Here is a 55,900-nt window from a genome sequence, read left to right on the forward strand (position 1 = left end):
GTGGAACGCCGTCACGGTGGGAGCCGACGATCGTGCCTACGCCGCGCCGTCCGGCTTGACCGGGCGCGCCATGGCGGGGCAGGTCACGGGCCTGACCGGCCCGAACGGCGCAGGGAAGTCGACGGCGATGCTCACCCTGGTCGGGGCCCTCACCCCGGACGAGGGCGAGGTTCTCGTGGAGCATCCCGACGGCGTCACCTCCGTTGCGGCCCTCTCACCCGAGCAGTGGTGGCAGCAGGTGGCGTGGGTGCCGCAACGACCGGTGATCGAACCGGGAACGGTCGCCGAGTACCTCGCAGTGACCCGTCCCGCCGACGACCCGAGGCTGGCCGAAGCGGCGAGCGCCACCGGATGGTCGGACGTCGTCGCGTCGCTACCGCAAGGCTGGCAGACGCGGATCGGACAGGGCGGCTGGGGCCTCTCCCTCGGGCAGCGTCAGCGGCTGGCGCTCACGCGCGCGCTGCTCGCCCCGGCGCCGGTGCTCGCCCTTGATGAACCGACGGCGCACCTGGACGGCCTCGCCCAGGAGCACCTGATCGAGGTCCTCCGCCGGGCTGCTGCGGCGGGCCGGGTGGTCATCGTGGTGGCACACCGTCCGGAGTTGATCGAGGCGTGTGATGCCGTGATTGCGGTGCGGGCTGGGGAGAGGGTCTCGTGAGCGCCCATCTCCGCTCCAGTAGTCCAGTCGAGCCAGCCCAGCCGGCCGAGCCCGCCGATGTCGTTCAGGGGCCCGAGAGTCAGGGTCAATCCCGAGAAGGGGCCGATCTTTCGACCCCTGGAGGACGCTGGTCGGGAAGAGCGGGCCGGTCGGCTAGCGGCGCTCGATCGGGCGGGCTCTGGTCAGACCTGCGCGCGGTCCGGGCGATTCTTCCGCTCCTGAACGTCTCACGCCGGCGCGCGCTGGTGGCGGTGGCGTGGGGGTCGCTGACCCTCTCCGCGGCTGTTGGGCTCGCAGCCGTCTCGGCGTGGCTGATCGCTCGCGCAAGCCAGATGCCGCACGTCCTCGACCTGACCGTCGCCGTGGTCACCGTCCGCGCGCTGGGGATCTCGCGCGGGTTGTTCCGCTATCTGGACCGGCTGGCTTCGCACGATGTCGCGCTGCGGGGAGTCGCCGCACTGCGCGAACGGCTCTACCGGACTCTCGCCGGTGGCCGCCCCGAGGCGACCCTGGGTCTGCGGCGCGGCGACCTGCTCTCCCGGATCGGCGCGGATGCCGACACCCTGGGCGATGTGGTGGTCCGCGGGCTCCTGCCGGCCGCAGTCGCCGCGGTGGTCTCGACCGGCAGCGTGATCCTGGTGGGTGCTTTCTCGCCTGCCATCGGTGCGGTGCTCGCTCTCACCCTGCTGATCGCCGGGGTGCTCGGACCAGTCCTCGCGGCCCGTGCGGCGCGTCTGGCAGAGGTCGATGGGATGGTGCACCGCCTGGATGTCTCGGTCGCGACCTCCACGATCCTCGACGGCGCCACCGAGCTACGGGTCCAGGGCGGGATGCCGCGCGCTCGTGCCGCACTGGCCGAGGCGGAGTCCGGCCTGCGGGGCGCCCGGGATCGCGCGGCAGTCCCCGCCGCTCTCGCGCACGGGATCGGCCTGCTGACTTCGGGCATCGCCACCGTTGCGGCGCTGATGATCGGCATCCCGGCTATGACGGCGGGCACTCTCACGCCAGTGGAGCTGGCCGTGGTGGTGCTCACACCCATGGCGGCTTTCGAGGCGACTGCTGCGCTGCCTGCAGCAGCCGTGCAGCTGACCCGGTCAGCCTCGTCAGCTCGCCGGATCCTGGCGTTGCTGCACGCCGCCGGCCCCGCGCGTTGCCCCGAATCGTCGCCTCGCGTGCGGTCGGAGCGACAGAACGAGGCAACACAGGATCCGAAGGTCATCGCACGGGGTCTCGCGTGCGGCTGGCCGGGCCGCACGGTGGTCGGCGGGATCGATCTGCAGCTGGAGCCGGGTCGCGCCGTCGTACTCCTCGGCCCCAGCGGGTCGGGGAAGACCACGACGGCCCTCACCCTGGCAGGTCTCATCGACCCGATCGGCGGCGAACTGGAGATCCGCGGCGGCAGCACCCCCACGGACGTCGTCACCTTCACCCCCGAGGATGCCCACCTGTTTTCCACCACTGTGCTGGAGAACTTGCGGGTAGCGCGCGGAGACGTGAGCGCCGCGGAGGCCCACCGCATGCTGGAGCGGGTCGGCCTCAACGACCTGGTCGCCGCCCTTCCGGAGGGCCTGAACACGCTCGTCAGCGCCGAGACACTCTCCGGCGGCGAGCGCCGCCGGCTGCTGCTGGCGCGCGCACTGTGCTCCCCCGCCCCGCTGTTGATCCTGGACGAACCGACCGAGCACCTCGACGCCGATACCGCCCTGACGCTGCAACAGGACATCCTCACCCTCGGGCGCGAGCGCGGGGTGCTGCTGATCACCCACGACGAGCGCGGCATCGACGCCGCAGATGAGGTGCTCCGCCTGGACGCATCGGCGAGACTGGACCGATGAGACCCGCGCCCGCTGAGATGCTGCAGGCGATGCTCGCGGTCACCTCGCACCTGGAGCTGGAGGAGGTGCTCCGCAACGTTGTCGAGGCTGCGGCCGACCTCACCGGTGCCCCGTACGCGGCGATCGGTGTGCTCGATGCCGCCGGGGGCGTCGAGACCCACATCGAGACTGGTGACGCGCCGCACGTGCAAGCGCTCCTCACGCACCCGCACGGTGTGGAGGTGCTGGAGGCCATCGGTACCGAACCGCTGCTGCTGGACGATCTCGTCGACCACCCGCGGTTCGCGGATCTGCCCCCCGGTCACCCCCGCACGGCCCGCTTCCTCGGGGTTCAGGTACGGGTGCGTGGGCAGGTCTACGGCCGCCTCTATGTGGCCGGCAAGTCCGAGCCGTTCACCGACGACGACGCCGCCGGTGTGCACCTGCTCGCCACTGCCGCAGGTGTCGCCGTACAGAACGCACGCCTCTACGAGGCGGCACGGACGCGGGAACGGTGGCTCGCCGTCGGGCAGGAGATCACCACCACCCTCCTGTCCGGCACCGAGATCGAGGACGCACTCGCGCTGATCGCCCGTCGGGTGCGCCAGGTGGCCAAGGCAGACACGGCCCTGCTGGTGCTGCCCGGGGTCGGCTCGGATTGGGTGATCGAGTTCGCCGACGGGGACCCGGTCGGTGATCTGGTGGGGATCGTGATGCCCCCGAACGGACGCGCGATGACCGTGTTGCGGGACGGGTACGGCATCATCGTCGACTCCTTCGCCCGGGCGAGGAACCTGCGAGTGCCCCAGTTCGGTCGGTACGGTCCGTCGCTGTACGCCCCGCTGATGGCCGGAGATGAGGGTCTCGGCGTGCTCATCCTGCTGCGGCACACCGGTGCGGTGGAGTTCACCGAGAACGAGCTCACCATCGCCGAGTCGATCGCCCGGCAGGCGGCGCTGGCGATCACCCTCTCCCAGGCCCGGCAGGCCGAGAACCTCGCCGATCTGCTCTCCGAACGCAGCCGGATCGCGAGCGACCTGCACGATCTGGCGATCCAGCAACTGTTCGCCACCGGCCTGCGGCTGGGGCACCTGCAGGACCAGCTCAGTGAGCCGCAGGCCGAGGAGCTTCAGGAGGCGCTGGACGGTGTGGACGAGGCCGTGGGCCAGATCCGCCGGATCGTGCACGCACTACGCACAGAGGAGGAGCGCCTCCCGTTGCAGGCTCGGGTGGAGCGGGAGCTCGCGCACGCCCGCACCGCACTGGGTCTGCAGGTGGGGTTCACGGTCACCACAGATCTGGCCGGCGTAGAGGAGGATCTGGCCGACGACATCGTCGCCGTGGTGCGTGAGGGCCTCGCCAATGCCGCCCGTCACGCCCGCGCCGAGCACGTTGCGGTCACGATCAGCGCCCGGGGCGGGCAGGGTCAGCTGCTGGTGGTCACCGTGGCCGATGACGGCGTGGGGCCAGATCTGTCCGTCACGCGCCGCTCCGGTCTCGCGAACCTCGCCGGGCGCGCCCGCCGGCACGCAGGCACGTGCTCGCTCCATGCTGGAGCCGGACCTGGCGCGCGCCGCGGCGCCCAGCTCATCTGGACCGCGGCACCCGCCCAGCTGTATCCGCAGTGATGCCCCGCTCGCCCAGCCGCTGCAGGAACATCGCCACCGCGGCGGCCATGTTCTCCAGTTCGCCGGGGTGGACGCTTTCGTTCGCGGCGTGCATCTGGCTGGCCGGGTCGCTCAGACCCAGCATCACGATCGAGGCGTCCGGTTGCGCGGAGGCGAGGGCCGCCGTCAACGGGATGGATCCGCCCTGACCGGAGGTGATCGTGGGGGTGCCGAAGGCATCCGTGAGCGCCTGCTTCAGCAGCGCGAACGCCTCGGTGTCGGTGCGCGCCCCGAAGGCCGACCCCTGCCCCGCGAGCTCGGTCGCCACCCGCACACCCCACGGGGCGGCGCGGCGCAGGTGAGCCTGCAACTTCTCGGCGGCATCGTCGGTGTCGACTCCCGGCGGCACCCGCAGGCTCACCCGGGCAGCCGCACTGGGCTGGATGGCCGGCACCGAGCCCACCACAGCGGGTGCGTCGATCCCGAGCACGGTGACGGCGGGGCGCGCCCACAGCATGTCGGCCACCGTTCCCGAGCCGGTCACCTCGGCACTCTCGAGCATCCGGGCATCGGCCCGGAAGGCGGCCTCGTCGTATGGGGCGCCGGGCCACGTGCCGGTGGCATCGAGCCCGTCGATCGTCGTGTTGCCGCGATCATCCTTCAGCGAGGCGAGCATGGCGATCAGGGCAGCCAGCGCGTCGGGGGCAGCGCCGCCGAAGGCACCCGAATGCAGTTGCCCGGCCAAGGACTCCACCCGCACGGTCACGTCCACCATGCCGCGCAGGGCAGTGGTCAAGGTGGGCTGACCGACTTTCACGTTCCCTGTGTCCTGGATGAGGATGACGTCTGCGGAGAACTCCTCCGGGTGCGCGGCCACGTACTGCTCCAGGCCGGCGGTCCCCTGCTCCTCCGAGCCCTCGATCACGACTGTGAGCGAAACGGGGTAGGGATCAGGGTCGGCAGGGTCGGCCCCGCGCACCGCACGCAAGGCCCGCAGCGCCGTGAGATGGCTGACCACGCTGCCCTTGCAGTCGGCGGCACCGCGGCCGTAGTAGCGGCCATCGGCGAACGTCAGCGTGAAGGGGTCGGTGCGCCAGCCCTCGGCAGGGGCGGGCTGCACGTCGTAGTGGGCATAGAGCAGCACTCGCTGCGCACCGGGCGGGCCCTCGTAGTGCCCGATGACGGCGTCGCTTCCGTCCGGGGTGCGCACCAGTGCCGTATCGGCCAGGCCGAGTTCGACGAGGCGTTCCCGCACCCACTCCGCGGCGAGGCGGCACTGCTCGGGGTCTTCGACGGCAGGGTCCTGCACCGATCGGTAGGAGACCAGCTCGGTCAGGTCGGAGATGGCCTGCGGCATCAGGTCTGCCACGGCCCCGGTGAGGGTGGCACTGTCCTCGGGGATGTCACTGGTGTGTTCGTGCATGGTGCGAGCGTAATCGGCGCTCAGGTCGGTGCGTGCCGCCACTGCGGGTCCTGGTCACGGCGACGTCCGGTGACCCAGGCGACCACCTGCGTGCGACGCTGCAGACCGAGTGTGGCCAGCAGTGAGGTGACGTGGTTCTTGACCGTCTTCTCCGCGACACCGAGGCGGTCGGCGACCTCACGGTTGGACAGGCCGTCCCCGATGAGCTCGACGATGCGGCGCTGGGTGGGGGTGAGCAGCTCGAACGGATCGTCGCCGCGCGGTTCGACCGGGGTGTCACGCAGGAGCGTGCGCCCGGCTGCGACGGCACGGACGGCGTCGAGCATCTGCCCACCGCGCACGGATTTGAGTACGAATGCTCGAGCGCCGGCGGCCTGGGCGGCAGCCCGTGCCTGAGGGTCGCCGAAGGAGGTGAGCACCACGGCGCGCACCTCGGGAAGCACGGCACGGACACCGTCGATGACGTCCACCCCCGTGCCGTCGGGCAACTGCAGGTCCACCAGCAACAGATCGGGTCGGGTGAGCTCCGCCCGCTGGATCGCTTCGGCCACGGTCGAGGCCTCGGCCACAACGGTCAGATCATCGACGGTGTCGATCACACCAACCACTCCTCGCCGGACGATCTCGTGGTCATCGACGATGAGTACGCGGGTGGGGTTGGTCACGAGTTCAGCCTATGACGAACGCCGCTGACGCAGCGCCCAATTCTCTCCCCCAAGCCTGCGCTCCTCTCGTACGCTGGCGTCGGGAGGCGAGTACATGGTGAGTCGAAGCCTGTGGTCCGGCGTCCTGGTGACGGCGGCAGCCTTACTCGGATACATGATCGGCAACCAAGGGAATCCCCCCTGGCATGCCGTCATCGCCGCGCCGCTGGTCGGGCTTCTCGCCGGGGTCGTGGAGTATGTCCGCCAGCGGCGGTCACGCGGTCAGCGGGACGGCTCCGCCGTCGACCGTCGCACCTGAAGGTCCACCGGCAGCACCCGCGTCTGCGGGGCCGAGGCGAGTAGCAGATCCACCGCCGCTGCTCCCATCTCCAGCGCCGGCACCGCAACGGTGGTCAGTGGCGGCGCAAGCAGGCGCGCCACCGGGACGTCGTCGAATCCGACCACGCTCATACGTTCCGGAACGGGCACGCCCCGGTCGGCGAGGCGACCCAGGATGCCCAGGGCGAGCTGATCGTTGAAGGCGAGCACCGCCGTCACCCCGGCAGCCAGGGCCTGATCGGCGGCGTCGATGCCGCCCGCCGAACCCGGACGGAATGCCCCCAGGTCCACCACGGTGTCCGCACCGACAATGCCGGTGACTTCGGCTGCCCGCAGCCCTTCCCTCCGGCGCGCATCGGACCACGACGTGGACGGCCCACCGGCGTAGCCGATCTTGGTGTGCCCGAGCGCAGCCAGATGCCGCAGTGCTTGGGTGATGCCGCCGGCGTTGTCTCCCACCACGGCCGGCACGCCGTCGAGCACCCGGTTGACCAGCACCACCCGCGTGCGGCCGGCCACCTCGGCCAGTGCGTCGTCACTCGTGCGGGACGAGGCAAGCACGGCACCGTCACAGACCATCGCGAGTTGCCCGAGCACCTCTAGCTCGCGCTCCGGATCTTCGTCGGTGTCGGCGATCATCGCATTCAGCCCGGCGTCCCGGACGCGCCGCTGCATCCCGGTGGCGACGGAGGCGTAGAAGGCGTTCTGCAGGTCCGGGACCACCAGGCCGATCGCCTGACCTCGTCCGGTGACCAGCTGGCGGGCGGCCCGGTTCGGCTGGTAGTCCAGCTCCTGCGCCAGCCTCTGCACCCGCTCACGTGTCACGGCTGCGACGACCGACGAACCCGCGAGCGCGCGCGAGACGGTGGCCATGGAGACGCCGGCCGCGTCGGCGACGTCACGGAGCGTTGTGACCATGCATCGCCTCCTACAAACGCTTGCAGAACATTGTCCCTCGAATGTTGCACATGCTAGCGTGTCCGCCACACGATTGTTTGCAAACGTTTGTGGCCCAGCACCGCACACTCGGTCACACAAGGAGAGACATGACAGTGCAGTCCCCCGAGATGCTGGAGCGCATCGGCGCCGCCCGCCTCGTTCCCGTCGTCGTGCTCGACGACGCTGCCTCCGCCGCCCCGCTCGCCGAGGCGCTCGTGGCCGGCGGCCTCCCCGTGGCCGAGGTGACGTTCCGCACCGCCGCCGCGGTGGAGTCGATCAAGGCGATGAGCGCCCGGGGCGACATGCTGGTCGGGGCCGGGACGGTCCTGACCACAGACCAGGTCGATGCGGCCGTGGACGCTGGCGCCTCCTATGTGGTCTCGCCCGGGTTCTCGCAGGCTGTCGTGCGCCGGTGTATCGAACGCGGGGTTCTCCCCCTCCCGGGCGCAGTGACCGCCACTGAGGTGCAGGCAGCGCTCGCCGAGGGCCTGGAGGTCGTGAAGTTCTTCCCAGCCGAGACCTCCGGCGGCGCCAAGGCAATCAAGGCCCTGGCCGCCCCCTTCGGTGGGCTACGTTTCGTTCCCACCGGTGGCATCGGACCCAAGAACCTGGCCGAGTACACCGCGGTCAGTGCCGTGCTCGCCGTCGGCGGCTCCTGGATGGTGCCGCGGGACGAGATCGCCGCCGGCAACTTCGATCGCGTGAGTGAGCTGACCCGCGAGGCCGTCGCGCTCGCCGCTGCCTGACCCGACCTGACGACCAATTCGACGAGGGATTTCATGAGTCTGTCCATCCGTCCCGCCTCCGAGTGCCGCTACGACATCGCCTCCCTGGGCGAGATCATGCTCCGCATGGACCCGGGCGAGGGTCGCATCCGCACCACCCGCCAGTTCCGCGTCTGGGAAGGCGGGGGTGAGTACAACGTCGCCCGCGGTCTTCGCCGCGCGTTCGGGCTGCGCGCCGTGGCCGTGACCGCGCTCGCGGACAACGAGGTCGGCCGGCTGGTCGAGGACTGCATGCTCACCGGTGGCGTCGACACCTCGTTCATCAGCTGGGTGCCCTACGACGGCATCGGGCGAGAGGTGCGCAACGGCCTGAACTTCACCGAGCGGGGCTTCGGAGTGCGCGGCGCCGTCGGCGTCTCCGACCGGGGCAACACCGCCATCAGCCAGATCAAGCCGGGCCAGGTGGACTGGGACCACCTGTTCGGCGAGCTGGGCGTGCGGTGGCTGCACACCGGCGGCATCTTCGCCGCCCTCTCGGAGTCCACGGCGGAGGTCGTCATCGAGGCCGTCACGGCAGCCAAGAAGCACGGCACCGTGGTCTCCTACGACCTCAACTACCGACCGAGCCTGTGGAAGACCATCGGTGGCCAGGCCAAGGCCCAGGAGGTCAACAAGGCGATCGCTCCGCTGATCGACGTGATGATCGGCAACGAGGAGGACTTCACGGCCTCCCTCGGGTTCGAGGTCCAGGGCACCGGGGACAACCTCGACAACCTGGAGATCGACAGCTTCAAGGCGATGATCACCGAGGCCGGGCGGACGTATGAGAACTTCCAGGTGATCGGCACCACGCTGCGCACCGTGCACACGGCCTCGGACAACGACTGGGGCGCGATCGCCTGGTCGCGGGACGAAGGCTTCGCCGAGGCCACCCATCGTGAGCACCTGGAGATCCTCGACCGTGTCGGCGGCGGCGACTCCTTCGCCTCAGGCCTCATCTACGGCCTCCTCGAGGGCGAACCCATCCAGACGGCGGTCGAGTACGGGGCAGCGCACGGCGCCCTGGCCATGACCACCCCGGGCGACACGACCATGGTCACCAAGGCCGAGGTGCTCAAGCTCGCCGGGGGCGGAAGCGCCCGCGTGGATCGTTGATCATCACCTGACCTGGGCCGGCCGGTAGCACTGCGCTGTCGGCCGGCCCGGATTCACCTCTCGTCGGCGGCGTGGCCGCGGGTCCGGCAGTCTGGGTGTCGGACCCGCGACCAGGTCGCCGACTGAGTCGCCGGGCCGCAGCGTAGGGACCGGACACCCGCAGGGCTGTCATGTACGCGGCTTACCTGGCGGCGGGCTGCCTCACGTCAGCGAGCCTTCTACACGCTCAACGCCACCGCGAGGGCGACGACGACGAACACCACCAGTACGGCGCTACCGCAGCCGATGGCAGCGATCGCGCCGTAGCCGAGACGCGAGACCCGCGCGCCCGAAGCCCGCACGGCTGAGAGGAACTCGCCGCCGCCCCGTGCATTGAAGGCGTACGCAGCAGCGGCCTGGTTCACACCGCGGGCGACATCCCAGGCAGCACCGGAGCCGCGGCGGTAGCGGCGGTAGCGATACGGGCGATGACCATGATGGGCGACCCCGCCGACGATGCCCATGCTCGTGAAGCCGAGGGCGCGGCTCACCGCACCCGGGTCGGCGAGGATCGGGTAGCTTCGACCGCCGACGACCAGCGTGATGCGCTGTGCGGCGGACTTCACCGTGACCTCCCGTGCCGGCACGCTGAAATGTTGCGTCCAGCCGGCCGCCGCCGATCCGATCCACAGGGTGACGATGCCTGCGCTCACGACCGCCTGCGCGGGGTACCAGGCCCCCGTCGTGGTGTCGCCCCATGCCCCGGAGAACACGGCGTGCGGGTGCTGAATCGGCATGGCCATCACATGAGCCTATTATCTCGCGGACGCGTGTGAGCGCGAGAGCACCATCATGTCTGAGGTCGGCCCGCCCGCTGACACCTCGGGCAGAAGAACGAGGACCGGTTCGCGAATGCCTCGCGCACGATCGAGGTGCCGCATCGCGGGCACGGCTCCCCCTCCTGGCCGTAGACCGCGAGCGACCGGTCAAAGTAGCCCGAGGCACCGTTGACATTGACGTACAGCGCATCGAAGCTCGTTCCCCCGGCCACGAGCGCCTGCCGCATCACCGCCTCGGCGGCGTCCAGCACCGCCGCCACCAGGCCTGGCCGCATCCGGTCCGCGGGCCGTGCGTAGTGCACGCCCGCCCGCCACAGCGCCTCGTCGGCGTAGATGTTGCCGATGCCGGCGGTCACGGTCTGGTCCAGCAAAACCGTCTTGATCCCCCGCCGGCCACGCCGCACCCGCCGGTTCAGTGCTGCGCGGGCGGCCGGCTCGGCCAGCACGGGATCGAGCAGGTCACGCCCGATATGGGCCACCGGTGCGGGAAGCAGCGCAGCGACAGGTGCGCCGCCTGCGTCACCGCCAGGGCCGCCGTCGGGAGTGGGCAGCAGATCGGCCACGGTGAGGTAGCCGAAGGTGCGCTGGTCCACGAACCACAGATCGGGTCCGCCGGCCAGCTCGAGATGTACGCGCAGATGCGGGTTGCTCCGGGCGTCCTCGGAGATCAGCAGCTGACCGCTCATGCCCAGGTGCACCAGCAACGCGTGGTCCTCGGGCTCTCCATCGGGCCCGGCGAGGGTGAGCCAGCAGAACTTTCCGCGCCGCACGGCGGCGGTGAAGGTCCGCCCGGTCAGCAGGGCTTCGAGCTCCGCAGCTCCCCCGGCCTGACGGCGCACGGCACGGTCACGTAGTACCCGCACCCCGGTCACGGGGCGCCCGAGCACATGGTCGGCGAGGCCCGCGCGAACGGTCTCGACCTCGGGGAGCTCGGGCACTACGCCTCGTGAGGGACGTCGTCGGACGCTGTGCCCTCTTCGAGGGCCCGGTAGGCCTGCTCGGCCGCACGCTGCTCGGCGATCTTCTTCGCCGACCCCTCACCGACACCCCACGACTGGTCGCCGAGCATGAGCGTGGAGGTGAAGTGCCGCTGATGGTCCGGGCCGGTCGCCTCGATGCGGTACTCCGGGGCGCCCAGGCCGCGCTCGGCCGCGAGCTCCTGCACGCTGGTCTTCCAGTCCAGGCCTGCACCAAGACCGGCGGCGTCGGTGAGCCGTCCCCCCACGATCCGCTCCACGAACGCGCGTGTCGGTTCGAGCCCGTGGCACAGGTACACCGCCCCGATCACGGCTTCGAGCGTGTCACACAGGATGGAGTCCTTGTCGTGCCCGCCCGTGGTCTGCTCACCCCGGCCGAGCAGCAGGTACTCCCCCAGCCCCATCTCGCGGGCCACCACCGACAGCGCGCGCTGGGAGACGGTGGCCGCGCGCATCTTCGCCAGGTCCCCCTCAGCGCGGTCGGGGTGGGTGCGGTACAGGTGCTCGGTGACGATCACCCCGAGCACCGAGTCGCCGAGGAACTCCAGCCGCTCGTTGGTCGGGATACCGCCGGCTTCATGCGCGAAGGACCGGTGCGTGAGGGCCAGGACGAGCAGCTCGGGATCGACCTCGATGCCCAGCGCCTCGACCAGTTCGTCGACGGCGCGTGCGGTCACTGCTGAGGCTCCTCGTCCGGGGCGTCATCCGGGCCATCCTCGGCACCTGCGAGCGCCGTCAGGGCCGACCAGCGCGGGTCCAGGTTCTCGTGTGCGTGCCCTTCCTCCGCCTCGTCGAGGCGGATCCCGCAGTCCGGGCACAGGCCCGGGCAGTCCGGCCGGCACAGCGGCCGGAAAGGCAGGGCCAGCACGACGGCGTCCGTCACCGTGGGTTCGAGGTCGAGCGTCTCCCCATCGAGTTCGGGCAACAGCTCCTCGTCCTCCCCCAGTTCGCTGGCGTCCTGCGTGCCGGGGTAGGCGAACATCTCGGTGATGTCGGCATCGAGATCGAGGGAGACATCGGTCAGGCATCGCACGCATTCGCCCTCGGCGACGGCCTGCGCGGCCCCGGTCACGAGCACACCATCCATCACGGCTTCCAGCCGCAGATCGAGCGCCACCTCGCTGCCGGCCCGGACGGCGATCACCTCGTTGCCCATCGGCTCGGCCACGGGCACGTCGAGGGTGAGGGTCCGCATCGATCCGGGCCGTCGGCCCAGGTCATGGGTGGAGATCTGGAAGGGCGTCATGAGTCGTTCGCTTCCTTGTCGTTCCCGCCGTTGGTCTCATCGGCCGGGCCGCGGCGGCCACGGGTGCGCTCCATCAACCGGGCTCGCCCGGCCGCCACCTGGGAGGAGATCGAGTTGAGGTCGATCTCGAACTGGGCGAGCTGACGGTCGCAGTAGTCGTCGGCCTCGCGGGAGAGCTTCTCGGCCTCGGCCTTGGCTGTGGCGACGATGGTCGCGGCGCGTTCGTTCGCTGCTGCCACCACGGCCTCCCTGGAGACGAGCTCGTCGGCCCGCTCCTTGGCCTTCTCCACGATCGCGCCCGCCTCGCGCCGCGCGCGCTGCAGCACCGCGTCGGCGTCGGCTACCACGGAGTCCGCGCGGGTGATCTGGTCCGGTAGCACGCCGGTCGCGGAGTCGATCAACTCGAGCACCTCAGCGCGGTTGACGAGTACGGAGGCCGACATCGGCATCGAGCGTGCGGAGGAGACGAGGTCGGCGAGCTCGTCGAGGATCGCGACCAACGACTCGCCCTGCTCTGCTGCTTTGCTCATGAGTGTCCATCTTTCGGGTGCAGGGCGGTCCGGACGGCATCGTCGACGGCGGGCGGAACGAGGTCGCTGATGCTGCCCCCGTACCGGGCGACGTCTTTGACCATGGTGGAGGAGACGTGGGCGAGTTCGGGTGCACCGGTCACGAAGACCGTCTCCACGCCGCTCAGGTGCCGGTTCATCAAGGCCATCGGTTGCTCGGCGTCGTAGTCAGCGCCGCCCCGCAGGCCCTTGACGATGGCGCTGGCCCCGAGTTCGTCGCACAAGTCGGCGAGCAGTCCGGGCATGCGGACCACCCGCACACCATCCTGGTCGGCGACCGCGTCGGTGAACAGCCGCAGGCGGGTGTCGGCATCCAGCAGTGGTGCCTTGCCGGAGTTGATCCCCACGGCCACCACCACCTCGTCGAACAGGGTACGCGCGCGGCGCACGATGTCCAGGTGCCCAAGGGTGACCGGATCGAAGGATCCGGGGCACACGGCGATACGAGAGGTCACGGCCGCCAACTTACCTTCCCGGGGCGTGAGCATCGTGACGACACCGCCCGAGAGACCGGTTTCTCGGGTAGACTTGGTCGCCACGACCCACTAGCGAGCGAAGGTCTCTGCGTGTCTGCCGATCCTGCCCCGTCCGAGCCTCCGGTCCTGCGTCTGCGGGAGGAGGACCATGTGGTTGTCGCCACGGCCGATCTGCCTGTCGATGCCGAGATTCGGCTGCCCGGGGTGCAGGCGTTTCGCACGACGGCACCCATCCCCCGGGGCCACAAGCTCGCCATCCGTCCGGTCACCCAGGGTGGCCAGGTGCTCAAGTACGGGCAGTCGATCGGGCGCGCGACGGCGGCGATCACGGCCGGGGATCATGTGCACTCGCACAACCTCGGAATGGATCTCGACGAGCGAGAGCACGAGTTCGGGACCGCGCGGGTGCAACCCTCCTTCCCTGAGGGGCGTGACCTGCCGCGCACCTTCCTCGGCTACCACCGCCCCGACGGCCGCGTCGGCACCCGCAACTACATCGGCGTCATCACGTCGGTGAACTGCTCGGCGAGCTCAGCGAACATGATTGCTGACCAGTTCCGCCACACGGGGCTGGAGGAGTTCGAGAACGTCGACGGCGTCATGGCGATCACCCATCAGAGTGGGTGCGGGCTGGTACCGGACTCCGAGGGTGGGCAGATGCTGCTGCGCACCCTGCGCGGGTACGCCAACCACCCGAACTTCGGCGGACTGCTGGTGCTGGGGCTCGGCTGCGAGATGATCGCCGTGAACCAGCTCGTGGACGGCCTGGGCCTGCCCGAGGGCGCCTACGTGGAGACGATGACCATCCAGGACATCGGAGGCATCCGGGCCACCGTGCGGGCCGGGGTGGAGAAGATCCAGGAGATGATGCCGCGGGTGAACGAGGCCCAGCGGGAGCCTGCGGACGTGGCTCACCTGACCCTGGGCCTGAACTGCGGCGGCAGCGACGGGTACTCGGGCATCACGGCCAATCCTGCCCTGGGGTATGCCTCGGATCTGCTGGTCGCGGCTGGTGGTACCTCCACGCTGGCCGAGACGCCGGAGGTGTACGGGGCCGAGCACCTGCTCACCCGCCGGGCGGTCTCACCCGAGGTGGGTCAGCGGCTGCTGGACCGGATCGAGTGGTGGAAGGACTACACCGCTGCCGGCGAGGGCACCCTGGACAACAACCCGTCCCCGGGAAACAAGACCGGTGGCCTGACCACGATCCTCGAGAAGTCGCTCGGCGCCGTCGCCAAGGGCGGTACGGCCGAACTGACCGGCGTGTACGAGTACGCCGAGGCGATCACCGCGAAGGGATTCACCTTCATGGACACCCCCGGCTACGACCCGGTCTCGGTGACCGGCCTGGTCGCCGGTGGCGCCACGGTGGTGTGCTTCACCACCGGGCGGGGGTCGGTGCTCGGGTGCAAGCCGGCGCCCTCGATCAAACTGGCCACGAACACCCCAATGTACGAACGCATGCACGAGGACATGGATCTCAACTGCGGGCGGATCGTCGACGGCACCGCCAGCCTCACCGAGGTGGGCGAGGAGATCTACCGGATGATCGTCGAGGTCGCCTCCGGCCGCGAGACCGTCAGCGAAGAGCTCGACCTCGGTCAGGACGAGTTCATTCCGTGGCACGTGGGTGCGGTGACCTGAGCCTCGGACCACGCGTTGCCGCGATCTGTCGCCTCCACCGTCAGGGATCCGACGATTCGGGGCAACGCACGTCAGTGCGGCAGCGCGCGCGTCAGCTGAGCAACCAGGCCAGCTCCCGGTCGAGCAGCAGGGTGCGCACCCGGGCACGGACGGCCTCGACGTGGTGCCCCAGCGCGTCGTAGACCGCCTTGCCGCGTACGCCCGGGACCTCCTCCACCGCCCAGAGGAGTGCATGGGTGCGGCCGTCCTCGTCGTGCTCAAGCAGCACGGTGGCCTCCGGTGAGACCTCCAGGTCGGTGTAGCGCTCGTCGTCGATCTCGACCTCACCGGTCAGTCCGGCGGTGATCGGATGCAGCACATCGCTCACGCGCACCTGCGCAACCCCGCGCGGCGGGTGCCAGGAGGCTCGCCCGGCCGTGCCCGCCTCGACCTCATGCTTGGGCACCCACCGGCCACCCAGCGCCCGGGCCCACTGATCGTTCTCGTAGAACGTGTTCGACCCGGTGTGGGTGGCGAGCACCGGCACACCTGCGGCCACGGCGGCGAGCACCGCATCGCGCAGGTCCCGTGCGCGCACATCGTCGGCCTCCTCGGAGACCTCCACCGGGGTGCTGCCGCCGCCGGCGTTGACGACGATCAGGTCGGGCTGGCCCAGATCGGCGGACTCGGCCTCGCCGGTCCGCAGCACCCGGGCGTCGAAGCCACGGTCGCCCAGCAGTTCGGCCAGCGCGGCCGACGTGCCCTCGAAGTCGTGCCACGGGTCGGCGTAGCGTCCGGCTCCGCTGATCACGACGGCGGTGCGATGGTCTGCAGACACGTGCTCTCCTTTGACGATGGTCCGGTCACGCGATGGTAAGCGGTTGCCGATAGGGTGTCATGCGAGTTGCCTTCGCCGCGAGGCGAGGCGTGGCTATCCAGTACCCGCAGAACAAGGAGCACAGCGTGAGCGCCCCTGACGGCGAGCCCGTGCTGCGTATCGGAGCGCGCGACGTCGCCCGGTACTCAGACGGCCAGGACATGGCTGGCACCCTCTCCCCTCGCCCGTACCTGCATCCGGTGACCACGCTCGACGGCGTCGGGCTCACCGAGATCCTCCCCGAGGATCACACCCATCACTACGGCGTCAGCAATGCCGTGGTCGAGGTGAACGGCACGATGTTCTGGGGCGGCAAGTCCTACGTGCACCCCACCGGGTACGAGATGCTCGACAACCACGGCCGGCAGGTGCCGCTGAGCACCGAGTCCGGCGACCACGGCATCTCCCAGCGGCTGCAATGGGTGGACGGTGCCGGTTCGCACGTGCTCACCGAGGACCGCGGGATTCTGGCCGATCTGCTGCCTGAGCAGGAGGTGTGGGCGCTGCGCTGGCACTCGCGCCTGCACGCCGACGGCGGTGCGAACCTGACGATCGGCTCCCCCGCCACCCGTGGCCGGGTCGGGGCCGGCTATGGCGGGCTGTTCTGGCGGCTCTCCGGTGAAGACGTCCCCACAGTGGCCACAGTGGCGGACAGCACGGATCCGCTCGGCAACCCCACCTCGCCGTGGTTGCTCTTGGTGCAGGACCGCAGCACCGGGCCGGTGAGCCTGCTGCTGGGGCAACCCCGCGAGGCGATCCTGCCCTGGTTCGTCCGGACCTCCGGCTACGTGGGTGCCGGACCCGCTGTTGCGTGGGACACCGAGCGTGTCATCCCCGCTGGTGGGCACCTAGATCTGCACCTGTGGGCCGTGCTCGCCGACCGGGCACTGAGCACCACCGAAGCCACCACCCTCTACGAACGACTGGAGCAGCTCGCGTGACCACCACCTTCGCCGTCGTCGGACTCCACGGATACGGCGCTCAGCACCTCGGCCAGATCAACGAGCTCGCTGAGGCCGGCCGAGCACGTCTGGTCGGGGTGGCCGACCCCCGTGGCGGAGAGGGCGCGCGGAACCTCCCCGAGGGCACAGCGGTCTACTCCGACCTCGATGCTCTACTCGCCGAGGTGACGCCGGATGTGGTCACGCTCGCCACCCCGATCCACACGCATCTGCCGCTCGCAGAACGGGCCATGCGCGCCGGTGCGCACGTGCTGCTGGAGAAGCCGACGACGGCCTCGCTGGCAGAGTTCGAGAGGCTCGTGCAGGTGAGTGACGAGACCGGCAAAGCCGTCCAGATCGGATTCCAGAGCTTCGGCTCGCACGCCTTCGAGCGGATCGCCGACATCGTCACCTCCGGCCAGATCGGCGAGGTGCGCGGCATCGGCGGCCTGGGCCTATGGCGACGGGCGCGCAGCTACTATGACCGCTCCCGGTGGGCCGGGCAGCGCCGTCTGGACGGTGTCGAGGTGGTCGACGGTGCGGTGACCAACCCGCTGGCGCACTCGATCGCGTCAGCCCTGCGGATCGATGGCTCGTCCCGGGCTGAGGACGTGGCCGAGGTAGTGGTCGACCTGTACCACGCCAACGATATCGAGGCCGACGACACCTCCGCCGTCCGGCTGCGGACCACGAAGGGCACCCCGATCGCCCTGGGTCTGACCCTGGCGGCAGAGGAACCCGACACCAAGCCCCGGATCCTCGTACACGGCACCGAGGGCACCATCGAGTTCCGCTACACCTCGGACGATCTCGTGGTGCGCACCGCCGAGGGCGAGACGACCGAGACGGTGGGCCGGACGGGCCTGTTCGTGAATCTCCTCGATCATCTGGAGGGTGGGACGCCGCTGCTGGCGGACGTGCGCGACACCGGTGCGTTCATGCGCGTGCTGGAAGCGGTCCGCACAGCTCCGGATCCCGCGCAGGTGCGGGATGACTGCTTCACCCAGGTCGGCGAGGGCCCGGACTCCTACCGGGTGATCCACGGCGTCGACGACTGGTGTCGACGGGTCGCCACCGAGCTAGCGACGTTCTCCGAGCTCGGCGCTCCCTGGACCCGCTGACCGGCGTCGAGTTCAGACCTAGCCCGTCACCACGCCACACGGGCCCAATAGCTCCGCGGGCCCGATAGTCAGGGTCGCCCCCGAGAAGGGGCCGAATAATCGACCCGCGAAGCGGGCCGACCCAGCGGCGACAGCTCCCCGGGCCCGAAACTCGGGGTGAAACCCGAGAAGGGGTCAATTATTCGGCCCGTGGACGGGCCGGCGTCACCCAGGGTCTGCTCCCCCAGCACGGCCAGCCCCGCGCCGCCCGTCAGGGCACCAGCGCGTAGTGCACCGCGGTCTCGCCGTAGGACTTGGTGCCGTCGTCGGTCCACCCATCCGGCCAGACCGGGGCCGGAGTCCGACCCGATCGTTCGAGCACGATCGTGGTGTCGGCGGCGAGCCACCCGGGTTGAGTGAGAGCGGTCAGCACCTCCTCGACGTCCGCAGCGTACGGGGGGTCGATGAGCACCAGGTCGTACCCCACAGCGGGTGCCGGCCCTGCGACATACCGCTCGACCGGGGCTGCCACCACGTCCACCCGGTCGGCAAGGCCGGTTCGCCGGGCGTTCGAGCGGCAGATTCCGGCTGCCACTCGTGCGGACTCCACCAATGTCACCCGCGCTGCACCCCTGCTCGCAGCCTCCAGTCCCAGTGCCCCCGACCCGGCATACAGATCGAGAACCCGGGTCCCGGCCAGCACGCCGAGATGCTCGAGCCGAGAGAAGATCGCTTCTCGCACGCGATCGCTGGTCGGTCGCGTGCCCTTCGGGGGAACCTCGAGGCGTTGGCCACCCGCAGTTCCGGCGATCAGGCGGGTCACCGGCCGCCCTTGCGTCGCGCCTTCTCCCGCTGCTGGCGCTCCTGCTCGGCCTGCGCCTGCTCCATCCAACTCGGTTTGGTCTCATCCTTGACCCGGGTCGCGACCACGAAGCCGAGTGCGGAGGTACTCAGCTGGAGCATCATCAGGATCGGCGCTGGGCCGATCGCGATCGCTGCGATGACGAGCGGGATCAGCGCCAGCACCACCAGGTCCGGGCCGCGGGCGAAGGCGAGCATCACGCCAGGGGCCACAGGCCCGGCCGGACCGTTCACAAGCGGCTTGTTCCAGTCCGGTGGCTTGCGGTACGCGGCGCGGATGACCCCGGCGGCGAACGTCGGTGCGCACAGCAGCCCGAAGATCAGCCACCCGACCAGGTGCCCGTGCGCGGCGCCCCACAGTCCGAAGATCGGCACGCACCACAGGATCATCACCGTCAGCGGAACGATCGCGCGCACCCTGCGCACATCGAAGGCCGAGATCGGGAAGTGGCGATCCAGCACCGGCGCCATCTCAGCCCGACGAGCACCTTCACCGGTGGCCATCGCCGCCAGGTACCCTCCGACCACCAGTGAGGCCAGGTTCAGCCAGATGGGCCAGCCGGCGAGCACCGGCAGCAGCCCGAGGCTGGCCGCCACGAACACCTGGATCACGTGCCTCGGAGAACGCCAGAACACGGTCGCATCGCCCGTCACGATCGCCGAGACCGGCCCGCGCACCCACGGGAAGCTGGCCGAGCGCCGTCGTGAATCAGGAGCGGTGACCACGCTCAGCGCCCGTCCCAGCTCACGGGTGTCCATCGAGGTGACGGCACCGCCGGCATAGGCACTGACGGCACCGCGAGCACGCAGTTCCCGGCCGGCGATCTTCTCCAGGTTGCGCTCGGCCCACCACACGAGCACCACGGCAAGCCCGGCGAGGACCGCCACCAGCACCGGCCAGGCGGTGAAGTTCTGCACCTGCGGCGCCGGCGGCCGGATAAGAGCCACGACGATGCCTACCACCGGCCCGGCGGCCATGAGCAGATCCCCCACGAGCACAGCGGGCCGGACCCGTCGCTCCTTCCGGTTGCCGCGCAGCACCTGCCCGGCGGTGGTGGCCATCGCCAGCAACGCTCCCCCGGCCGCGAACGCGCCTACACCCCACAGGATCTGGGTGCCGGTGCCGTCGGCGAGGAACATCGCGAGCGCCCCTCCGGCCGCACCCACGCTGCCACCCAGCACGGGAACGAGCACGAACCGTGGCCGCAGCAGGCCGCGCCGGTCTGCCGGGGCGGTCAGCCACCAGGTGGCGCGCCCACCACCCATGCCGATCGGGCCCAGCCGGGCGGCCAGGCCGATGATGCCACCGACCACGATGAGCGTCGCGACGATCGAGAGCCAGGTCGGGTCCAGGGTCGCCTGCTCGGGCCCGGTGGAGAGCGTGGCATTGAGCGCCTGCACGGCGCCGAGCGCCACAGCCAGGGCGATCACCATCGAGAACAGCACCGAGTAGACCTCGGCGATCGCCTCCATGAAGCTGCCACCGGTGTGCGCCTCGGTGGCGTCGCGAGTGAGGCGGCGCAACTGGCTGCCGGTGGGCCAGTCGTCGGGGTCGGCCTGCTCGGGATGGAGGCGCCCGGGGGTGATCGGCTCGCTCACAGCGCCTCGATCGCCTGCGCGCCGGCCTCGGCCGAGACCACCCGCACCTCGTCCTCGGCGAGTACGACGACCTTCGAGGCGACCTCACGCACCAACACCGGGTCGTGCGTGGCCATCACCACGCCACCGCCCTGGGATCGCTCGAGCTTCAGCCGTTCGGCGAGCCTGTCGCGCATACCGGAGTCCAGGCGCTGCTCCGGTTCATCGAGCACCAGCAGGGTGCGGGGCCGGACGAAGGCGGCCGCCAGCAGCAACCGTCGCCGCTGACCGGAGGAGAGGGCGGTCGGGGCGGCATTCTGGCGCGCGGTCAGCCCGAACTCCTCGATCGCCTCGTTGACGCGAGCGGTCACTTCACTCATGCCGTGCCCACGTGCGGTCAGCAGCAGATGCTCACGCACCGTGAGGGCCGGCAGGTAGGAATCTTCGTCCAGCACCACTGCCACCTGAGCGCGGAACTGCTGCGTGCGTTCGTCCACCGGCCGGCCGAGCACCTGGATCGAGCCACTCAGCAGGTCGAGCAAACCGGCGGCGGCGCGCAGGAAGGTCGACTTGCCGGTGCCGTTGGAGCCGACGATCGCCAGCCCTCCCCCGGCGGGCAGGTCCACGCTGATGGGCGGGCAGACGGCGCTGTCGATCGTGGAGCCGTACCCGACGCTGACCGAGGAGGCGCGGACCAGGGGTGGCGTCGAAGATTTGCGCTTAGGCACGGTCGAGATACTCCTCGTGGTCGGGGTCGACGAGACGGGTGACGGCGAGCAGCACCTCGGGGTGGCCCACCAGATTCGGGTCGTTGGCGATCAGGGTGCGGGCATCGTCGCGGGCCTGCTCGATGAGGTCCCGGTCGCGGAGCACGCGCAGCATGGTCAGGGAGTTCCCTCGGCCGGACTGGGCGGCACCGAGGACGTCGCCCTCGCGCCGCTGCTCCAGGTCCTTCTCCGCGAGGACGAACCCGTCGGTGGTCTCGACCAGGGCTTGCAGCCGCTGCCACGCAGGTGTGCCTGGCTGAGCCGCACTGACCAGCAGGCAGGTACCGGGGGTGGCACCGCGGCCTACCCGCCCTCGCAGCTGGTGCAGCTGGGAGATGCCGAACCGGTCGGCGTCGAGGATCACCATCACGGTGGCCTCCGGCACGTCCACCCCCACCTCGATCACGGTCGTGGTGACGAGCACCGGGGTACGGCCGGCGGCGAAGTCGGCCATCGCCCGGTCCTTCTCCTCGGCGGAGAGCCGGCCGTGCATCATCCCCAGCGAGACACCCGCCAGGCTGGGATCGCGGCTCAACGTCGCAAAGGTGTCCTCCACATTCGCCAGGTCACCGCCTGCCACCGCGTCTGTGGCCCGCAGCTCGGTCACCGGTGCCGGGGCGTCGTCGTCCTCCGGAGTCGAGGAGCTGATCCGGGGCGCCACCACGTACGCCCTCCCGCCGCGGGCGACGTCCTCGGCCACCTTCTCCCAGGTGCGGGTGAGCCAGCGTGGCTTGTCGGCGGGGACGGCGAAGGTCTCCACCCCGGGGCGCCCTTCCGGGATCTGGCGCAGGGTCGAGACATCCACGTCCCCGAAGAACGTCATCGCGACCGACCGTGGGATCGGGGTGGCGGTCAGGAACAGCTGGTGGGGCATCGTGCGTCCCTTGGAACGCAGCGCGTCCCGCTGCTCCACCCCGAAGCGGTGCTGCTCGTCCACGACCGTCAGCCCCAGGTCGGCGAACTGGACGTGCTGGGAGAGCAGCGCGTGCGTACCGATCACGATGCCTGCCGCGCCCGAGGCGGCGTCAGCGAGCGCCTGCCGCCGCGCGGTGGCACCCATCGACCCGGTCAGCAGCGCCACCCGGGTGCCGTTCGCGGCGCCGCCCAGCATGCCGGCCTCTCCCAGTGGGCCGAGCATCGCGGTGATCGATCGCTGGTGCTGCTGGGCGAGCACCTCGGTGGGGGCGAGCAGCGCGGCCTGCCCTCCGGCGTCGATCACCTGCAGCATCGCCCGCAGCGCGACGACCGTCTTGCCGGATCCCACCTCGCCCTGCAGCAGCCGCTGCATGGGTTCGGCACCGGCGAGATCGGTGCTGATCTCTTCGGCCACTGCCTGCTGACCGCTGGTCAGCTCGAACGGGAGTTGCGCATCGAGGGCGTCCACGAGGCCGTCCGCGCGAGCCGGCCGTGGGGTGGCGTCGTAGGCGGCGACATCGGCGCGACGGCGCGCGAGGGCCGTCTGCAGGATGAACGCCTCTTCGTAGCGGTAGCGGCGCTGTGCCTGTTTCCACTCCTCATCCACCGTGGGCCGGTGGATCATCCGCAGCGCGGCTCCGGCCGAGGGGAATCTCCGGTTCTCGACAATCTCGGCAGGCAGCCACTCGGCGGTGTCAGCCTCGTTCATCGGGTCCAGCACCATCCGGACCGCCTTGGCGATCTTCCAGCTGGGGAGTTTCGCGGTCGCCGGGTACACCGGGACCGGGCGATTCACATGCGCCTGCACGAGCGACTCGTCCGCGGAGTCATCCAACGGCTCGTACTCGGGGTGGGTGAGCTGAAGTTCTCCCCGGTAGAGGGAGACCTGTCCGGAGAACATCGCCGAGGCTCCGACCGGGAGCTGGCGTCGCAGGTGGGTGGCCATACCGGCGTTGCGGGCGAAGAACGTCAGCGGCAGGTGGGTGCTGCCGTCGGTGATCGTGACGGTCACGATATGCAGGCGACGGTTGCGGGCGGGGCGGCTGTCGATGTCAGCCACCTCAGCCATGACGGTGGCGTGCTCCCCGGGAATGAGGTCCGCAAGCCGGGTGTACTTGCCGCGATGCAGGTAGCGCCGCGGGTAGTGACGCAGCAGATCATCGATGGACCGCACGCCGAGGCTGGCCAGGGCCTTGGCCGTCTTCTCCCCCACGGCGCGCGCCAGCTGCCGCGTGAGTTGCTGCGCGGCCTCTGCGTCGTCTACGTCTGCCACCATGGCGATGGTATCCGCCGTCGGGGACATCCCGGAGCGAGTGCGCCCAGGTTCGGCCGCTGGCATCTGCTGGCGCCCAGACGGGCGTGTGCGCCAGAACACGCCGAGATCCTTCCGCACCGGTTTGAGACGGACACGGCGCGTGGAGTACTCTTATCCGGTTGCCCGCCTGCGGGCACGCACTCCGGCCCGCCCGTGTGGCGCCGGCCGAGCGCCTTTCACAGATCGGCCCCATCAACCTGCCGCTTCACCCGTGGCGAGCACTGACCTAGAGGAGACACACCGTGGCTGCTACGTGTGACGTCTGCGCCAAGGCCCCGAGCTTCGGCCACAGCATCTCGCACTCCCACCGCCGGACCAAGCGGCGCTGGAACCCGAACATCCAGAAGGTGCGCACCGTCGTCGGTGGCACCCCGAAGCGCCTCAACGTGTGCACCTCCTGCCTCAAGGCGGGCAAGGTCACCCGCGCCGTCTGAGGACGCAACCCGCAGTATCGAACGAAGCCCTCGCCAGCGGTGGCGAGGGCTTCGTCGCGTTCCGGGCACGATTCCTTGCACGATTCCGGGCAGGACCAGTGCGTCAGTGCGAGACGTAGTCCACCAGCGAGTCACGCTCGGACTGCAGCTCATCCAGCCGGTTCTTCACGATGTCACCGATGGAGACGATGGCCTCCAGCTTGCCGTCCACGACCACCGGCAGGTGCCGGATGCGTCGCTCGGTCATCACCCGGCCCAGCACCTCCAGCTCGTCCTCGGGTACGCAGGTATACACCTCCGCGGTCATCACCTCACCCACAGCCACGCCGAGCACCTCGGCACCGCGAGTGTGCAGGTGCCTGACGACGTCCCGCTCGGTGACGATGCCGGCCACACTCTCACCGTCATCCTCGGAGACGACCACGGCACCGATGTTGTGGTCGTCGAGCACGGCGAGCAGATCGGCCACACTGGCCTGCGGGGAGACGGTCACGACCGACGAACCCTTACGACGGATCACCTCTGAGATACGCATACTTCACGATACGCCGAGTGTGAGCGTTGTCACATCCCGAACGAGGCCGTGTCGGCCCGAACGAGGCCGTGTCGGCCGATCGCGTCTCACCGGCCGGAGAAGTGATCCCAGCCCGAGCCCAGCACCGAGGGCGGCCCGCCGTCGACCGTCACTGCGGGTTCGCCCGCTCGCACCGTCCCGATCTGCCGGAAGCCTTCCGGTACCTCGCCCTCCACCACGGCCAGCAGACCATGGTCCTCCCCACCGGTGAGCACCCACGAGAGGGCGTCCTGCCCGCAGGCGTGTGCCAGCGCCTCCAGCGCTGCCACGTCTGCGGCGATCGCCTGTGAACTCAGGTCGAGCACCACACCGCTGGCCCGGGCCATGCGCCCCGCGTCCCGCAGCAGCCCGTCGCTGACGTCCATCATCGCCTCCACGCCCGCCTCTGCCGCTCGCAGCCCGGCCGCCACCGGCGGCCGCGGCCGCAGGAATCTCCCGACGGCGTCCCTCGCCTCCGCCTCGAGGTGGTCATCCGATGTGAACCCGGCCTCCAGCACCGCCAGTCCGGCGGCGGACCACCCCAGCCGGCCGGCGTGACAGATCCGGGCTCCGGGCCGTGCACCGTCCCGGAGCACCGGAGCGCGCCCCTCCAGGTCGCCGTGTGCCGTCACGGACACCATCACCACTGGTCCGCCCGAGAGGTCCCCGCCCTCGGCCCCGACGGCGTGGATCCTGCAGGCCTGCGCCATCCCGTGAGCGAAGTCCTCCACCCAGGCGACCTCCAGATCACCCGGCAGAACCAGGGAGGTGACGATCGCCGTCGGGCGTGCCCCCATGGCAGCCACATCGGCGAGGTTCTGCATGACGGCGCGCCAGCCGACGTCCGCACCGCTCCCCCAGGCGCGCCGGAAGTGCCGGTCCTCCACCAGCACGTCCGTGGTGACGACGAACCGCCCGTCCGGGGCCGCGACCACGGCCGCATCGTCACCTGGCCCGAGTACCCGGGCAGCGCTGGCCGGCAGCAGCGGCACCACCCGTTCCAGCAGTTCGTCCTCGGTGAGGTCCTGGACCCGTTCGACCTGATGCACTCGCTGAGCCTACCCAGTGACTCGCAGCGATTACGGTGGTGAGCGTGCCTGCCACCACGCGCTCCTTCCCCGGCCCTACCGCCCCGACTGTCAGGGCAGGCGTCCTGACCATGGCGATGGCCGCCGTCGGGGTTCTTGGTGGATGCCAATCAGCTGTGGAGGTGGATCCGGGCCCGACCGCGAGCGCCCCGGTGTGCGCGGAGGTGCTGCGGGCGTTGCCGGACGAGCTCGCGGGCGCCGAGCGGCGTTCGACCACCTCGCAAGCGAGTGCCGCGTGGGGTGAGGATCCGGCGATCACGCTCCGCTGCGGGGTGCAGCCGCCCGGGCCGACCACCGACCGGTGCATCACGGCCGAGGCGGCGAACGGCACATCGGTGGACTGGGTGGTCACCGAACTCGGAGACGTCGAGGGCGGCTGGCAGTTCACGACCTACGGGCGGGTGCCGGCGATCGAGCTGACGGTGCCGGTCTTCCATGCCGGGAACGCCTCGGACGCCGACCCGACCACCCTGCTGGTCGATCTCGGAGAGGCTGTGGACATCATCGGCGCCGAGCGGTCGTGCCTCGGCCTCGACGACGTCTGAGGGACGCCTCCCCTCACCGCAGGCCGGTGCGCCGCTCCCGCGCCAGCTCGATCAGTTCGGTGATCAGGTCGCGATAGGCCAGGCCGGAGCGTTCCCACATCATCGGGTACATCGAGAACGGCGTGAATCCGGGCATGGTGTTCAGCTCGTTGACGAGCACACCGGTCTCGGTGACGAAGAAGTCCACCCGGGCCAGCCCCTCACAGCTGAGCGCCTCGAAGGTCTGCGCGGCCAGGGCCCGCACCTCGGCCGTAGTCTCCTCCGGCAACTGTGCGGGCCAGGCGAGCGTGACGCCGTCGGCGTCGAAGTACTTGGCCTGATAGTCGTAGAACCCGTGGCCGGTGTCGGTGACGACGATCTCCCCGGGCAGTGTGGTGCGCGGGGGCGCGTCCTGGCGGCCTTCCAGCACGGCACACTCGATCTCACGGCCGATGATCGCGGCCTCCACGATCACCTTCGGATCGTGCGCGCGTGCGACCTCGACGGCGTCAGCCAGATCCTCAGGGCGGTCCACCTTGGAGATGCCGATGCTCGAGCCCGCCCGGCACGGCTTGACGAAGACGGGCCACCCGAGCGCGGCCACGGCGGCGAGGGCGTCCTCACGGGCAGTGCGCCACTGACGGTCGGTGATCACGGTGTACGGCCCGACCGGCAAGCCTTCCCCTGCCAGCACGATCTTCATGTAGTGCTTGTCCATCCCGACGGCCGAGGCCAGCACCCCGGAGCCGACGTAGGGCATCCCGGCCAGCTCAAGCATCCCCTGCAGGGTGCCGTCCTCGCCGAAGGGCCCGTGCAGCAGCGGCAGCACCACGTCCACCTGCCCGAGGACGGCCGGGACGGCGCCGGGGTGGTAGCTGACCACCTCCCGGGAGGAGTCCCCCATCGGCAGGAGCACCTGTGCTGCATCGGCGGCGTCCACCTGCGGGGGTGTGGTGCCGGTGATCTGCCATCTGGCCGGATCGTCGGCGGCCATCACCCACTCGCCGGTGCGGGCGATGCCGATCGGCACCACCTCGTAGCGGTCGCGGTCGATCGCGGCGAGCACACCGGCAGCAGTCGCACAGCTGACCGAGTGCTCGTCGCTGCGGCCGCCGAACAGGATCGCCACACGGGTACGTTCGCTCATCATCGCCGAGCGTACGGCAACGAGGGCGCCCGACGGCGGCCCACACTCCGGTCACCGACCTCGCCAGAACGCAGCACCAGCGGGCGGTGCGTAGTCTGGTTCACCGTGACCGATCAGCATGACCCCACGCTTCGTCCCGACACGCTCACGGTGGCCGCAGGCCGCCCGGCCCGCGAGGAGCAGGCGCCGGTGAACCCGCCGGTGGTGCTCTCCTCCACCTACTTCTCCACCGGCTCCCCCGACGGCGGCGATCTCGTGTACGCGCGGCTGGGCACCGAGACGTGGCTGCCGCTGGAGGAGGCGCTGGGCACACTGGAGGGATCGACCTTGCCGGCGCTGGTGTTCGGCTCCGGGATGGGGGCGATCTCGGCAGCTCTGGACTTGGTGCCGGCCGGCGGTGAGGTGATCATCCCCCGGCACAGTTATCACGCCTCGTTGGTGGCCGCCCGGCATCTGGCCGAGCGCTCGCAGGTGCGGGTGACCGAGGTGGACATCGCCGACACCGATCGCGTGACCGCGGCCGTGCGCGAGTCCGCCGCCCGCGGGCACGAACCGGTGCTGTGGGTGGAGTCACCCACCAACCCCATGCTGGAGGTGGCGGACCTGCCGGCGCTGGCGGAGGCGACCCACGCGGCCGGCGGCCTGGTGATCGCGGACAACACCTTCGCGACCCCGCTCGGGCAGCGCCCGCTCACACTCGGGGCGGACGTGGTGGTGCACTCGGTGACCAAGTACCTGGCCGGGCACTCCGATGTGATCCTCGGTGCCGCTCTGACCGACGACGAGGGACTGCATGAGCGGCTGCGCACCCGCCGCAGCATCGGCGGCGCCGTGGCCGGGCCGTGGGAGGCGTGGCTGGCGCTTCGCGGGATGCGCACACTCGCACTGCGGGTGCAGCGCTCCCAGCAGAACGCGGCGGCGCTGGCCGAGCATCTGCGCACCCATCCTCTGGTGGCGGCGGTCAGCTACCCGGGCCTGCCTGACCACCCGCAGCACGAGCGCGCCGCCGCGCAGATGTCTGGGTTCGGGTCGATCCTGACGCTGCGCCCGGTCGGCGGGGTGGAGGGTGCCGAAGCGCTGACGCGGGCGCTTCGACTGTGGCTTCCGGCCACCAGCCTGGGCGGTGTGGAGTCGTCGCTGGAGCGCCGGCGCCGGTTCGCTGCGGAGGCGCCCACGGTGCCGGAGGATCTGTTGCGACTGTCCGTGGGGATCGAGGACGTGGCCGATCTGATCGCCGATCTCGACCGGGCGTTGGCTGTCGCAGCGCAGTACGCTGGGTAGAGGTCTTTCTCGCCGAGGGAGGTGCCGAAGATGCAACGCAGACGGTTCCGATACGCCCCCGCGGCGGCCCTGGCGGCGGCCGCGCTCGCACTGGCCGGGTGTAACGGCGATTCCGACGGCGGCGGTAGCGGTCCGTATGGTGCGCCCGATCCCGCCACCAGCGAGTCGGCCACGGACGAGCCGACCGACGACGATGATGGCGCTGACGGAACGGACGACACTGACGGCGGTGACGAGACCGACGACGGGTCGCAGGATGAACCCTCGGGCAGAGTCGCGCCGTTCCCGGCGGATACCTCACGTGACACCCAGGCGGCGGCCGGGGACATCGACCTGCTGCTGGTGGAGGCACGCACCGGCCGGCACGAGGGCTACGACAGAGTGGTGCTGGAGTTCACCGGATCCGGGACCCCGGGCTGGGTCGGAGAGTACGTCGAGAACCCGGTGCAGGACGGCAGCGGGCTACCGATCGAGGTCGACGGCGAGGCCACCATCCAGGTGACGGTGGAGGGCACCCGGTACCCCGACAAGACCGACGACTACTTCTCCCCCACCGTGCTCTCCGTCGAGGGTGAGGCGATCGAGGAGGTCGACGTCGGTGGCACGTTCGAGGGCTACACGCAGGTCGTGGTCGGCGTGGATGACGGTGACGCTCCGTTCCGGGTCTTCTCGCTCACTGATCCGACGCGGGTGGTCATCGACGTCCAACACACCGAGGACTAAGAGGTCGCACGGATAGGCAAAGCCTGCTACGCGTCGCCCCAGCACGCACCTCGCTGCGTTGTCGTCGGTCGACGTGGCTCCGCCACGCCTTCCTCCTCCGCCTTGCGATGCACGCACTGGCTGCGTCGCTCGCGACGGCAGCCCTATCCGCGCGACCTCTGAGCAGCACGCACACTCAGGCGAGGAGAACCTCGTAGCCGGCGAAGCGGCGATCGACGGTCGCGATCGTCATGCTCTCGACCTGCGCCTGCGCGATCAGCATCCGGTCAAAGGGGTCGCGATGATGCCACGGCAATGTCGCCAGGGCTGCTGCATGCTCCGGCGCCAGGGGTAGCGCGGAGAACCCCTCCTCGATCAACGTCTCCGCTGCACCCTCGGGCGCTGACAACGTGCCGAGCGACTGCTTGATCGCGATTTCGGTGATGCTCACAGCCGAGAACCACACCGCGACGTCCGGGTCCGCAAGCAGGTCGCGGTGATGTGGCCGCAACGACGGATCATCGGCGAGCCACCACAGCAGCACATGCGTGTCCGCAAGGATCCGCCTCACGCGCCGTACCAGTCGCGTTCGTCCTCGGCACTGAAGTCGTCGAAGTCATCAGCGATCACCACCCGGCCACGCCACCGGCCGGGGACGCGCGGGTCGCGGCGATCGGAGAACGGCACCAGCCGCGCCACGGGGCGCCCATGGCGGGTCACCACCGTCTCCTCACCGCGCTCGGCGTCCGCGATCAGTCGCGAGAGTTGCGACTTCGCCTCGTACACGCTCACGGTTGCCATAGCGCCATTATTCTGGTCTGGTCTGGTCTGGTCTGGTCAAGGGTCAGCGCCGGTAGCCCTGTCCGGGCTCGGGCCGCCACACCAAGGGTTCAGCCGGCGGTGTGCCCGGTCGGATGGTGGCCAGCAGGCTGGTGATCGCGGCCATGATCAGGCCACTCACCTCGCGCAGCACGTCCGCGTCGATCTCCCGGTCACGGAATGCCCGGAGATCCAACGGCTGCCCCGCACGCACCGTGATCCGGGGGCGTCGCCAGGGGTGCAGCCGGTACGTGGGCGGAGGCATGAGTTCGTGTGCACCCCACTGCGCGACCGGGACCACCGGCACCCCGGTCTCCAACGCCAGCCGTGCCGCACCGGTGCGGGCCGCCATCGGCCACAGGTCCGGATCACGGGTGAGGGTGCCTTCGGGGAAGATCAGCACGCTCGTCCCCGACTGCAGCCGCTGCGCAGCCACCGTCACGGACTCGGAGGCCTCTCCCGTGTCCCGGTAGACCGGCACGAAACCGCAGGCGCGCAGCAGCCAGCCGAGTCCGCGTGCCTCGAACAGCGGCGACTTGGCCAACGCGACCGGGAAGTGGCCCTGCCCGACGAAGAAGTGCAGTGCCGTCAGCGGGTCGACGGTGGAGACATGGTTGGCCACGGCCAGGAACGGGCCCTCAGGCAGGTTCTCGATCCCGATCCAGTGCGGGCGGGTCATGGCCCGGACGAGCGGGCGCGCGACCCCGGCGGCGACGCGGTAGGCACGCGGCACCGGCGCCCGGCCCTCGCCGCGATCCTCCCCCATTAGATCCACCCTCGCGCACGCGCCGTGCGCGCAGCCTCGTGCCGGTTCGCGGCACCGAGCTTGGTGGCCGCTGCGGACAGGTAGTTGCGCACCGTGCCGGGACTGAGCGATGCCCGCGAGGCGATCTCCTCCACCGGCGCCCCGTCCGCTGCCAGTTCAAGCACATCGGCCTCCCGCGCGGTGAGCGGGCTCGCGCCGGCGGAGATCGCCTCGGCCGCGAGCTCGGGATCGACGTAACGCCCGCCGGCGACCACCTGGCGGAGCACGTCCGCCAGCACCTTCGCTGAGACAGTCTTGGGCAGGAATCCGCGCACTCCCGCCTCGAGCGCCTTCTTGAGGTAGCCGGGCCTGCCGTGACTGGTGACGATCACGCACGCACACCGTGGCACCTCGGCGAGGATCTGCTGAGCCGCCTCGATGCCGTCCAACCCGGGCATCTGCAGGTCCAGAACGGCCACGTCCGCGGACAGTTTCCGCGCCGCGGCCACCGCTTCCGTGCCGCTCGCCGCCTGGCCGATCACCGTGATGTCGTCCTCCAGGTCGAGCAGCGAGGCGACGGCGTCCCGGATGAGGTTCTCGTCATCGGCGAGAAGCACCCGGATGGGCGAGATTGTGCCCGCATCGTTGGTCCGGTCGGTCATCGCCGTGACTCCTCCTGCTCAGTTGTGGTGGCTCTCTCGCCGTCGTCGGGCACCTCGGCCCGGATCCGGAAGCCCCCGTCGTCGGTCGCTCCTGAGTCGATCCTGCCACCCACGGTGGCGAGCCGTTCGGCCAGGCCGTGCAGACCCGAACCCTGACGCGCCGGGGCGAGCGGGCGAACACCGTCGTTGACGATCTCGACGCTGGCTGCGCCGTCGCCGGCCTCAAGGGTGATCACGGCGGTGCGTGCATCGGCGTGCCGGACCACATTCGTGACGGCCTCGCGCACCACCCAGGCGAGCGCTTCGGCTGCCTGGTCTCCCACCTGCTCCCGTTCACCGGAGACCGTTACCCGCACACCCGCCGATTGCAGAATGTCCCGGGCGCCGGCGAGTTCAGTGGGCAGGTCAGCCCGCCGGTAGCCGTCGACGACGGCCCTCACCTCCCGGAGCGCATCCTGGGAGATCTGGCGTACCTCGAGCATCTTCTCCGCACCCCGGGGATCACCTCGCCGCGCCAGCTCGGCGGCCAGCTCGCTGGTGACCGCGACGGTGGCCAGGGTGCGTCCGAAGATGTCGTGCAGGTCGCGAGAGAAGCGCAACCGCTCCTCGGCCACCGCGAGGCGCGCGTCGACCTCCCGGCGGCGGTCGAGGTCCCACACGACGCCGATCATCCAGGCAGCGACGCGGAACGAGGCCGTGATACCGACGAAGATCATCGTCGATGCGATGACGAAGGGCACGCCGGTGCGCGGATCACCGGTCGCATCGACCTGGATGGCGGCGACGCCCACCAGGATCGGCAGTGCCAGCAGGATGAGAGTCCGGGGCCGGACCACGGGTGCGACAGCTGCCCCGAGCACCAGCAGCGGCATCAGCAGGAGCCAGCCCGGGATCCTGGTGTCCTCAGGCGGATCGTCCGGCCACGGGAGGGCGTACAGCGCTACGGCAACCACGGTCAGCAGCGCCACCGTCGTCGCGCCCAGGGCCACGATGAGACGAACCGGGCGTGGGCGTCGGCCCAGGTAGTGATCGACTGCACGTGCCAGGGCGATCTCGGCGAGACCAGCCTGGAGGAGAAAGGCGCCGACCAGGACCGGGACGTACCACGCGCCGAGATCCGCGAGCTCGGTGGTGACCACCACCAAGCCGAAGAAGGGGCCGAACACCAGCAGGACGTACAGCGACCACCGGTTGTAGACCTCGAACCGTTCCGGATCGCTCCATCCGCTCCACCACGCTGCTCGCATCGGGCTCACGGTACCGGGCCGCAACGAGGTCATCATGCAGTCCAGCCTCGGCCCACAGTTCTCCCCGCGCCAGTGCCGGAGCTCACGCTCGACCGGTAGTGGCGCATCGGATGGCGATGACGAATGTCATGGGAGTGGAGTGGTCGTCATGGAGGGCGCCGGGCCCGAAGGCCCGGCGCCCGGTGGTGCGGTACGCGGGAGAGAAGACGCACCTGCACCTCACACCTGCCCCAGCGGGAGACTGGCACCGGGACTACGGCGTCACGGCCGGATCTCGGATTCCGGCCGGTCGGGGCTGCCCGACTCCTCCACTGTGCGAGGCGAACCTGAGAGCCCGCTGGGAGCAACCTGGCAATTTGCCTCAGGATCCGTCCAGGCAGGTTCTCAGACTGTCTCGAACGTCGCGCCGAGTGCCTCGAGCTTGCCGGTGAAGTTCTCGTACCCGCGGTTGATGAGCTCGATCCCACGCACCTGGGAGGTGCCCTCGGCCGCCAGTGCGGCGATCAGGTGGGAGAAGCCGCCACGCAGGTCCGGTACCTCGATGTCGGCAGCGCGCAGCGGCGCCGGACCGGAGACGACGGCGGAGTGGAAGAAGTTGCGCTGTCCGAAGCGGCACTCCAGGCCGCCCAGGCACTCCCGGTAGACCTGGATCGTGGCGCCCATCTGGCGCAGTGCCTCGGTGAAACCGAACCGGTTCTCGTAGACAGTCTCGTGCACGATCGACAAGCCCGTGGCCTGGGTCAGGGCAACGACGAGCGGCTGCTGCCAGTCGGTCATGAAGCCGGGGTGGACATCGGTCTCGAGCACGATCGAGGCCAGTTCGGTACCTGGATGACGGAAGCGGATGCCTTCGTCGTCGATATCGAACTCACCCCCGACCTTCCGGAAGGTGTTCAGGAAGGTCATCATGTCGGGCTGCCGGGCGCCGCGCACGTAGACGTCACCCCGCGTGGCGAGTGCGGCCGAGGCCCAGGACGCGGCCTCGATCCGGTCCGGGAGCGCGGCGTGGGTGAACCCGCCGAGGCGTGGCACGCCCTCCACGCGGATCACTCGGTCGGTGTCGACGGAGATGATCGCGCCCATGCGCTGCAGCACCGCGATCAGGTCCATGATCTCTGGCTCGATCGCGGCATTGCGTAGTTCGGTCACGCCGGCGGCCCGGACGGCGGTGAGCAGCAGCTGTTCGGTGGCTCCCACGCTGGGGTAGGGCAGGTCGACCTTGGTGCCGTGCAGGCCGCGGGGGGCGGTGATGAGGATGCCAGTGTCGAGCTTGTCCACCTGGGCGCCGAACTGGCGCAGGATCTCCAGGTGGTAGTCGATGGGGCGGTCACCGATTCGGCAACCGCCGAGATCGGGGATGAAGGCCTCTCCGAGGCGGTGCAGCAGCGGACCGCACAGCAGGATCGGGATGCGGCTCGCGCCGGCGTGGGTGTCGATGTCCGCCTTGTGTGCGATCTCGACGTTGCGCGGGTCCAGGCGGACCACGCCGCCCGGAACGTCACGTTCGACCTGGACGCCGTGGAGCCGGAGCAGTCCGGCGACGACGTTGACGTCGCGGATCTCGGGCACATTGCGCAGCTCGCTCGTGTCCTCGCCCAGCAGGGCCGCGACCATGGCCTTGGAGACGAAGTTCTTCGCTCCGCGGACCGTGATCTCACCCTGCAGCGGGGTCCCGCCGTGCACCTGCAGATGACTCATGCAACCGTCCTCGTCGTCATCCCCCGACCTAGCGCCCGACCGGTGGGACGGGCCAGACAAGGGTACGTCAGACGCTCGGGCGGGCCGCCTCGATCTCGACGCTCGGCAGGTGCTTGGCCGGCAGCGCCTTCGGACGCCAGGAGCCGCGGGTCGCCTCGAAGGAGGTGATCTCCTCTTCGTGGTTCAGCGTCAGGCCGATGTCGTCGAGGCCCTCCATGAGCCGCCAGCGGGTGTACTCATCCACCTGGAACGGGGCCACGACCGAACCGCAGGTGACAGTCCGGTTCTCCAGATCGACCGTGATCTCGGTGCCGGGCTCGGTCTCGAGCACCTTCCAGATCTGCTCGATGTCGTCCTGGGCGAGCTGGGCGGCGAGCAGCCCCTGCTTACCGGAGTTGCCGCGGAAGATGTCCGCGAAGCGGGAGGCGAGGACGGCCTTGAAGCCATAGTCCTTCAGCGCCCAGACGGCGTGCTCGCGGGAGGATCCGGTGCCGAAGTCGGGGCCCGCCACCAGCACCGAGCCGGAGGAGTAGGCCTCCTGGTTGAGCACGAACTCCGGATCGCCGCGCCACGCGGCGAACAGCGCATCCTCAAAGCCGGTGCGGGTGACGCGCTTGAGGTAGACGGCGGGGATGATCTGGTCGGTGTCGACGTTGCTGCGACGCAGCGGAACCCCGACGCCGGTGTGAGTGGCGAACTTCTCCATGGTGCTTCTCCTGACGAGTCGGGGCTCAGACCTGCAGCGGTACGCGCGGGTCGAGCGGGGCCAGCGGGGTGCCGTCGAAGGATGTGAGGTCGACGTCCTCCGGCAGGTCCAGGTCGGCGAGCGACGAGAGGGTGCCGCGGATGGCGGTCGCAGCGGCGACCAGAGGTGAGACCAGGTGGGTGCGCCCACCCTTGCCCTGCCGGCCCTCGAAGTTGCGGTTGGACGTGGACGCGGACCGCTCCCCCGGGGCGAGCTGGTCGGGGTTCATGCCCAGGCACATCGAGCATCCGGCGTTGCGCCACTCGGCACCGAAGTCCAGGAAGATCTCGTCCAGACCCTCGGCCTCGGCCTGCAGGCGGACACGAGCCGAGGCCGGAACCACCAGCACGCGAACACTGTCGGCCTTGGAACGGCCCTTGAGAACCTTGGCCACCGAGCGCAGGTCCTCGATCCGGCCGTTCGTGCAGGAGCCGATGAACACGGTGTCGACGGCGATGTCCCGCAGCGGGGTGCCGGGCACCAGGCCCATGTACTCCACCGCCCGCTCGGCGGCGACGCGCTCGTTCTCGTCGGCGATCTCCTCCGGGACGGGCACGTTGGCGCTCAACGGCAAGCCCTGGCCAGGGTTGGTGCCCCAGGTGACGAAGGGCTCGAGGTCGTCGGCCTCGAGCACCACCTCGGCGTCGAAGACGGCATCGTCGTCGCTGCGCAGGGTCTTCCAGTACTCGACGGCCTCGTCCCAGTCGGCGCCCTCGGGGGCGTGCGGACGGCCCTTGAGGTAGTCGAAGGTGGTCTCGTCCGGGGCGATCATGCCCGCCCGGGCGCCTGCCTCGATGGACATGTTGCAGACAGTCATCCGCGCTTCCATCGAGAGCTTGCGGATGGCTTCGCCCCGGTACTCGAGCACGTAGCCCTGACCGCCGCCGGTGCCGATCTTGGCGATGATCGCCAAGATGATGTCCTTGGACGTCGCGCCCGGGGGCAGGTCGCCGTTGACGGTGATCGCCATGGTCTTGAACGGGGCGAGCGGCAGCGTCTGGGTGGCGAGGACGTGCTCCACCTCGGAGGTACCGATGCCGAAGGCGAGCGCGCCGAAAGCGCCGTGGGTGGAGGTGTGGGAGTCGCCGCAGACGACCGTCAGGCCGGGCATCGTCAGCCCGAGCTGCGGACCCACCTGGTGCACGATGCCCTGGTCGGCGTCACCGAGGGAGTGGATGCGCACGCCGAACTCCTCGGCGTTCTTGCGCAGGGTGTCGATCTGCGTGCGGCTGGTCAGGTCCGCGATCGGCAGGTCGATGTCCAGCGTCGGCGTGTTGTGGTCCTCGGTGGCGAGCGTCAGGTCGGGACGGCGCACCTTCCGGCCGGCGAGGCGGAGCCCCTCGAACGCCTGGGGACTGGTCACCTCGTGCACGAGGTGAAGATCGATGTAGAGCAAGTCAGGAGCGCCGTCGCTCCCCTTGCGGACCACGTGGTCCTGCCACACCTTCTCTGCCAGCGTTCCGGCCATGCGTGTCACCTTCTTCGTTCGTGGGCCCCGGTGGGTGGTGGGGCCCCTTCTGCCTGGGTCGGATCTCAAGACTTGCAGTCTCACGGTGTGAGATGGCAGTATCGACCTATGGACAACTCTAGCGGAGTCGGCGTCCTCGACAAAGCCGCGATCGTCCTGGGAGCCCTTGAGGCCGGCCCGGCGACGCTGGCACAGCTGGTCGCCGCGACCCACCTTGCACGCCCCACGGCGCACCGGCTGGCGGTGGCGCTCGAGCACCACCGATTCGTTGCCCGCGATATGCAGGGGCGCTTCGTGCTGGGCCCTCGCCTGGCTGAGCTCGCTTCTGCCGCCGGTGAGGACCGGCTGCTCGCCGCCGCTGGTTCGGTGCTGCTCGCCCTACGCGACCACACCGGCGAAAGCGCCCAGCTGTTCCGCCGTCAGAGCGACCAGCGCATCTGCGTGGCCGCAGCCGAGAAGCAGATGGGCCTGCGCGATTCGATCCCGGTCGGGGCGACGCTCTCCATGCTCGCCGGTTCGGCCGCCCAGGTGCTGCTCGCCTGGGAGGAGCCGGACCGGTTGCACCGAGGACTGCACGGCGCGAAGTTCACCGCCACAATCCTCTCCGGTGTGCGCCGGCGCGGCTGGGCGCAAAGCGTGAGCGAGCGCGAGGTCGGTGTGGCCTCGGTCTCGGCACCTGTGCGTGGCCCATCCGGCCGGGTGATCGCCGCGGTGTCGGTCTCCGGGCCGATCGAGCGCATGACCCGCCAGCCGGGGCGGCTGCACGCGAACGCGGTGATGGCTGCAGCGAACCGGCTCAGCGACGTGCTGCGGACGGGCGACAACAGCTGAGTCGTGCCTGCGGGCCACGATCACGAGGGCACCTACCCTCCGCTCGCATCTCAGGCGCGACCGAGCGGAAGTCGCCGTATCCGAATCCGGTCGTTCAGAATCACGGCAACGGCACCGGATGCGAGCTCCTCGCCCAGCGCCGGGAGATTCGAAACAAGCACGTGCGCCTGCGCCTCGGGGTCTCTGGCGGGTCGACGGATGAGTACGAGGCTGGGGACGGAGTCGCCACTTGACGCGAGTAGTTCGCCGAAATCGGTGTCGGCCGAAACCAGCACACGCTCGTCGTCCTTTGCGCACGCCATCACCTCGACGTCCGAAGCACCAGCCAGACCCAGATCCCGGACATGAGTGACGTCATGCCCAGCTTCTTGCAGCAGGGCGCCGAGACGACTACTCAAACACTCGTCAAGAAGCAGTCTCATGCACTCGCCAGCAGCGGTAGCTCTCCCTGTTCGACGGCGAGTGCCGCATAGCGAAGGGCTTCGTCGATGTCTTCGGACACGAGCGACGGATAGTCGGCGAGGATGTCAGCATGCGTCGCGCCCTCGGCCAGCCGTCCAATGATCATGGACACAGGTATCCGCGTGCCGCGGACACATGGGACACCACCCATGATCCGGTGATCGACAGAGATCCGCTCCAGAGACATGTTCTGAGTCTATCTCGCGCAGCGCTCTCGGGACTAGAAGCGTTCGACTCGGCCGCTATAGAGCGCTATCCCGCGCCGCCAGATCACGTGTCATTTCCGGCGGCGTCATAGCAGAACCTCCAACGCGAGTCGCAGCCGCCGCGTCGTCCTTGGAAACGAAGCCGCCATCTTCAGCAGTTGGGAGGGCGAGCTACCGCGCCACCGCAGCCAGCGCCGCAGCGCCTCGTGCGCGACGTCACTTCCCTCCTGGTGCATGAGGCGAAAGCAGTCGATGATCGTTCGCTCGGCCGAGTAGGTGGCGACCTGCGCATCTCCCCCGGCATCGAACATCTCGCGGCCGAGTTCGAACGTCGCGGCGTCAAAACTGTGCCACGTCACGTGCTCAAAGCCTGCCGGGTGACGGGTGCCGCGGGGCAGTGCGATGTCGGTCGCGAACGGAATGGCGTCGCTCAACTCGTGGCGCACGAGCGCACTCGTCAGGCACAGCGTCGCAGTCGGTTGCATGGCAGTCGCAGCAGCGAGTGTCGCGTATACAGGGTCGACCACGTCCGGGCGTACGAACGCTGCGCGCCCCATGCGTGCGATGTCTCCTTCCGCAAGCAGTTGGTAGACCTGGTCCTTGCGTAGACCTGCCGCGCGCGCATCATCCAGGCTGAACGCGGATGGGAGCTGGAGCATCGCCACGCCTCCTCCTAACTGATGACAGGTTAAGACTACCTGTGCACAGATAGATAGACAGGCAACCGTCACACCGCTCGACGGCCAGTCATCGATCAATGGGTTGCCTGCCAAACAATCGGCATCGACGGTGGACGTCACGATCCTCCGAGGAACTGCGCCATCAGCGGCCCGGCCGCACCTGCACCGTCGGAGCCTTCCTCCAGGAACACCGCGACCGCCAGGTCGTCCTGCACGGCGATCATCCAGGCGTGCGTGCCGCCGTCGTACTCGGCGGTGCCGGTCTTGGCGATGAGGTCGCCGTTGTCGGTCACGTCCGCGAGCGCCTGGCTCGCTGTGCCTTCTGTCACGACGGCGCGCATCGCCTGCCGCAGCAGAGTCGCCTCCGTCTCGGTGAGTGGGGTGGGCACGTCCTGCTCGGCCTGGGCGGTCTCGCGGAACTCCTCGGTGTCGACCAGGACCGGGGTGACGGCGTGGCCGGTGCTGATCGAGGCCGCGACCGTGGCCATGGCCAGCGGTGAGGCGAGCACCTGCCCCTGGCCGATGAGGTCGGCCGCGTGGAGGGTGCCCTCGGCCTCAGTGGGGACCGAGCCGAGCCATACGGGGTAGCCGAGGCCACCGAGCTCGCCGCGGCCGAGTCCGAGGCTGGTGGCGGCATCGGCCAGGTCGGCGGCACTGATGCGGTCCCGCTCGGACATCAACGCGGTGTTGCAGGACTGTGCGATCGCCTGTTCGAGGGTGATATCGCCGATCGAGGACTCCGGGTAGCCGGGATAGTTGTCGAACTCGCGGCCATTCACGGTGAGGGTCTCGGTGCAGGAGACGGTGTCGTCAAGGCTCCTGCCGGCGCGCAGGAGAGCCAACAGCGTGACCACCTTGAACGTGGAGCCCGGCGCGTACTGCCCGAGCGTGGCCGTCGACCAGCCGTTGCTGGCGGCACTGGACGAGGCGGCGAGGAGATTGCCGGTCGACGGCTCGATCGCCACGAGCCCGGCGGGCACCTCGAGCCCGTCCACGATCTGCTCGGCCCGCTCCTGCAGCTCCCGGTCCATGGTCGTGCGCAACGGCTCACCCTCGACTGCGTCGGAGGTGTAGACCTCGGTGGACTCCTCCCCCGACGTGACCGAGATCGTCAGGCCGCCGAACCCGCGCAGCTGTTCGTCATAGGCGAGCTGCAATCCTGCCAGGCCCACCTGGTCCCCCTCGGCGATCGCGCCGTCGGAGGCTTCGATGATCTCGGCCGTGGCCGGGCCCACGCGCCCGAGGATGGAGTAGGCAAAGTACTCGGTCGGCCCCATCTGCCGTTCGTCGCTGACGAGGTTGACCCCATCGATGCCGCGCACGTCCTCCACCTCGGGAGCGTCTTGCGGTGCGACGACCGCCACGACGAACGCGCGCTCCCCGGCGGAGAGCACCCGGTCGGCATAGGCCTGTGGATCGTCGAACTCGAGCGCCTCCGCCAGGGCGATCGCCTGGTCTTCCCAGGTGTCGGATTCGATGTGGGTCTTGTCGATCCCGATCCGGTACACCTCGGTGGCGGTAACGAGCACCTCGCCGTCGCGCCCGAGCACCTCACCGCGTGGCGCCTCCGACTGCTCGACGGTGATCACACCGTCGTCGCCGAGATCTGGAGCCAGCAAGGAGCGTTCCCAGTCGGCCACGTAGGGGCCGTCGTCGGTGGATACAAGGTGGACGGAAGACGGATAGCTCCAGTCCTGCTCGGTTCCCGGCACGTCCCAGGTCCAGGTGAGAGCGGCATCGGCCGCCATGGACCCGTCGTCCTCTTCGTAGGGGGTGGAGGACCAGGTGACCTCCACGCTGTGTGGCACCAGCGGCGTCAGGTCGCCGAGCACTTGCTCGTATTCCTCGGCGGCCGTGGTCGCATCCTCCTCGGCGAGCGGTGCGGAGGTGAGGTCACCTTCCTCCAACGCGGCCGCGAGCGCCTCAGCGGCGTCGACATGCGGGGTGGCCGGCTCCTCGGGCTCGGGGTCGGAGTCCGAGCAGGCGGCGAGCATGAGCGAGGTGGAGGCGAGCACCGCGAGTGCCCGAAGCTTCCGGAATGACCGGACCTGCGCCGTCGGGGTTGCCATGGTCCTACGGTAACCGCGGGGCCCGACAGGTTCGGGCAATGGGCACACCCTGTCGTGATCAGCACGCCACAATGTCCCCATGGCCACCCAGTACCCCGAGATCACCGACCGTCTCCAGCGCTTCATCGAGGCTCAACACCTCTACTTCGTCGGCACCGCCGCCCGCGACGGGCGGGTGAACGTCTCCCCCAAGGGCCTGGACTCGTTGCGGATCGTCTCCCCGACCCGGGTGGTGTGGCTGAACGGCACCGGCAGCGGCAACGAGACGGCCGCACACCTGCTGGACACCCCGCGGATGACGGTGATGTTCTGTTCTTTCGAGCGCCAGCCGATGATCCTGCGGCTGTACGGCACTGCCCGCGCCGTGCACGAACCGGACGTCGAATGGGACGAGCTCTACGGCCTCTTCCCGCCAATGCGCGGCGCCCGCAACATCTTCGTACTCGACATCGACCTGGTGCAGACCTCCTGCGGGTACGGGGTGCCGTTCTACGAGTTCAGCGGTGAGCGTCCGTTGATGGATTCGTGGGCGGCGAACAAGGGCGACGATGGATTGGTCGAGTACCAGCAGACCAAGAACCGCGCCAGCATCGACGGCTTCCCGACGGGGCTACCACCCGCCTGAATTCACCTGGTCTGCTCTGGTCACAGGCGGTTACGCTGGCACGGCCACCACATGGGTGGCACCACGAGAGGATGCGCATGCGAGCCGAAGCCGAGGTGGCCGCCAGGGCCTGCTCCAGGCTGGCCTGCCCCCGCGCCCACGGCTGAGGATTGATCCGGCGGTGACGGCGCGGCGCTGAGCCATGCCCACCGACTGGAGAAGACCCCCTCATGAATCCCCTCACCGATAAGCAGATCCGTCGCGCCTTCGTCAACGCCACCCGCGGCGCAGCCAACCGAGCCGTGCTCCCCGACCTCACGACCATCGACTGGGACCGGCTCGAGTACCTTGGATGGCGCGACCCGAAGGCACCGTTGAACGCCTACGTCGTGCTCGAGCTCGACGGCGAGCCCATCGCCATCCTGCTGCGCGCCCCGGAGAAGGGCGGCAAGCACCGCAAGGCCATGTGTGCCTGGTGCGAGGACATCGTGGCCGTCGACGATGTCAGCCTCTACGTGGCACCGCGTGCAGGCGCGGCCGGGCGGCGTGGCGACACCATCGGCACCCTGGTCTGCACCGACTTCACCTGCTCGAAGAACGTCCGACGGCGTCCCACCCGTACCGAAGCCTCCTCACCCGAGGATCGTGCCCGGCTGATCGCCAGCCGGATCGCCGGCCTCCAGGAACGGTCGACGCGGTTCGTGGCGGAGGTGTGCCGGACACGGTGACTCGCAGTGACATCATGGATCTATCACGTAGGAGGGTAAGAGACGCGCGATGAACTGATCAATCGACCGCCTCTGGCTCAACCGGATCAACCGCGGGCTGGTCCACGTGAGCAGTCTGACACTGCTCGAGATCGGCTGGTCGGCCACTACGACCGACAACTGGCACGTGCTGGTCGACCAGCCACCGACGGTCAACCTGCTCGTCCGATCTCGTCATTGCAGCAACGGGTCACAACACAGCCCGTCGAGCGCCTTCGTGGGGACTGGACGACCTAGGGCCACAGCTGCCGATCGTCGCTGGTCGCTACGGCGCCGATTCCCGGATCGCCAGCGTGTAGGGGGCGGTCAGCTGCACCGGCCCGCCCAGCTGACCCTGCTGCCGGGCCTCGATCTGCTCCAGCGCCCGCCGCGCAATGTGCGCCATATCCGGCGCGATGGAGGTGATGCTCGGGGTGCTGTAGGCGGCCTCCTTGGTGTTGTCGAAGCCCACCACCGCCACGTCGTCCGGGATCCGCACCCCGTGGGTATGCAGGGCGCGCACCGCCCCGACCGCGAGGTCGTCGTTGAAGCACACCAGTCCGTCGAACTCGCCACCGCGCTCGATCAGTTCCGATACCGCCTCCTCAGCCGCGTCCCGATGCCAGATGCGGCTCGGGATCAACAGCTCAGGTTCGATCGGCACACCGGCCGCGTCGGCTGCGGCCCGGCAGCCACGCACGCGCGCGTCGGACACGTGCGAGGTGCCCACACCCAGCAACGCGATCTGGCGCCGCCCGGAGGCCAGCAGGTGCTCCATCGCGGTGCGCGAGGCCTCCTCGTTGGAGATGGTGATGTGGTCGACCGTCGCACCGTCCACGTACTCCCCGATCAACACCAGCGGGCCGCCGGCACGCACGTCCTGCAGGTCCGCACGAGTCATCCCCTGGGCAGCGATGATCACGCCGTCGGCCAGCCCGCGCGCGGCGGCCGCGATCTCCACCTCCCGGTCTCGGCGCCCCCGGGTGGTCTGGACCAGGATGCTCACACCCCGCTCAGCCGCAGCATCGATGAGCTCCTCCGCAAGCTCCACGTAGTAGCTCACCCGCAGTTCCGGCACCGCAAGCACGACGGACCCGCGGCGCCCGGTGCGCAGGTGCCGGGCAGCAGTGTTCACCTGATAGCCGAGAGCCTCGATCGCCTGCTCCACCCGCGAGCGCGTCTGCTCCCCCACCCGCTTAGCACCGGTGAGCACGTTCGAGACCGTCTTGATCGACACGCCGGCGTGGGCAGCGACCTCACGCATCGTCACCTGATTCGCCCCGGAACTCTGCCCACATGCCGGCCCGGACTCACGCAGCGGGTCATAAGTTCCCTGACTATTCTCCCGCACCGTCCAGACGAATGAACCCAGCCCGTCGACGGCCGGCAAATCTCCGCCGTCGTTGGCGTGGCGGCCAAGCAGGACCGTGGCGACGGCCATCCATTCCTCGGCGTCAGCCGCCCGGTGCGCCTGGGGCGCGAGAACCCCCGGAGTGGCCACGAGCAGGAGATCACCGTGCGCGGTAGCGAACCGATCGAGGACACCCGGCCCCACGTGGGCATCCATTGCTGCACCGAGTTGGTCGCGCAGATCGAGTACCGCCTCTCGAACGCTGTCGGACTGATCGTCGGCGACCCCATCGCCCGTGGCGAGTTCCTCGACGTCACGGGGACGCAGCGCCATGACGCCTTCACCGCCTCCGACGGCGATACCCACCACCTCAACCGGCCCCACCTCCATGGCAGGGCTGGTGCGCAGCTCGAACCGCCCACGCGGTAGCGGCCGGATTCGATGGGCGCGCCACGCGCGCGAGACGGTCGCTGCGCTCACGCCGAGCCGATCGGCCAGTGTGCGCGAGGTCCAGCGTTCCTGCGCCCCTTCACCCACCACCTCTTCCCAGGTGGCCGCGACGATGTCCCACGGTTCGGTGCGCGCGGGACGACCGGTCCGCGCCTGGTCGACCAGCCCGTCCACGCCCTCGGCCTCGTAGCGCCCCCGCCAGGTCAGCACACTCTGCCGGCTCACTCCGGCGCGGGCCGCGATAGCCGTGTTTGCGCGTCCCTGTGCCGCCAGGAGCACGATCCGGGCTCGCTGCGCCAGCGCGCCATTGCCTGTACACAGCTCCTCGAGCTGTTTCCGGTCCCCCGGGCGCAACACCAGGGGCGGCGCAGGTCGACGCGACACCGGATCTCCTAACGTCTAACAATTACTGAACCAACACGGCGAGACACTACCAGCGAGTCACGCCACTGACATCGCAGCTTGCGCGGAACATCCTCGGTGAACCGCGCCGACACGGGCGCAGATCCGTGAGTACTGAGCCAGAGTAGCCCCTCGGCATCCCATTGACCCGCCTGAGGCGGCTGTGTATCGTCCCGGGAGTACAACGATGGACCGCAAAGGAGCTTCCATGAATCCCACACGACGCACGATGCTCGGCGCTTCAGCTGCGGCACTCACAGCGACTCTGGCGGCGTGCAGCCGCTCCTCTGACTCCCCGGACACGTCCGGCACGGGCTCCGGCACAGATGCCGCCCCCACCGGCACCTTGCAATGGTGGGATCACTTCGAACCCCTCGAGTCCGCCCTCACCGGACTGTTCGAGGACTTCGCCACCGCCGGTGGTGGCGAAGTGGAACGCACCGTCTACAACCCGAACGAGATGGGACAGGCCCTGCAACTGGCCCTCGGCAGCGACCAGATGCCCGACGTGTTCAGCAACCTCACCGACATCCCCGCACCCGCCCTCGTCTCCCGCGAGCTGGTCGGCGCGGTCACCCTGGACTCGCAAGCCCAATCCGCCGCCGCCGACCTGCTCTTCGAGGGCATGCACACCTTCGACGGCGCGGTCTACTCGATCCCGCTGTTCTCCCACCAGCAACACTCCAGCCTCACCTGGTTCGATCTCGACCAGGTTGAACGCGCCGGTGGCGACCCCGAGGCGATGACCATCACCTGGGAGGAGTTCCGCCGGCTCGCTCGCGCCATCACCGCGAACGGGGACATGCCGGCGTGGGTCGGCAATCTTGCGTTCACCGACCGTCTCGAGGAGCAGATCGTCGATCTCGCTCAGGCAGCCGGGCGGCCGCTCGCGTTCAACACCGCCGGTGTCTCCGCACCCGACGTCACCGATCCTGCCACCGGGGACTACGTCTTCAACTCCGAGGAGTTCATCGAAGCACTGGAGTTCCTCGCCTCCCTCATCGCGGACGGCGTCATGCTGGGCGCCTCCACCTCACTGGACGCCCGGGACGCCCGCGCCCGCTGGGCGGCAGGAGACGCGGCAATCTTCTTCGACGGACCCTGGAACCCCGGCGTGCTCTCCGGTCAGTTCCCCGACTTCCTCCCCCAGGTGTCGGTGACCAACCTGCCCTCACCGGACGGCCACGGCTACACCGCCCGCGGACCGAGCTCGGGCCAGTTCTGGATGTCCGCCACCTCCGGCCACGTCGACGGCGTCGGCACCCTGTTCTCGCTCCTGACCCGCCCGGAGTTCTCCACCGCGCTGGCCTCGAATATGGACCAGCCACCCGTCGACCTCGCCGCGGTCGCCGACGCGGACGTCGATCCCACCTACACCCGCGCCATCGACATCTTCACCGACTGGTGTCGGCTCGCCCCCAGCCCGTTGGTGCGCAATCCCGCCGTCGGAGAGGTCATCGCACAGATGGAGGAGATCCGGCCGAGCCTCGGCGAGATCGTCCAGGGCTACCTCGGCGGGAACATCGATGACGCATCCGCGGCCCTGACCACCTTCAACGACGCGATCAGCGCCGAGCGCGACCGGGCGATCGACGCCGTCACCAGTGACGGCCTCGAGGTCTCGCTCGCGGACTGGGAGTTCAGCGGCTACGAACTGGGCGCCGACTACGGGCCGGATCGGTACTGACGTGGCGACCACGCTCACCAGATCTGCACCACCACCCACCCCGCCACGGTCGGCTCGTGCCCGGCACGGCGGCTGGATCGCCCTGTTCGTCGCCCCCACGGTTGTGCTGTTCGGGCTGTACACGCTGTGGCCGAGCCTGTCGAGCGTCTTCTACTCGATGCTCGAGTGGCGGGGTCTGGGCACCGACCGGTCATTCATCGGACTGAGCCACTACGAACGCGCCCTCGCCGACCCGCTCTTCTGGCGCTCGGTCGGCGTCACGATGGCGATCATCGCGGTCACCGTCCCGATCCGGGTAGCGATCGCGCTCGTGCTGGCCATCATGCTCAACAACCCGCGCCTGCCACTCGCCCGCCTGCTGCGCACGGCCTTCTTCCTGCCAGTCGTCGCCACGACCGCCATCGTTGGGATCGTGATGGGGTTCGTGCTCGACCCCTCCGCTGGGCCGGTCAACACACTGCTGGAGCTGCTCGGCCTCCCACCGGTCGACTTTCTCGGCAGCTCCGACACCGCACTCGGCAGTGTGATGGCCGTCCACATCTGGAAGTGGATGGGCATCACGATGATCTACTGGCTGGCCGCCCTGCAGACCGTCCCGATGGACCTGTACGAGGCGGCGGAGATCGACGGCGCCGGCACCTGGCACAAGTTCCGGCATATCACCCTGCCGATGCTGACCCCCTTCGCCGTGATCATCACCCTGCTCACCGTGGTGGAGACCATGCAGGTCTTCGACCTCGTCCTCACCATGACCGGCGGCGGCCCGTTCTTCTCCACCCTCGTCACCGAGGTCTACATCTACGAGCAGGCCTTCACCTCGGCCAACCCGAACCTCGGGTACGCGGCCACGCTGGGTGTGCTCTTCGGAGTCCTCACCGTGATCGTCGTCGGCTCCCTGCTGCTGATCACCCGCCTCGTGCGCGGGCGGAAGGAGGTCACGGCATGACTTCCACACTCTCCCGCCCGACGGCGGAGCGAGCCTCACCTGCGAAAGGTACGGACCGCCGTCGCCTGCCTGTGTCCCGCAAGACTATGCGCTGGGTGCAGACGGCAATCCTCGTCGTCGTGGCGCTCATCTGGATCTACCCGCTGCTGTGGATCTTCGCGGCGTCGGTCAAGGACGCCACCGGCATCTTCGCCGGCGGCCTCTCGCTCCTGCCGGAGCAGTGGCACTGGGACAACTACTCGCGCGCTTGGTCCGAGGCCGGGTTCTCGCGCTACATGATCAACACGGTGATCGTCACCGTGGCGACCGTGGCCATCGTGGTGGTGCGCTGCGCGGCGGCCGGGTACGTGATCGCCCGGTACCGGTTCCGCGGCCGGCGGCTGCTGATCGGCGTGCTCGCCGCCACGATGTTCATCCCGACCGGGCTGTTCATCGTGCCGGTGGTCGAACTCAGCGACGTGCTCGGGCTGCTGAACACCCACCTCGGGCTGATCCTCGCCCTCGCCGGTGGGGGTCACGTCGCGGCGGTGCTGCTCTACGCGGGCTTCTTCGCGCAGATCCCGAAGGAGCTGGAGGAGGCGGCCGTGGTAGATGGTGCCGGTTTCGCGCGGACCTTCTTCCGCATCATGCTGCCGCTGTCCGGTCCGATCACAGCCACTGTGGTGGTGCTGACGTTCTTGGCCACCTGGAACAACTTCTTCCTCCCGTTGGTGTTCACCTTCAGCGTGCCGGACAACCGCACGCTCGCCGTCGGGATGCTCGCGTTCGAGGGCACCAACTCCACCGACTGGTCCGGCTTGGCGGCCGCCGCCTCGCTGTCGCTGCTGCCGATCCTCGCGCTGTTCGTGCTCCTGCAGCGGCACTTCGTGGAAGGGATCGCCGGTGCCGTGAAGAGCTGACCTCGTGCACATCCCTGAGTCCGACCGCCCATGAGACACCGACCGGAGAACCATGACCCGCCCGAACATCCTGCTCATCAGCACCGACCAGCAGCGCTGGGACGCCCTCGGCGCCGCCGGGAACACCCACATCCGCACCCCGAACCTGGACCGGCTCGCCGCCCAGGGGGCGCGCTTCACCAACTGCTACACCCAGTCCTCGGTGTGTGCCCCGTCCCGGGCCAGCCTGATGACCAGTAGGTACGTGCACAACCACGGGTTATGGGCGAATGGCGTGGATATCGATCCGGGTGAGCAGCTCTTCACCCGCGCCCTCACCGACGCCGGCTATGACTGCGGACTGGTCGGCAAGTTCCATCTCGGTGCGGCGTTCGGGGGGCGCGTGGAGCCACGTATCGATGACGGGTTCCGGGTGTTCCGGTGGTCGCACGATCCGTACGTGCGCAGCGAGGCGAACCACTATCACCTGTGGCTGGAGGAGCACTTCCCCGGGGTGCTCGATGAGGCGATGGCCCGAGGCGGGGCGGCCGCCATCGACAATCTGCCCACCGAGCAGCACTACAGCCGGTGGATCGGCGAGGAGACGATCGAGTACCTCACCACCGGGCGGGAGAAGGACAAGCCGTTCTGCTTCGTGGTGAACTTCTTCGACCCGCACCACGGGTTCGGCTCGCCCTCGGACTACCGGGCCAGCTATGACGCGCAGTCTCTGCCGGCGCCGGTGACCTCGGACCTGAGCACCAAACCGGACATCTACACCGAAGCCTCGCAGCGGTCCTATGCCGGGCACGACACCGGCTTCGCCGAATGCACCGAGGAGGAGATCCAGGACATCATCGCCCACTACTACGCGATGGTCACCCTGATCGACGACGAGGTCGGCCGGATCCTCGACGCTCTCGACGCCGAGGGCCTGGCGGAGGACACGATCGTCATCTTCACCAGCGACCACGGGGAGATGCTCGGCGATCATCAGATGCTGCTCAAGGGCCCGATGATGTTCGACTGCTCCGTCAAGGTGCCGCTGCTGGTGCGCTGGCCGGGGCAGATCCCGGAAGGGACCGTGCGCGAGGAGCTGGTGGAGTGGATCGACCTGGCTCCCACGGTGCTCGCCAGCGCGGGCGTGGATCCGCTGCCGCGACAGCAGGGACGCGACCTGGCCCCGCTGTGGAATGACGGGCAAGGCGGCTCGACGTGGGAGGACCGGGACTGGGTGCTCTCGGAGTACCGGAACAGCTGCTGGCCCTACGACCCGCCCGTGCACACGACCATGGTGCGCCAGGGCAGCTGGAAGATTGTCGTCCATCACGGGCCACCGGCGACTACCCGCTCGCGCGACGGCGAACTGTATGACCTGGCGGCCGATCCGCATGAGCAGATCAATCTCTGGCACGACCCGGAGGCGGCCGGGCGTCGGCTGGAGATGGAGCGCACGGTGCTGGATGTGCTGGTGGCCACCGAAGAACGCTCCCGGGTCCGGCACGCCGCCTTCTGAGGGCTGGCCTCAGCCACACCCCGTCACGCACGCAGAAGGCCCCCGCTCAGTGAGCGGGGGCCTTCGTGTTGTAGCCCCGACCGGATTCGAACCGGCGCTACCGCCTTGAGAGGGCGGCGTCCTAGGCCACTAGACGACGGGGCCGAGCATACAAAGAGAATCGTACCGGACTCCGGGGAGCGACCCGGGACGATTCTCCGCTGGGGTACCAGGACTCGAACCTAGACTAACTGTACCAGAAACAGTCGTGCTGCCGATTACACCATACCCCATGGTGTCAAGGCCTTCACATTCCGGGGTTCTCACACTGATTCTGAGGACCCGTGGCGTGAACGCCGTGCCGACGTGAAACTGTACCGGAACTCCACGCTCGCGCCCAAACTCACGCGAGTGTGCGAGGTCACAGCACCCCCGGGGCCATCATGGAACCATGGCTGAGCGCATCGCACGACACGTTCTCATCTCCGGCCGCGTGCAGGGCGTAGCCTTCCGGGCTCACGCACGCCGACGTGCCGAGCGGCTCGAAGTCGACGGCTGGGTGCGCAACCTGAGCGACGGTCGCGTCGAGGCCTGGGCGGAAGGCGCACCGGACGTCGTCGGGAGCCTCCTTGACTGGCTGGCCACCGGGCCGCCGAGCGCCGAGGTGACCGGCACCCAGATCACCGAGGAGGACCCGCAGGGACTCTCCTCGTTCGAGATCCGACGCTAGGGTGCCATCGGTTGATCGGCGTCATGATCCGGTCGATCTCCGGGTGACCAGCTCCGGCGGCACCAGCGTGACCTCACGGGAGCGGGGCTCGGCACCGTTCACCCGGTGCATCAACCGGTCGACCGCGGCGCGACCGACCTCCCCGGCCGGCAGCCGCACGGTCGACAACGGCGGCTCCAAGAACTCCGCGAACGGGTAGTCCCCAAACCCGACCACCAGCGTGTCTTCCGGACATCGCAGACCCCGCTCGCGGAGGGCGCGGTAGAGCCCCAGCGCGAAGTAGTCGTTGCCCACGACGCACCCGTCCGGCCGGTGACCGCGCGCCAGCAGGTCGACGGTCACGCGATAGGCATCTCCCGCCTGCCACGGGAGCGCGGCGCGATCATTGCGCCGAGTCGGCACCATGATCACCTGGCGGTCGTCGAGCGGGAGCGAAGCGTCCACGAGAGCATCCCGGAAGCCCTGGATGCGTTGGTCGATCGTGGTGATGGGCAGGTCTTCCTCGAGCATCACGATCGATCGGGCCCCCTGCGCGATCACATGGGAGGTCGCCGCATACGCACCCGCATGGTTGTCGGTGGCCACCGTATCGACGTCGAGATCGTCCAGGCGCCGATTGACCACGACGAGCGGGATCCCGGCGCGCTCAACGGCCGGCCAGGGGTTCGTCTCCCCCTGCACCGGGACCACGATCACGCCGTCCAGCCCGGAGCGGATCACGTTCTCGGCGGCGGCCTGTTCCCGAGCGGTCGACTCCTCGCTGAGGAACAGGACGATGTGATAGCCCTCCTCGGCCGCGCGTTGCTCGATCGCGCTGATGAGCTCGGCGTAGAACGGGTTCGAGACGTTCGTGATGACCAGACCGATGGTGCGCGGGCCGCCGAGGACGAGCGAGCGCGCATGCACGTTGGGCACATAGCCCAGGCGCTCGGCAGCACGTCGGATCGTCTCGCGAGACTCCGCGCTCACGCCGGACTCGCCACGGAGCGCCCGCGAGACCGTGTTGACCGATACTCCGACGGCGTCGGCCACGTCCCGTAGGGTGCGCCGCCTGCGCGGCGCACCCGTCCTGATCTCGTCATCGTCCACTAAGCACGTCCGGTTCAGTATCACGGCTCACGCGAGGCGAGCCTCGGCGGCTACGTCAACTCTTCAGGGCCAGGTAGATCCGCACCTTCACCGAGCCCCCGGTCATTGTGCCGCGAATGCGCAGCCAATGGCCGTATTCGCGCACCGGCCAGGTGGTCAGCTCGCCGGACACCTGCCGCAGATCGTCGAGATCGACCCAGGTGAGCCCGTCCGGAGAAACCTGGGTGGTGAGCTCCACCTGGGGGTCACCCTCGGTGGACAGGATCTGGAAGAACCAGCGTGCCTCTCGCGTCCATCCGGTCTCGAAGGGCTCGGTGGCGAAGTCGCCGGAGAGGGTCGTGTTCCGCTCGAGGATCGCGGTCTGGGATTGCAGCATCACAAGATCACCAATCGGCTGAGATGACGACAGAGTCGAGGAACAGGAAGTTGCGGACGCCGGAGAGCGTCCGGACCGAGAAGTAGAAGTTGAGCAAGTTGTCCAGGGACTCGTAGGGCTCGTCGTAGACAGGGACGGGAACGTCGCTCATGTCGATGATCCGGTCGTTCAGCTGAAACTCGACGTTGCGACGCTTCTCGGTGTCGACGAGCCACCGCACGTAGTGCCAGTTGACCTTGGTCGGAACCTCGTTGAAACACATCTCGATCGGATCGCCGAGGTAGCGCCAGTCGTTCGGATCGGGGGCGGTGAAGTCGGCAGCGTAGGGCAGCGCGAACTTCCCCTCGAGATGCTCCTTCGGTGTGGGCTCCGGCACGACCGGGTAGGACAGCCGGCGCACGAGGTTGCCGTCGGCATCGGTGTTCTGGAACCGAGCAACCGTGTGATATCTCCTGCCGCCGTCACCACAGAGGTCCGTCGCCACCGTGAAGGCCCCGAACTGCGCCTCGGACGGGTGTAGGTTGCCGTCCCAGGCAACGTCGCCGTACTGGTCACGCTCGGCATCGCCGCCCAGCTGAGCCTCCGCCTTGTAGGTCAGGTAGGCCTCGATCTGCACCAAGCCGCGACCGGCCATGGTGAGGCGACGGATCGCGGTCGCCGTGTGCCCCGGGTACGGACGTGTGGCGAGCTTGAGCGAGTAGGTGCCCGTCATCGCACCGTGGGTACCGGTGTCGAAGAACGTCGCGTTCGACAGCTGTGGCGTGCGGAAGTCGCGCATATGCGCGTCGACCGTGTCGAGGTCACCCCGGCCGTTGAAGTTGCCGATCAGCTCGGTCCAACCGTTGGTGCCCTCGTTGAAGTCATCGAGGGCGAGGATGCGGGGCAGCGGGTTGTACTTCGACAGACGGACATCGCTGGCACGGATCGCATCGCGCATCGCCGCGCGCAGCGAGTCGGTATCGACCGAGGTCACCATTCACTCCTTGCTTGCCGTACAGGCGTAGGGTCGCCGGCGTCCGCCGGTATCGGCACATTAGCGTTAATGCTTCATGCGCACAACCTTCAAGGCAAACTGCTTCAAACTCACTGTTGACGGCATCTCTTCGCCCTGCAAGACTGCATGAACGCTAATGTTCATTGGCGACACACACGAAGGGTGCTCAAGGAAGAACACATGCCGCTCATGCCGATCTGCCCGCTCGAGGACGAGTGATGGGCGCCTACCTGGCCCGACGACTCATGTTCTCGGTCTTCATCCTGTGGGGCGCCGTCTCGATCATCTTCGTGGTGCTTCGACTCGTCCCCTCGGACCCGGCACGCCTGATCCTGGGATCAGACGCCACCGAGGCGGAAGTCGACGCTCTCCGTGACGAGATGGGCCTGAACGACCCGCTCTTCGCCCAGTACGGGACATACCTGGGCGATCTGCTCCGTCTCGACTTCGGAGACTCCTACCGGCAGCAGCGCGACTCCTTCGAACTGGTGATCGAACGACTCCCGGCCACCTTGGAGCTCGCCCTGGTGGCGATGGTCATTGCGCTCGTGATCGGCATCCTGCTGGGCGTGCTCGCAGCTCTGCGAGTCAACCGGCTCACCGACCGGATCATCTCGGTCGGCTCCTTGTTGGCTCAGTCGCTGCCCTCGTTCTGGATCGGCATCGTGTTCATCCTGATCTTCGCCCGTGGACTGGGAGTTCTCCCGAGCGGTGGCACCGGTTCACCCGCACACATGGTCCTGCCCGCCATCACCCTGGCGATGCCGATGCTCGCGATCCTGATCCGGATGACCAGGAGCGGACTGCTGGAAGTGATCCATGAGGGGTACATCCAGACGGCACGAGCCAAGGGGTTGAGCGAGCGGGTCGTGATCTTCCCGCACGCGATCCGCAATGCGCTGATCCCCATCGTCACGATCGTCGGGTTGCAGTTCGGTGGGCTGCTCGCCGGATCGGTGATCGTGGAGATGGTGTTCAGCTGGCCCGGCATCGGCCGCCTGCTCATCGAGTCGATCGGCCAACGTGACTACAACGTGGTGCAGGCGTCCGTCCTGGTCATCGCAGCCGGGTTCGTGTTCGCGAACCTGGTGGTCGATGTGCTCTACGGCTACCTCGATCCGCGAGTGAGGTTAGTATCCCGATGACCGCACGAACCACTGAACCCCAGGTTGCTCCTGCAGCATCCGGTGCCGCCACGCGCCGTGGCCGGTCGAACACGGTGGGACGCAAACGCATCATCGGATGCCTGATCGTGATCGCCTGCTATGTCCTCATCGCGCTGATCGGGCCGCTGCTGATGCAGTACGACCCCGTACGCACGTTCACCGAGGATCGACTCCTCCCTCCAGGGAGCACTACGTCCCAGGGGACGGTCGCACTGTTCGGTACCGACCAGGTGGGCCAGGACATCCTGGCTCAGATGATGCTCGGCGCACGCGTCTCGATCACTGTGGGCGCCGGCACCCTGGCGCTCGCCGGCTTCATCGGCGTCACCATCGGGCTCCTGGCAGGGTATCGCGGCGGCTGGCTCGATTCAGTGCTGATGCGGTTGGCCGATATTCAGCTCTCCTTCCCGTCGATCCTGCTCGCCATCCTGATCGCAGCGGTTGTCGGCCCCAGCGTCGTGAACGTCATCGTGGTCCTCGCGATCACGAACTGGGTGACCTTCGCGCGCGTCACCCGGGGGCAAGTTCTCACGGTGAAGAATCGCGAGTACGTCGACGCGGCGCGCACCCTCGGTGCCCGGCATCTGCACCTCGTTCTACGCACCATCTTCCCGGCCTGCCTCGCGCCGATCCTGGTCGTGGCCACCGTCGAGCTCGGGCAGGTCATCCTCGCGGAGGCATCACTGTCCTTCCTCGGGCTCGGCGTACCGACTGGCGTGCCGAGCTGGGGCACCACGATTGCGAACGGCCGCTCGTACCTCGGCGACGCCTGGTGGATCTCCACACTCCCCGGTCTCGCCCTCGCCACCCTGGTCCTCACCTGCGGGGTGCTGGGCGATGCGATGCGGGACCGCTACGACCCGAAGATGAGGAGCCTGTGATGGGCGCCACCAAGTCGGCACCGTTGCTGTCCGTGGACGGTCTCACCGTCGAGTTCTCCACGCGGGCCGGGTCCGTCCGCCCGCTCGACGGGATCACCTTCGACATCGCTCGGGGTGAGACCGTCGCCCTGCTGGGCGAATCGGGCAGCGGCAAGTCGGTCACCGCCCAAGCCGTCATGGGTTTGCTCCCGCAGCCCGCTGGTCGAATCACGAGCGGTCGCATCACCTTCGACGGCGAGGAGCTCACCGCGATGTCGCCGGAGAAGGTCCGCGCCCTCTGCGGTACCCGCATCGCGATGATCTTCCAGGATCCGCTGAGCTCGTTGAATCCGGTCTTCCGCATCGGCTCCCAGGTCGCCGAACCGCTACGGCGGCGCCTGGGAATGCGCAAACCGGATGCGATGCGGCGTGCCCTGGAGCTGCTCAGGCGCGTTGGTATCCCCGACGCCGAGCGTCGGATGCACCACTATCCGCACCAGTTCTCGGGTGGTCAGCGCCAACGCATCATGATCGCGATGGCGCTCGCCCTCGATCCGGACCTCCTCATCGCCGACGAACCCACCACCGCCCTCGATGTGACCGTGCAGGCACAGATCATGCAGCTATTGAGCGACCTGCAGGCCGAGCATGGGATGGCGATCTTGTTGATCACGCACGATCTCGGCGTGGTCGCTGATGCGGCCTCGCGCGCCGTGGTGCTCTACGCCGGACGGGTCGCCGAGGAGGGGCGGATCCGTGACGTCTACGACAACTCCGCACACCCGTACACCGAAGGACTTCTCGCCTCGATCCCGCAGGCCGATCACGGTGGGGGGCAGCTCCGCTCCATCACGGGAGCGCCACCGAACCCGCTCACGTTCCCGCAGGGGTGCCGATTCCATCCGCGATGCCCCTACGCGCAGGAACGCTGCCGTGACGAGCGGCCCGAACTGCGCCATCCCACGGGTTGGGCGTCGGATCAGGCGGCCTCATGCCACTTCACCGAGGAGGTGCTCCAGCATGGCTGAACCCCTGCTGCGCGTCCGTGACCTGGTGACCACCTACCCGATCCGATCGGCACTGCTACGACGCAAGGTGGGTGAGGTGCGCGCCGTCGACGGGGTGACCTTCGATGTGGAGCGTGGACAGACGGTGGGCCTCGTAGGCGAGTCCGGCTCCGGCAAGTCGACGCTCGCTCGCACCATCGTCGGCCTCGAACGCGCCGAATCGGGATCCATCGAGTTCCAGGGACAGAATCTCGTCCGGCTGTCCGCGGCACAGATGCGCCCGCTGCGGCGGGACATCCAGATGGTCTTCCAGGACCCGTACACGGCGCTCAATCCTCGCCTCACCGTCAGACAGATCCTGTCCGAAGCGTGGCGGATCCACCCCGACCTC

At 69.1% G+C, this 55,900-nt stretch carries 58 protein-coding genes and 2 tRNA genes (2 of these 60 running past the window's edge); 25 read left to right on the plus strand and 35 right to left on the minus strand.

What is annotated here, in order from left to right; all coding sequences use genetic code 11:
• From cydD to IM660_RS12275, 3 genes are all read left to right on the plus strand, one after another.
• A protein-coding gene (gene cydD, locus IM660_RS12265; protein ID WP_193495860.1) for a thiol reductant ABC exporter subunit CydD crosses the window boundary here: on the plus strand, positions 1–658 show its 3' portion. The gene continues 1,001 nt to the left of window position 1, outside the view; only the last 658 of its 1,659 coding nucleotides appear in the window; the start codon falls outside the window, past its left edge; its stop codon occupies positions 656–658.
• 206 nt (positions 659–864) lie between these two features.
• Positions 865–2,493 (plus strand): thiol reductant ABC exporter subunit CydC, encoded by a 1,629-nt coding sequence (cydC, locus tag IM660_RS12270; RefSeq protein WP_425503885.1) that lies wholly within the window; start codon positions 865–867, stop codon positions 2,491–2,493.
• Entirely contained in the window at positions 2,490–4,100 is a 1,611-nt protein-coding gene (locus IM660_RS12275) for a GAF domain-containing sensor histidine kinase (RefSeq protein ID WP_193495862.1), read from the plus strand. Before cydC ends, IM660_RS12275 begins: the two co-directional genes overlap by 4 nt.
• Here IM660_RS12275 and IM660_RS12280 read toward each other — a convergent pair.
• Entirely contained in the window at positions 4,060–5,502 is a 1,443-nt protein-coding gene (locus IM660_RS12280; protein ID WP_193495864.1) for a M20/M25/M40 family metallo-hydrolase, read from the minus strand. The genes IM660_RS12275 and IM660_RS12280 overlap by 41 nt on opposite strands.
• Positions 5,503–5,522: 20 nt before the next feature.
• A complete protein-coding gene (locus tag IM660_RS12285) occupies positions 5,523–6,167 on the minus strand; it encodes a response regulator (protein ID WP_193495865.1) in 645 nt (214 codons plus the stop codon).
• Between the two features lie 94 nt (positions 6,168–6,261).
• Here IM660_RS12285 and IM660_RS12290 point away from each other — a divergent pair, with 94 nt between their 5' ends.
• Positions 6,262–6,465, plus strand: coding sequence for a hypothetical protein (locus IM660_RS12290; RefSeq protein ID WP_193495867.1), 204 nt, complete (start codon positions 6,262–6,264; stop codon positions 6,463–6,465).
• Here the strand turns inward: IM660_RS12290 and IM660_RS12295 are convergent.
• Positions 6,429–7,403: a LacI family DNA-binding transcriptional regulator gene (locus IM660_RS12295; RefSeq protein ID WP_193495869.1), complete on the minus strand. Its 975-nt coding sequence runs from the start codon at positions 7,401–7,403 to the stop codon at positions 6,429–6,431. The genes IM660_RS12290 and IM660_RS12295 overlap by 37 nt on opposite strands.
• Before the next feature lie 128 nt (positions 7,404–7,531).
• On the opposite strand from IM660_RS12295, the gene eda reads away from it, so the two are divergent.
• Together eda and IM660_RS12305 are read left to right on the plus strand one after the other, a co-directional pair.
• On the plus strand, positions 7,532–8,170 hold the full coding sequence (gene eda / locus IM660_RS12300) for a bifunctional 4-hydroxy-2-oxoglutarate aldolase/2-dehydro-3-deoxy-phosphogluconate aldolase (RefSeq protein WP_193495871.1): 639 nt from the start codon (positions 7,532–7,534) through the stop codon (positions 8,168–8,170).
• A 33-nt stretch (positions 8,171–8,203) separates the two neighbouring features.
• Positions 8,204–9,304 (plus strand): sugar kinase, encoded by a 1,101-nt coding sequence (locus IM660_RS12305; protein ID WP_193495873.1) that lies wholly within the window; start codon positions 8,204–8,206, stop codon positions 9,302–9,304.
• Positions 9,305–9,522: 218 nt separating this feature from the next.
• Here IM660_RS12305 and IM660_RS12310 read toward each other — a convergent pair whose 3' ends face one another.
• The 6 genes from IM660_RS12310 to coaD are packed head-to-tail and all read right to left on the minus strand — an operon-like array spanning position 9,523 to position 13,369.
• A complete protein-coding gene (locus tag IM660_RS12310; RefSeq protein ID WP_193495875.1) occupies positions 9,523–10,086 on the minus strand; it encodes a hypothetical protein in 564 nt (187 codons plus the stop codon).
• Positions 10,087–10,133: 47 nt separating this feature from the next.
• Positions 10,134–11,060 (minus strand): bifunctional DNA-formamidopyrimidine glycosylase/DNA-(apurinic or apyrimidinic site) lyase, encoded by a 927-nt coding sequence (mutM, locus tag IM660_RS12315; RefSeq protein WP_193495877.1) that lies wholly within the window; start codon positions 11,058–11,060, stop codon positions 10,134–10,136.
• Positions 11,060–11,776: a ribonuclease III gene (gene rnc, locus IM660_RS12320; protein ID WP_193495878.1), complete on the minus strand. Its 717-nt coding sequence runs from the start codon at positions 11,774–11,776 to the stop codon at positions 11,060–11,062. The genes mutM and rnc overlap by 1 nt, the downstream gene beginning before the upstream one ends.
• The gene (locus IM660_RS12325) at positions 11,773–12,345 is read right to left on the minus strand and encodes a YceD family protein (protein WP_193495880.1); all 573 of its coding nucleotides are present in this window, start codon (positions 12,343–12,345) and stop codon (positions 11,773–11,775) included. The genes rnc and IM660_RS12325 overlap by 4 nt, the downstream gene beginning before the upstream one ends.
• Positions 12,342–12,875 (minus strand): ATP synthase subunit B family protein, encoded by a 534-nt coding sequence (locus IM660_RS12330; protein WP_193495882.1) that lies wholly within the window; start codon positions 12,873–12,875, stop codon positions 12,342–12,344. Before IM660_RS12330 ends, IM660_RS12325 begins: the two co-directional genes overlap by 4 nt.
• Entirely contained in the window at positions 12,872–13,369 is a 498-nt protein-coding gene (gene coaD, locus IM660_RS12335) for a pantetheine-phosphate adenylyltransferase (RefSeq protein ID WP_246464931.1), read from the minus strand. The genes IM660_RS12330 and coaD overlap by 4 nt, the downstream gene beginning before the upstream one ends.
• A gap of 111 nt (positions 13,370–13,480) precedes the next feature.
• On the opposite strand from coaD, the gene IM660_RS12340 reads away from it, so the two are divergent.
• Positions 13,481–15,034, plus strand: a complete 1,554-nt coding sequence (locus IM660_RS12340; protein ID WP_193495886.1) for a UxaA family hydrolase — start codon at positions 13,481–13,483, stop codon at positions 15,032–15,034.
• Between the two features lie 91 nt (positions 15,035–15,125).
• Here the strand turns inward: IM660_RS12340 and IM660_RS12345 are convergent, their stop codons facing one another.
• Positions 15,126–15,851, minus strand: coding sequence for a ThuA domain-containing protein (locus IM660_RS12345; RefSeq protein WP_193495887.1), 726 nt, complete (start codon positions 15,849–15,851; stop codon positions 15,126–15,128).
• Between the two features lie 125 nt (positions 15,852–15,976).
• Here IM660_RS12345 and IM660_RS12350 point away from each other — a divergent pair, with 125 nt between their 5' ends.
• Entirely contained in the window at positions 15,977–16,831 is an 855-nt protein-coding gene (locus IM660_RS12350; RefSeq protein WP_193495889.1) for a DUF6807 domain-containing protein, read from the plus strand.
• On the plus strand, positions 16,828–17,952 hold the full coding sequence (locus IM660_RS12355) for a Gfo/Idh/MocA family protein (RefSeq protein ID WP_193495891.1): 1,125 nt from the start codon (positions 16,828–16,830) through the stop codon (positions 17,950–17,952). The genes IM660_RS12350 and IM660_RS12355 overlap by 4 nt, the downstream gene beginning before the upstream one ends.
• 250 nt (positions 17,953–18,202) lie before the next feature.
• Here IM660_RS12355 and rsmD read toward each other — a convergent pair whose 3' ends face one another.
• From rsmD to IM660_RS12375, 4 genes are read right to left on the minus strand one after another with little or no spacing between them, the layout of a single operon-like run.
• A complete protein-coding gene (gene rsmD, locus IM660_RS12360; RefSeq protein ID WP_193495893.1) occupies positions 18,203–18,754 on the minus strand; it encodes a 16S rRNA (guanine(966)-N(2))-methyltransferase RsmD in 552 nt (183 codons plus the stop codon).
• On the minus strand, positions 18,751–20,391 hold the full coding sequence (locus tag IM660_RS12365; RefSeq protein WP_193495895.1) for a DUF6297 family protein: 1,641 nt from the start codon (positions 20,389–20,391) through the stop codon (positions 18,751–18,753). Before IM660_RS12365 ends, rsmD begins: the two co-directional genes overlap by 4 nt.
• Positions 20,388–21,098, minus strand: coding sequence for an ABC transporter ATP-binding protein (locus IM660_RS12370; RefSeq protein ID WP_193495897.1), 711 nt, complete (start codon positions 21,096–21,098; stop codon positions 20,388–20,390). Before IM660_RS12370 ends, IM660_RS12365 begins: the two co-directional genes overlap by 4 nt.
• Positions 21,091–23,328, minus strand: a complete 2,238-nt coding sequence (locus IM660_RS12375) for an ATP-dependent DNA helicase RecG (protein ID WP_193495899.1) — start codon at positions 23,326–23,328, stop codon at positions 21,091–21,093. Before IM660_RS12375 ends, IM660_RS12370 begins: the two co-directional genes overlap by 8 nt.
• Before the next feature lie 281 nt (positions 23,329–23,609).
• On the opposite strand from IM660_RS12375, the gene rpmB reads away from it, so the two are divergent.
• Positions 23,610–23,801 (plus strand): 50S ribosomal protein L28, encoded by a 192-nt coding sequence (gene rpmB, locus IM660_RS12380; RefSeq protein ID WP_159621988.1) that lies wholly within the window; start codon positions 23,610–23,612, stop codon positions 23,799–23,801.
• 103 nt (positions 23,802–23,904) lie between these two features.
• Here rpmB and IM660_RS12385 read toward each other — a convergent pair whose 3' ends face one another.
• Both IM660_RS12385 and IM660_RS12390 read right to left on the minus strand, forming a co-directional pair.
• Positions 23,905–24,336, minus strand: coding sequence for a CBS domain-containing protein (locus tag IM660_RS12385; RefSeq protein WP_193495901.1), 432 nt, complete (start codon positions 24,334–24,336; stop codon positions 23,905–23,907).
• 86 nt (positions 24,337–24,422) lie between these two features.
• The gene (locus IM660_RS12390; protein ID WP_193495903.1) at positions 24,423–25,403 is read right to left on the minus strand and encodes a thiamine-phosphate kinase; all 981 of its coding nucleotides are present in this window, start codon (positions 25,401–25,403) and stop codon (positions 24,423–24,425) included.
• A 44-nt stretch (positions 25,404–25,447) separates the two neighbouring features.
• Here IM660_RS12390 and IM660_RS12395 point away from each other — a divergent pair, with 44 nt between their 5' ends.
• On the plus strand, positions 25,448–25,987 hold the full coding sequence (locus IM660_RS12395; protein ID WP_246464933.1) for a DUF3515 family protein: 540 nt from the start codon (positions 25,448–25,450) through the stop codon (positions 25,985–25,987).
• Between the two features lie 13 nt (positions 25,988–26,000).
• Here IM660_RS12395 and IM660_RS12400 read toward each other — a convergent pair whose 3' ends face one another.
• The gene (locus IM660_RS12400) at positions 26,001–27,116 is read right to left on the minus strand and encodes a D-alanine--D-alanine ligase family protein (RefSeq protein ID WP_193495905.1); all 1,116 of its coding nucleotides are present in this window, start codon (positions 27,114–27,116) and stop codon (positions 26,001–26,003) included.
• A gap of 102 nt (positions 27,117–27,218) precedes the next feature.
• On the opposite strand from IM660_RS12400, the gene IM660_RS12405 reads away from it, so the two are divergent.
• Together IM660_RS12405 and IM660_RS12410 are read left to right on the plus strand one after the other, a co-directional pair.
• Positions 27,219–28,394 (plus strand): trans-sulfuration enzyme family protein, encoded by a 1,176-nt coding sequence (locus IM660_RS12405; protein ID WP_193495907.1) that lies wholly within the window; start codon positions 27,219–27,221, stop codon positions 28,392–28,394.
• A 30-nt stretch (positions 28,395–28,424) separates the two neighbouring features.
• A complete protein-coding gene (locus tag IM660_RS12410; protein WP_193495908.1) occupies positions 28,425–29,117 on the plus strand; it encodes an AMIN-like domain-containing (lipo)protein in 693 nt (230 codons plus the stop codon).
• 175 nt (positions 29,118–29,292) lie between these two features.
• On the opposite strand, the gene IM660_RS12415 is transcribed toward IM660_RS12410, so the two are convergent.
• The 8 genes from IM660_RS12415 to leuC all read right to left on the minus strand — a co-directional run bounded on the left by IM660_RS12415 (position 29,293) and on the right by leuC (position 36,480).
• A complete protein-coding gene (locus tag IM660_RS12415) occupies positions 29,293–29,667 on the minus strand; it encodes a type II toxin-antitoxin system VapC family toxin (protein ID WP_193495910.1) in 375 nt (124 codons plus the stop codon).
• Entirely contained in the window at positions 29,664–29,897 is a 234-nt protein-coding gene (locus IM660_RS12420; RefSeq protein WP_193495912.1) for a type II toxin-antitoxin system Phd/YefM family antitoxin, read from the minus strand. The genes IM660_RS12415 and IM660_RS12420 overlap by 4 nt, the downstream gene beginning before the upstream one ends.
• 43 nt (positions 29,898–29,940) lie before the next feature.
• Positions 29,941–30,681 carry a lysophospholipid acyltransferase family protein gene (locus IM660_RS12425; protein ID WP_193495914.1) on the minus strand — a complete coding sequence of 247 codons (741 nt, stop codon included), beginning with the start codon at positions 30,679–30,681 and terminating at the stop codon, positions 29,941–29,943.
• A complete protein-coding gene (locus tag IM660_RS12430) occupies positions 30,681–31,322 on the minus strand; it encodes a response regulator transcription factor (RefSeq protein WP_193495916.1) in 642 nt (213 codons plus the stop codon). Before IM660_RS12430 ends, IM660_RS12425 begins: the two co-directional genes overlap by 1 nt.
• Positions 31,319–32,605: a sensor histidine kinase gene (locus tag IM660_RS12435; RefSeq protein ID WP_193495918.1), complete on the minus strand. Its 1,287-nt coding sequence runs from the start codon at positions 32,603–32,605 to the stop codon at positions 31,319–31,321. Before IM660_RS12435 ends, IM660_RS12430 begins: the two co-directional genes overlap by 4 nt.
• 348 nt (positions 32,606–32,953) lie before the next feature.
• The gene (gene murA / locus IM660_RS12440) at positions 32,954–34,267 is read right to left on the minus strand and encodes a UDP-N-acetylglucosamine 1-carboxyvinyltransferase (protein WP_193495919.1); all 1,314 of its coding nucleotides are present in this window, start codon (positions 34,265–34,267) and stop codon (positions 32,954–32,956) included.
• 67 nt (positions 34,268–34,334) lie between these two features.
• Positions 34,335–34,973 (minus strand): 3-isopropylmalate dehydratase small subunit, encoded by a 639-nt coding sequence (gene leuD / locus IM660_RS12445; protein ID WP_159621974.1) that lies wholly within the window; start codon positions 34,971–34,973, stop codon positions 34,335–34,337.
• A gap of 25 nt (positions 34,974–34,998) precedes the next feature.
• Positions 34,999–36,480, minus strand: a complete 1,482-nt coding sequence (gene leuC / locus IM660_RS12450) for a 3-isopropylmalate dehydratase large subunit (RefSeq protein ID WP_193495921.1) — start codon at positions 36,478–36,480, stop codon at positions 34,999–35,001.
• 108 nt (positions 36,481–36,588) lie between these two features.
• Here leuC and IM660_RS12455 point away from each other — a divergent pair, with 108 nt between their 5' ends.
• The gene (locus tag IM660_RS12455) at positions 36,589–37,311 is read left to right on the plus strand and encodes an IclR family transcriptional regulator (protein WP_159621972.1); all 723 of its coding nucleotides are present in this window, start codon (positions 36,589–36,591) and stop codon (positions 37,309–37,311) included.
• 50 nt (positions 37,312–37,361) lie between these two features.
• Here IM660_RS12455 and IM660_RS12460 read toward each other — a convergent pair whose 3' ends face one another.
• The 4 genes from IM660_RS12460 to IM660_RS12475 form a co-directional block, all read right to left on the minus strand.
• Positions 37,362–37,733 (minus strand): DUF5615 family PIN-like protein, encoded by a 372-nt coding sequence (locus IM660_RS12460; RefSeq protein ID WP_193495923.1) that lies wholly within the window; start codon positions 37,731–37,733, stop codon positions 37,362–37,364.
• On the minus strand, positions 37,730–37,960 hold the full coding sequence (locus tag IM660_RS12465; protein WP_193495925.1) for a DUF433 domain-containing protein: 231 nt from the start codon (positions 37,958–37,960) through the stop codon (positions 37,730–37,732). Before IM660_RS12465 ends, IM660_RS12460 begins: the two co-directional genes overlap by 4 nt.
• Positions 37,961–38,065: 105 nt before the next feature.
• Positions 38,066–38,779: a type IV toxin-antitoxin system AbiEi family antitoxin domain-containing protein gene (locus IM660_RS12470; RefSeq protein WP_246464934.1), complete on the minus strand. Its 714-nt coding sequence runs from the start codon at positions 38,777–38,779 to the stop codon at positions 38,066–38,068.
• On the minus strand, positions 38,776–40,728 hold the full coding sequence (locus IM660_RS12475) for a penicillin-binding transpeptidase domain-containing protein (RefSeq protein ID WP_193495926.1): 1,953 nt from the start codon (positions 40,726–40,728) through the stop codon (positions 38,776–38,778). The genes IM660_RS12470 and IM660_RS12475 overlap by 4 nt, the downstream gene beginning before the upstream one ends.
• A 79-nt stretch (positions 40,729–40,807) precedes the next feature.
• Here IM660_RS12475 and IM660_RS12480 point away from each other — a divergent pair, with 79 nt between their 5' ends.
• Positions 40,808–41,353 (plus strand): pyridoxamine 5'-phosphate oxidase family protein, encoded by a 546-nt coding sequence (locus IM660_RS12480; protein ID WP_193495928.1) that lies wholly within the window; start codon positions 40,808–40,810, stop codon positions 41,351–41,353.
• Positions 41,354–41,562: 209 nt separating this feature from the next.
• Complete coding sequence (locus IM660_RS12485; protein WP_193495930.1) at positions 41,563–42,060, plus strand: FBP domain-containing protein; 498 nt, start codon at positions 41,563–41,565, stop codon at positions 42,058–42,060.
• Positions 42,061–42,364: 304 nt separating this feature from the next.
• On the opposite strand, the gene IM660_RS12490 is transcribed toward IM660_RS12485, so the two are convergent.
• Positions 42,365–44,263 (minus strand): substrate-binding domain-containing protein, encoded by a 1,899-nt coding sequence (locus tag IM660_RS12490; RefSeq protein ID WP_343071984.1) that lies wholly within the window; start codon positions 44,261–44,263, stop codon positions 42,365–42,367.
• A gap of 226 nt (positions 44,264–44,489) precedes the next feature.
• Here IM660_RS12490 and IM660_RS12495 point away from each other — a divergent pair, with 226 nt between their 5' ends.
• Genes IM660_RS12495 through IM660_RS12510 form a run of 4 tightly spaced genes read left to right on the plus strand, consistent with a single transcriptional unit; the run spans position 44,490 to position 49,308 of the window.
• Positions 44,490–45,968 (plus strand): ABC transporter substrate-binding protein, encoded by a 1,479-nt coding sequence (locus tag IM660_RS12495; protein ID WP_193495933.1) that lies wholly within the window; start codon positions 44,490–44,492, stop codon positions 45,966–45,968.
• A gap of 1 nt (position 45,969) precedes the next feature.
• Complete coding sequence (locus IM660_RS12500; RefSeq protein ID WP_235020215.1) at positions 45,970–46,914, plus strand: carbohydrate ABC transporter permease; 945 nt, start codon at positions 45,970–45,972, stop codon at positions 46,912–46,914.
• The gene (locus tag IM660_RS12505) at positions 46,911–47,813 is read left to right on the plus strand and encodes a carbohydrate ABC transporter permease (RefSeq protein WP_159623130.1); all 903 of its coding nucleotides are present in this window, start codon (positions 46,911–46,913) and stop codon (positions 47,811–47,813) included. Before IM660_RS12500 ends, IM660_RS12505 begins: the two co-directional genes overlap by 4 nt.
• 52 nt (positions 47,814–47,865) lie before the next feature.
• Positions 47,866–49,308, plus strand: coding sequence for a sulfatase-like hydrolase/transferase (locus tag IM660_RS12510; RefSeq protein WP_193495935.1), 1,443 nt, complete (start codon positions 47,866–47,868; stop codon positions 49,306–49,308).
• A gap of 71 nt (positions 49,309–49,379) precedes the next feature.
• On the opposite strand, the gene IM660_RS12515 is transcribed toward IM660_RS12510, so the two are convergent.
• Together IM660_RS12515 and IM660_RS12520 are read right to left on the minus strand one after the other, a co-directional pair.
• Positions 49,380–49,452: transfer RNA gene (locus IM660_RS12515), tRNA-Glu, on the minus strand.
• A 56-nt stretch (positions 49,453–49,508) separates the two neighbouring features.
• Positions 49,509–49,580, minus strand: a tRNA-Gln gene (locus IM660_RS12520).
• Between the two features lie 158 nt (positions 49,581–49,738).
• On the opposite strand from IM660_RS12520, the gene IM660_RS12525 reads away from it, so the two are divergent.
• On the plus strand, positions 49,739–50,017 hold the full coding sequence (locus IM660_RS12525) for an acylphosphatase (protein WP_193495937.1): 279 nt from the start codon (positions 49,739–49,741) through the stop codon (positions 50,015–50,017).
• Between the two features lie 21 nt (positions 50,018–50,038).
• Here IM660_RS12525 and IM660_RS12530 read toward each other — a convergent pair whose 3' ends face one another.
• The 3 genes from IM660_RS12530 to IM660_RS12540 form a co-directional block, all read right to left on the minus strand.
• Positions 50,039–51,049: a LacI family DNA-binding transcriptional regulator gene (locus tag IM660_RS12530; protein WP_210768971.1), complete on the minus strand. Its 1,011-nt coding sequence runs from the start codon at positions 51,047–51,049 to the stop codon at positions 50,039–50,041.
• A gap of 112 nt (positions 51,050–51,161) precedes the next feature.
• Positions 51,162–51,482: a hypothetical protein gene (locus tag IM660_RS12535; RefSeq protein WP_193495938.1), complete on the minus strand. Its 321-nt coding sequence runs from the start codon at positions 51,480–51,482 to the stop codon at positions 51,162–51,164.
• 7 nt (positions 51,483–51,489) lie between these two features.
• A complete protein-coding gene (locus tag IM660_RS12540; RefSeq protein WP_210768972.1) occupies positions 51,490–52,455 on the minus strand; it encodes a DUF6772 family protein in 966 nt (321 codons plus the stop codon).
• 239 nt (positions 52,456–52,694) lie between these two features.
• On the opposite strand from IM660_RS12540, the gene nikB reads away from it, so the two are divergent.
• The 4 genes in view from nikB to IM660_RS12560 are tightly spaced (each overlapping or abutting the next) and all read left to right on the plus strand, a layout consistent with a single transcriptional unit that may run on beyond the window.
• The gene (gene nikB, locus IM660_RS12545; protein WP_193495942.1) at positions 52,695–53,621 is read left to right on the plus strand and encodes a nickel ABC transporter permease; all 927 of its coding nucleotides are present in this window, start codon (positions 52,695–52,697) and stop codon (positions 53,619–53,621) included.
• Positions 53,618–54,523 (plus strand): ABC transporter permease, encoded by a 906-nt coding sequence (locus IM660_RS12550; RefSeq protein ID WP_193495943.1) that lies wholly within the window; start codon positions 53,618–53,620, stop codon positions 54,521–54,523. Before nikB ends, IM660_RS12550 begins: the two co-directional genes overlap by 4 nt.
• The gene (locus tag IM660_RS12555) at positions 54,523–55,530 is read left to right on the plus strand and encodes an ABC transporter ATP-binding protein (RefSeq protein WP_193495945.1); all 1,008 of its coding nucleotides are present in this window, start codon (positions 54,523–54,525) and stop codon (positions 55,528–55,530) included. The genes IM660_RS12550 and IM660_RS12555 overlap by 1 nt, the downstream gene beginning before the upstream one ends.
• Positions 55,523–55,900, plus strand: partial view of an ABC transporter ATP-binding protein gene (locus IM660_RS12560; RefSeq protein WP_193495947.1) — the beginning only. 441 nt of this gene lie beyond the right edge of the window; only the first 378 of its 819 coding nucleotides appear in the window; it begins with the start codon at positions 55,523–55,525; its stop codon lies beyond the right edge, outside the window. Before IM660_RS12555 ends, IM660_RS12560 begins: the two co-directional genes overlap by 8 nt.

Origin of the sequence: Ruania alkalisoli (genome assembly GCF_014960965.1) — a bacterium.
GTDB classification, from domain to species: Bacteria; Actinomycetota; Actinomycetes; order Actinomycetales; family Beutenbergiaceae; genus Ruania; species Ruania alkalisoli.

What these genes read in the sequence shown, in the direction of transcription:
- IM660_RS12430 (WP_193495916.1), bottom strand. Translation starts at nt 31,322, where the DNA reads ATGACCGACCGGACCAACGATGCGGGCACAATCTCGCCCATCCGGGTG.
- IM660_RS12385 (WP_193495901.1), bottom strand. Translation starts at nt 24,336, where the DNA reads ATGCGTATCTCAGAGGTGATCCGTCGTAAGGGTTCGTCGGTCGTGACC.
- IM660_RS12460 (WP_193495923.1), bottom strand. Translation starts at nt 37,733, where the DNA reads ATGAGACTGCTTCTTGACGAGTGTTTGAGTAGTCGTCTCGGCGCCCTG.
- IM660_RS12510 (WP_193495935.1), top strand. Translation starts at nt 47,866, where the DNA reads ATGACCCGCCCGAACATCCTGCTCATCAGCACCGACCAGCAGCGCTGG.
- leuD (WP_159621974.1), bottom strand. Translation starts at nt 34,973, where the DNA reads ATGGAGAAGTTCGCCACTCACACCGGCGTCGGGGTTCCGCTGCGTCGC.
- IM660_RS12400 (WP_193495905.1), bottom strand. Translation starts at nt 27,116, where the DNA reads ATGATGAGCGAACGTACCCGTGTGGCGATCCTGTTCGGCGGCCGCAGC.
- eda (WP_193495871.1), top strand. Translation starts at nt 7,532, where the DNA reads ATGACAGTGCAGTCCCCCGAGATGCTGGAGCGCATCGGCGCCGCCCGC.
- IM660_RS12535 (WP_193495938.1), bottom strand. Translation starts at nt 51,482, where the DNA reads ATGCTGCAATCCCAGACCGCGATCCTCGAGCGGAACACGACCCTCTCC.
- IM660_RS12330 (WP_193495882.1), bottom strand. Translation starts at nt 12,875, where the DNA reads ATGAGCAAAGCAGCAGAGCAGGGCGAGTCGTTGGTCGCGATCCTCGAC.
- murA (WP_193495919.1), bottom strand. Translation starts at nt 34,267, where the DNA reads ATGAGTCATCTGCAGGTGCACGGCGGGACCCCGCTGCAGGGTGAGATC.
- IM660_RS12480 (WP_193495928.1), top strand. Translation starts at nt 40,808, where the DNA reads ATGGCCACCCAGTACCCCGAGATCACCGACCGTCTCCAGCGCTTCATC.
- IM660_RS12525 (WP_193495937.1), top strand. Translation starts at nt 49,739, where the DNA reads ATGGCTGAGCGCATCGCACGACACGTTCTCATCTCCGGCCGCGTGCAG.
- IM660_RS12295 (WP_193495869.1), bottom strand. Translation starts at nt 7,403, where the DNA reads ATGGTCACAACGCTCCGTGACGTCGCCGACGCGGCCGGCGTCTCCATG.
- IM660_RS12555 (WP_193495945.1), top strand. Translation starts at nt 54,523, where the DNA reads ATGGGCGCCACCAAGTCGGCACCGTTGCTGTCCGTGGACGGTCTCACC.
- IM660_RS12410 (WP_193495908.1), top strand. Translation starts at nt 28,425, where the DNA reads ATGCAACGCAGACGGTTCCGATACGCCCCCGCGGCGGCCCTGGCGGCG.
- nikB (WP_193495942.1), top strand. Translation starts at nt 52,695, where the DNA reads ATGGGCGCCTACCTGGCCCGACGACTCATGTTCTCGGTCTTCATCCTG.
- IM660_RS12465 (WP_193495925.1), bottom strand. Translation starts at nt 37,960, where the DNA reads ATGTCTCTGGAGCGGATCTCTGTCGATCACCGGATCATGGGTGGTGTC.
- IM660_RS12280 (WP_193495864.1), bottom strand. Translation starts at nt 5,502, where the DNA reads ATGCACGAACACACCAGTGACATCCCCGAGGACAGTGCCACCCTCACC.
- IM660_RS12475 (WP_193495926.1), bottom strand. Translation starts at nt 40,728, where the DNA reads ATGGCAACCCCGACGGCGCAGGTCCGGTCATTCCGGAAGCTTCGGGCA.
- IM660_RS12495 (WP_193495933.1), top strand. Translation starts at nt 44,490, where the DNA reads ATGAATCCCACACGACGCACGATGCTCGGCGCTTCAGCTGCGGCACTC.
- IM660_RS12435 (WP_193495918.1), bottom strand. Translation starts at nt 32,605, where the DNA reads ATGATGACCTCGTTGCGGCCCGGTACCGTGAGCCCGATGCGAGCAGCG.
- IM660_RS12550 (WP_193495943.1), top strand. Translation starts at nt 53,618, where the DNA reads ATGACCGCACGAACCACTGAACCCCAGGTTGCTCCTGCAGCATCCGGT.
- IM660_RS12310 (WP_193495875.1), bottom strand. Translation starts at nt 10,086, where the DNA reads ATGGCCATGCCGATTCAGCACCCGCACGCCGTGTTCTCCGGGGCATGG.
- IM660_RS12505 (WP_159623130.1), top strand. Translation starts at nt 46,911, where the DNA reads ATGACTTCCACACTCTCCCGCCCGACGGCGGAGCGAGCCTCACCTGCG.
- IM660_RS12485 (WP_193495930.1), top strand. Translation starts at nt 41,563, where the DNA reads ATGAATCCCCTCACCGATAAGCAGATCCGTCGCGCCTTCGTCAACGCC.
- leuC (WP_193495921.1), bottom strand. Translation starts at nt 36,480, where the DNA reads ATGGCCGGAACGCTGGCAGAGAAGGTGTGGCAGGACCACGTGGTCCGC.
- IM660_RS12290 (WP_193495867.1), top strand. Translation starts at nt 6,262, where the DNA reads ATGGTGAGTCGAAGCCTGTGGTCCGGCGTCCTGGTGACGGCGGCAGCC.
- IM660_RS12375 (WP_193495899.1), bottom strand. Translation starts at nt 23,328, where the DNA reads ATGGTGGCAGACGTAGACGACGCAGAGGCCGCGCAGCAACTCACGCGG.
- IM660_RS12420 (WP_193495912.1), bottom strand. Translation starts at nt 29,897, where the DNA reads ATGGCAACCGTGAGCGTGTACGAGGCGAAGTCGCAACTCTCGCGACTG.
- IM660_RS12275 (WP_193495862.1), top strand. Translation starts at nt 2,490, where the DNA reads ATGAGACCCGCGCCCGCTGAGATGCTGCAGGCGATGCTCGCGGTCACC.
- IM660_RS12305 (WP_193495873.1), top strand. Translation starts at nt 8,204, where the DNA reads ATGAGTCTGTCCATCCGTCCCGCCTCCGAGTGCCGCTACGACATCGCC.
- IM660_RS12425 (WP_193495914.1), bottom strand. Translation starts at nt 30,681, where the DNA reads ATGGGGGAGGATCGCGGCGAGGGCCGGGCGCCGGTGCCGCGTGCCTAC.
- IM660_RS12455 (WP_159621972.1), top strand. Translation starts at nt 36,589, where the DNA reads ATGGACAACTCTAGCGGAGTCGGCGTCCTCGACAAAGCCGCGATCGTC.
- IM660_RS12325 (WP_193495880.1), bottom strand. Translation starts at nt 12,345, where the DNA reads ATGACGCCCTTCCAGATCTCCACCCATGACCTGGGCCGACGGCCCGGA.